We start from the raw sequence: 53,439 nt of genomic DNA, 5'->3' as shown, positions 1-53,439 counted from the left end.
CCTGCGCGACGGCGAATTCTCGAGCGGCCTGCGCCATTGAGCGCGCTCCACGGAGCGTGCGCGTGAGAAAGCCGACAAAACCCGCAGTCGAGACGATCTCCGAGCCGCTGCGCGATCTTTCCGCTCTGCCCGCGCCGGTGCGCGCGCTGCGCGAGAAGATCCTCGCCGCTTGCGAGACAGGCGACATAGAGGCGCTGCGCATTCCGATCGACTGGAACGAGGTGCGCCCATTGTTCGAGCGCGGCGCGCGGCGGCCGGCGGGCGCCGATCCGATCGAGACCTTGAAATCGCTCTCATTCGATCGCGCGGGACGCGAGACGCTCTCGCTCGCGCGCGCCGTATTGTCGCAGCCCTTCGTGCGCATCGCGCGCGGGCCGTTCGAGAGCTATGAATGGCCGGCTTTCGCGCGACGTCCGGCGCCGCCGGCGAGCGAGGAAGAGGCGCGCGCGCTCTGGTCCTGCGTGCGCTTCGCCGATCTCGCCGCGTCCAATGCCGACGGCCGCCCTAAGGTGATGCGGATCGGCGTCGGCGCGGATGGCGTCTGGCACTATTTCTGGAACGCGGATTGAGCGCGCCGAGCTGTCTCGGGACGAACGCGTCTCAGGCGAGACGCGCGGCGGAGCGCAGCTGATCGCGCGCGCGGCGACGATCCTGCACGGGCTGATAAGCGATCTGCGAATGATAGCCGCAATAGGGGCTGCCGCCGCCGCCCGGCGAGCGCGCGCCGCAGAAGCGAAACTCGGCCGATGTCGGATCGCCGATCGGCCAACGGCACATCGACTCTCTGAGCTCCATCAGCGTGACGCGTTCGGACATTGGAATGACGACTTCCTCTTGCGGACGGGCGTCCGGCATCACCAGCGCGCGCGGCGCGAGAGCCAGCGCGACATTGCCGACGATGGCCGGCGCATGTCCGTGATGCATGCGCGGCGCGGCGACCTGCTGCGGGCGTTGCGGTTTCGCGACGCGCGGACGCGCCGCTATGGGCGTCTTGGCGCGCTGCGCGAGTCCGAGACGATGGATCTTGCCGATCACGGCGTTGCGCGTGATGCCTGCGCCGATCTCCGCAGCCACCTGACTGGCGCTGAGGCCATCGTTCCAGAGCTTGCGCAGCATCTCGACGCGCTCGTCGGTCCAGGACATTAGGTCCTCCTCGATTAAGCCGGCTTCAGCCGAGAGAATCGGCGAACGCTCGCGCAACCGGCGACGCCGGAGTCGACAAGACGCACACACACTCGAATGAAGGCGCCACACGAGATATCGTGGGCGATGACGCGAACGCTACTCTACCAGTTGAATCACGCGCAAGAGTCCCTGGCAAGCGAAACGGCGTTCCCCACAAGGTAATGCCGCTCATTCCTCGCAGGTGTTGCGCGAAAGACTCACTATGGGCGTCGAAACGCATGGAATTCCACGCAGGACGACGCGTTCGACGACGCATTTCGCCACGCGCGAACGTCTCCATATGCGTCATCGGCGTGGGGCGACGCTCCACGCGGCCGCTCGCAGCCCTTCCGGCGCCGTGGTTTCGCCGCAGTCCCGGCGCCGCGCCGCCTCGAAGAATGCGGCGGGAATGGGATTTGACCCGCGCAAGGGGAGGACCTAGAATGTTTCCACGAGAAAGATGCCGCCCCAGAAGGGCGGCACTTTGATTTTCAGACCCTCGCTGAATGTCGGCGCGGCCAATCGGGCGCCGGCGAGCCGAGGTCTCTGCGAAGGAGTCGCCAAGTGGTTTCGGCGCTGTTTCCGACCTATGCGCGGGCCGATCTCGCCTTCGAGCGGGGCGAAGGCGCCTGGCTCACCGCCAGCGACGGCGAGCGCTATCTCGACTTCGGCGCCGGCGTCGCGGTCAATTCGCTCGGCCATGGCCATCCGCATCTCGTCGGCGCCTTGACGGCCGCCGCGGCGAAGCCCTGGCATGTCTCCAATCTCTTTCAGATTCCAGAGGCCGAGCGCCTCGCCCGCCGCCTCGCGCAGGCGACATTCGCCGATCTCGTCTTCTTCACCAATTCGGGCGCCGAGGCGGTCGAATGCGCGATCAAGACGGCGCGGAAATTCCATGCGGTGGAAGGTCGGCCGGAGCGCTATCGCCTCATCACTTTCGAGGGCGCCTTCCATGGCCGCACGCTGGCGACCATCGCCGCCGGCGGCAATTCCAAATATCTCGACGGCTTCGGCCCGCCGACCGACGGCTTCGACCAAGCGCCCTATGGCGATCTCGAGGCCGTGCGCGCGCTCGTCGGCCCGCAGACGGCCGGCGTGCTGCTGGAGCCCATTCAAGGCGAAGGCGGCGTCCGCGCGGCCCCGCCGCGCTTCCTGGCCGGCCTGCGCGAGCTCTGTGACGCCCATGGGCTGCTGCTCGTCGTGGACGAGGTGCAGACGGGCATTGGCCGCACCGGGCGTTTCCTGGCGGTCGAGCATTCCGGCGTGCGGCCGGACATCGCCGCGCTCGCCAAGGGCATAGGCGGCGGCTTTCCGCTCGGCGCCTGCCTCGCCACGGCGGAGGCCGGCAAGGGCATGACGGTCGGCGCGCATGGCTCCACCTATGGCGGCAATCCGCTCGCCACAGCTGTCGGCAACGCCGTGCTCGATGTGGTGCTGGAGCCCGGCTTCGTGGAGCGCGTCGCCGGCCTCGGCGTGCTGTTCCGCCAAAAGCTCGCCGAGCTCGAGGATCGCCATTCCTCGATCATCGAGAGCGTGCGCGGCGAGGGGCTGATGTTCGGCCTGAAAACGCGCGTTCCCAACGCCGAATTCGCCGCCGCGGCGCGCGAGGCCAAGCTGCTGACCATTCCCGCGAGCGACAATGTGGTGCGGCTGCTGCCGCCGCTGATCGTCGGCGAGAATGAGCTGGCCGAAGCCGCGCGGCGGCTCGACGCCGCCTGTGTGAAGCTCGAGAGCGCCGGAGCCGCGCGATGACCGTCCATTCGCCACTGACGGGCGTCCGTCATTTCCTCGATATTTCCGAGCTTCCGCCGACGGAGCTGCGACGCATTCTCGATATCGCCGCCGCGATAAAGGCCGCGCGCGTGCGCGGCGCGCGCTCGAGCTACCAGCCTTTGACCGGCAAGACGCTGGCGATGATCTTCGACAAGCCGTCGACGCGCACGCGCGTCTCCTTCGATCTCGGCATGCGCGAGCTCGGCGGCGAGACGATCATGCTGACGGGCCATGAGATGCAGCTCGGCCGCGGCGAGACGATCGCGGACACCGCCCGCGTGCTGTCGCGCTTCGTCGACGCCATCGTCATCCGCATTCTTTCGCATGACGATCTCACCGAGCTCGCCCGCTATGCCAGCGTGCCTGTGGTGAACGGGCTCACCAAGCTCTCGCATCCCTGCCAGGTGATGGCCGATGTGCTGACCTTCGAGGAGCATCGCGGCCCGATAAAGGGCCGCACCGTGGCCTGGACCGGCGACGCCAATAATGTGCTGGCGAGCTGGGTCCATGCGGCGAAGCCCTTCGACTTCACCATAAATGTCGCGACGCCGCCGGAGCTCGCGCCCGGCGACGAGCTGGTCGAATGGGCCCGCGCCAATGGCGTGCGGCTCAATCTCACCGCCGATCCTTTCGCGGCCGTCGCCGGCGCCGACGCCGTCATCTCCGACTGCTGGGTGTCCATGGGCGACGAGCAGGAGGAGGCGCGCCGCCATGCGCTGCTCTCGCCCTTCCAGGTGAACGCCAAGCTGATGGAAGCGGCCAACAAGGACGCGATCTTCATGCATTGCCTGCCGGCGCATCGCGGCGAGGAAGTGACCGACGAGGTGATCGACGGCCCGCAATCGGTGGTCTTCGACGAGGCGGAGAACCGCCTTCACGCGCAAAAGGGCGTGCTCGCCTGGGTTTTCGGAGCGAACGGACCATGACGCGGCGGGCGCGCAAATGACGCGACGGGCGGATGAGGCCATCGCCCGGCCGGCGTCGCCCTTCGCCGAGGACGACAGCCTGCTGCCCTTCGCGGTCGAGCCGCTCGATCTGCGCGGGCGTCTGACGCGGCTCGGGCCGGCGGCGCATTCCATCCTCACCCATTACGATTATCCGCCGGCCGTGGCGCGCCTGCTCGGCGAGGCCGCCGCGCTGACGACGCTGCTCGGCTCGCTGATCGAGTCGCATGGCCGCTTTCAATTGCAGACGCGCGGCGACGGGCCGGTCGATATGATCGTCGTCGATTTCGACGCGCCCGGAAAGCTGCGCGGCTTCGCGCGCTATGACGAGAGCCGTGTCAAAGCCGGCATGGCTCCGGGCGATCTGCTCGGCCGCGGCCATCTGGCGCTGACCATGGAGCACGACCGCGACGCGGCGCGCTATCAGGGCGTGGTGCCGCTGGAGGGCGAAGGCTTCGCCGAGGCGGCGCATCGCTATTTCCGCCAGTCGGAGCAGATTCCGAGCTATGTGCGGCTCGCCGTGGCCGAGAGCGTGACGCCCGCCGGGCGCAGCTGGCGCGTCGGCGGCCTGCTGCTGCAATATCTGCCGGGGACGCCCTTGCGTCCGCGCGATCTCGATCCCGGCGACGCGCCCGCGAGCGCCGCCCTTTCGGACGATAGCGAAGAGGACGCCTGGGTCGAAGGCCTGTCGCTGGCGGCGACGACGCAGGACCACGAGCTGGTCGATCCGGGACTCTCCGGCGAGCGCCTGCTCTATTCGCTGTTCCACGAGCGCGGCGTCACTGTCTATCCGACGCGCAGAATCGTCGAATCCTGCCGCTGCTCGACGGATCGCATCGCCAATCTGTTGCGCAGCTTCGCGCCGCAGGACCGCCGCGACATGATCGGCGACAATGGCCGCATCGGCGTGACCTGCGAATTCTGCCGCACGCTGCGCGAGTTCGACCCGGCGGATTTCGAGTAGCGCGCGCCGCCCCACCTCCCCCTCGAGGGGGAAGGTGAGGGCCGCTGTTTCATTCATTGAATTTTCGCATTGAATTTTCGATAGCCGACGGAGCGACGTCATGACGAAGACGATGGAGGAAATCCCGAGCATCCCGCGCGACGCCGCGATCGGCGCCGGAACGCGCCTTCTCTCCATCGATCGGCTGCGCGGGCTCGTCATCATCGTCATGGCGCTGGACCATGTGCGCGATTTCTTCGACGCCGATGCGCTGCGCTTCGATCCGACCGATCTCGAGCGCACCTATCCCGCTTTGTTTCTCACGCGCTTCGTCACGCATTTCTGCGCGCCGACCTTCACCTTTCTCGCCGGCGTCTCGGCCTATCTGCACGGGCTCTCGCTCGAGGATCGCGGCGCGCTGTCGCGCTTCTTATGGACGCGCGGGCTGTGGCTGATCCTGCTCGACATCTTCATCATCAGCCCGGTGTGGACGGTGGGCTCGGGCGCGATCGAGCTCGGGACGCTCTGGGCGATCGGCTGCGGCATGATCGCGCTTTCCGTCCTCGTCCATCTGCCGACGCGCGCCGTGCTGGCGATCGGCGCGGCGATCTTGCTTTCGCACAATCTCTTCGACGGCGTTCACGCGGCGCAATTGGGCGGCTTCGCGCCCTTGTGGAATGTGCTGCACGAGAAAGGGCCTCTGCCCTTCGGCCTGCGCGGCCAGGTCTATTATCCCGTGCTGCCCTGGATCGGCGTCATCGCGCTCGGCTATGGGCTCGCGCCCGTCTTTCTCTGGCCGTCGGAGCGGCGCGCCCGCGCGCTCACGGCGCTCGGCCTCGGCTTTCTCGCGAGCTTCGCAGTCTTGCGCGCCACGGGCGTCTATGGCGACGCGCGGCTGTGGCGCAGCTTTCCAGACGGCGCGCGGACCGCGCTGTCCTTTCTCGACATCACCAAATATCCGCCCTCGCTGCATTACGCGCTGGCGACGCTCGGCGTCGGGCTGCTGCTGCTGCCGGCGCTGGAGCGGGCGGGCGGCGCCTTCGGGCGCTCGCTCGCTACTTTCGGCCGGGTTCCGCTCTTCGCCTATGTGCTGCATCTCTACGCCATTCTGGCCGCGGCCTTGCTCGTCGCCATCGCCAAGGGCGTCGATATCAAAGGCCTCGAGAGCGGCGGGCCGCCGCCGGAGAATTACGGGCTCGGCCTCGCCGGCGCCTATGTCACGTGGGCGCTGATCATGGCGGCCATCTATCCCGCCTGCGCCTGGTTCGCGCGCGTCAAGCGACGCCGGCGCGACTGGTGGCTGAGCTATTTGTGAGGAGAGCGCGATGAGCGAAGAATTTCTGTTTCCGCCGCCGGCGCCGGCCGCGCTCGCCATCGCCGGCGACGCCCGGCGCTTTCCCGTGCGGCGCATCTTCTGCGTCGGGCAGAATTACGCCGCCCATGCGCGGGAGATGGGCAAGGACCCTTCCCGCGAGCAGCCCTGCTTCTTCTCCAAGCCCGCCGACGCCGTTATCGCCAGCGGCGCGACCATCCCCTACCCGCCCCGCACCACGGATCTCCACCATGAGATCGAGCTGGTGGCGGCGATCGGGAGCGGCGGGGCGGATATCGCGCGCGCCGACGCGCTCGCCCATGTGTTCGGCTACGGCGCCGGGATCGACCTCACCCGCCGCGACCTGCAGAGCGAGGCGCGCAAGGCCGGGCGGCCCTGGGACCTCTCCAAAGGCTTCGACAATTCCGCGCCGCTGGGAGCGCTGGCGCCGGCCGCGCGCATCGGCCATCCCGGCAAGGGACGCATCAGCCTCGCCGTGAATGGCGCGATGCGGCAGGACGCCGATCTCTCCGACATGATCTGGAGCGTCGCGGAGATCGTGGCGATCCTGTCGCAATTCGTGCGGCTGGAGGCGGGCGATCTCATCTTCACCGGCACGCCGGCCGGAGTCGGGCCGATCGTTTCCGGGGATCATGTGACGGGCGAGATCGAAGGCGTGGGAAGCGTCGCGCTGACGGTGGGGTAGCGATTGGCGCGTCGGCGGCGAGACGCTCCTTCCGCCGATTCCCCACGGCGCGAAAATGCTCTATGGTCCGCCGGTTCCGCGACCCTATGGAGCGTCCATGCCCAGCTTCGACCTTCGATTTTCCCGTCGCGCCGCGCTCGCCGCGGCGGCTCTCGCCGTCTTCGGCCTCGCCGCGCCCGCCTTCGCCCAGAAGGCGCCGAGCGGCAAAATCCCGGTCGAGGAGCTGATGGGGCCGAACGCCCTGCCGGATATCGTCGAAGGCAAGGCCGACGCGCCGATCACCATCGTCGAATACGCCTCGATGACCTGCAGCCATTGCGCGGCCTTCCACAAGGACGTCTATCCGGCGCTGAAGAAGAATTTCATCGACACCGGCAAGGTGAAGTTCATCCTGCGCGAGTTCCCGCTCGATCCGCTGGCGACGGCGGCCTTCATGCTGGCGCGCAACGCCGGCGACAAGCGCGACGCGGTGGTCGATCTGCTCTTCGCGCAGCAGAAGAACTGGGCCTTCGTCGACAAGCCGCTCGACGGCCTCGCCAGCGTGCTGAAGCAGACCGGGCTCGGCCAGGAGAAATTCGAGGCGACGCTGAAGGATCAGCAGCTCTTCGAGAATGTGAGCAAGGTGCGCGACCGCGCGGCGGAGAAATTCGGCATTAATTCGACGCCGACCTTCTTCATCAACGGCGACAAATACAGCGGCGAGATTCCCGAGGCCGACCTCGAGAAGATTCTGGCGGAGAAGGCGAAGTCGTAAGGCGCATCGGCGCGAGGCCGGCGGGTCGGACGTATTCGAGCCCGAAGGCCCCCTCCCCAGCCCTCCCCCGCTTCGCGGGAGAGGGAGCAGATTGCACGCTTCATCGACGTTTCGCGTAACGTCGCCGCCTTCCCTCTCCTGCGAAGCGGGGGAGGGCTGGGGAGGGGCGCGTCGTCTCACATCGACCCCTCGCCGCCGACCAAGCCGGCGCCGATGGCGAGCCAGACGAGATGCGCGTCCGTGCGGGCGCCCATCTTGGATTTGATCTGATAGTGATAATTCTGCACCGTCTTGGCGCTGAGATTGAGCGCCCCGGCGATCTCTTCCGTCGTGCGGCCGGAGGCGACGAGGCGCAGAATCTCCGTCTCGCGCGGGCCGAGATCGTCGAGCGGCGAACGGCCTTCGGCGAGGCGCTCCGCCGCGATCTCCCGCGCTATGTCGTCGCCGAGCGCGCGGCCGCCATGGGCGACCGTCTCCACAGCACGGACCAGCTCCGCCGCCTCGCCGCCCTTGGTGACGAAGCCGCTGGCGCCGGCCTCGAACGCCTTCAGCGCATAGGCCGCGGCGTCATGCATGGTGACGACGAGAATGCGCGCCTTCTTGTCCCATTGGCGAATATGGCGCACCGCCTCCAGCCCGCCGGCGCCCCCGGCGAGCTGCAAATCCATCACCACCACATCGGGCGAGAATTTGCGATAGGCCTGATAGGCCGCGGCGGCGCTGTCCGCCTCGCCGACGACGCGAAAGCCCGGCTGGCGCTCCAGCAAGCGACGATAGCCCTCCCGCACGATCGGATGATCGTCGACGAGCAGGACCGAGACGCCGCTCACGCCGCCCGCCCGAATGCGCCGGCGGCGTTGGAATTGGCCGGCGCCAGCGGAATGCGCGCCGCGACGCAGACGCCATGCGCGGCGCGGTCGATGGAGAGGCTGCCGCCGAAGGCAGAGACACGCTCGCGCATGCCGAGCAGGCCATGGCCGGCGGAAAAATCGATGCGCGTCGGATCGCCCTCGCCATCGTCCTCCACGGTGAGCGCGACGACGCCGTCATTGGAGGCGAGCCGCTCCACGCGCAGAAAAACCTCGCTCGGCCGGCCGTGGCGCATGGCGTTGGTGAGGCATTCCTGCGCGATGCGGAAGACGCTGGTGGAGACCGCGGGCGGCACGCCGGCGAGATCGCCCATCAGATCGAGATGCACGATCGCGCGCGGCGCCGTCTGCGCATTCCAGCCGGCGACGAGCTGAACGAGGCAAGCCTCGAGGCCCAATTCGTCCAAATCCTGCGAGCGCAGCCGCGCCAGCGCCTCCCGCAGCGTCATCGTCATGCGCCGCGCCACCTTGCCGATGGAGCGCGCGTCGGCGGCGAGATCGGGCCGGTCGGACGCCCCCGCCTCTATCGCCGCGGCGAAAGCGCTGGTCGCGGTCAGGCATTGGCCGAACTCGTCATGGAGATCGCGCGCCAGCGCGCGGCGCTCCTCCTCCTGCACCTCGAACAGCCGCTTGGTCAGCGCGACGCGCTCCGCCGTCGTCTGCGCCAATCGCTCGGCGAGGTCGTTGACGGCGCGGGCGATGAGGCCGAACTCGCCACTGGTGAAGGATTTGACGCGGTGGCGGTAATTGCCCTTCTCGAGCCGGCGCAGCCCGTCGACGATCGTCTGCGTCGGGGCCAACGCATGGAAGATGGCGAGCGCCGCCAGCAGGCAGACGCCGACCGCCATGGAGGCGGCGACGCCGGCGACGATGGAAATCTCGCGCCAGGCCTGCCGCACGGCGGCGCCCTGATCGGCGCGCGCCACCACGGCGCCCGTCTCCGGCTGGCGCACGGTGAGCGGCCGCGACACCGGCGCCGGCGCGCCGAAGAGAAGATCGAAAGCGCGGGTGAACCATTGCGGCGCCTCGACGCCGACGCCGTCCATCTGGCTGCACAGCACGCGCGGCTCTTCCACGCCGGGCGCGAAAGTGATGCAGACGCCGGGCGAGACGAGCTTCAATGTGGCGAGCGACTCCCAATTGGGAATGGGCAAGATGTTGTCGCGCCGCATGGAGCCGCGCCAGAGAATCTCGCGCCAGAAGAGATGCTCGAGCTCATGGGCGACGCGCTCCGCCGAGGCCTGCGTCTCCGCGCGGATGGAGCGATTGGCGTCGTCCATCACCCAGCCGATGGCGAGCGCGAGGCAAAAGCCCACAATGGCGACGAGGCGCATGATGAGGCGAATGATCAATTGCATCGGGCTTCGCTCCGGCTCTCTCCCAGCATCTCCGAGTAAAGCAGGAATCGCCTTGACCGCCAATGCGATCCGGCCGCCGCTCCGCTTCCTCTCGGGAAAATCGGGCAAAATGCCCGGCGCGACGCGGGCTCGAGCGCCCTAGGGCGCGCGGCGGGGAGCGGGCAGGATCGCGCCTCTCCCCTGCCGGGGCTTTCGGAGATTTACGATGAGACAGCCATCGATCACGGCGCGCCTGCCGTCGCGCAACGCCTTTCTGCTCGCCTTCGCCACTCTGCTGCTGGGCATGGCGCTCGCCATCGCCTGGGTCTTGGGCTTTACCCTGTTCTACCCGGACAGCGCGCTCGCCCACGCCATCCCCCGGCGTGACGATCTCATCCGCGCCCATATCGATTATCTGATGATGGCGCAGTTCGTCTTCGTCTTCGCGCTGCTGTTCCGCCAATACGCCATACGGCCGCCGATCTGGATGATCGTCTCCATCTGCTTCGGCACGTTCAACAACCCGCTGTCCTTCGCGCTGCGCGCGCTGAGGCCGAAGATCGATCCGGCGACGCTGCCGCCGGTCGAGCCGCATTTTCCGCTGATCGCGGGCGTGAGCTTCACTCTTACGACGGTCGGGTTTCTGACGGCGGCCTTTCTCGCCGTCCGCGCGGCGTGGCGGGCTGGCGACGCGTCGGCGGCGCCGACGATCGCTCGGAGCCTCGAGCGAGCGGAATAGTCAGGCTCGCTTTTCCACCTACCGGCCAATCATACGATTTCCGGTTGATCGGCACGCAGACAAAGCAACAGCCCCTTCATCCTGAGGAGGCCCCGAAGGGGCCGTCTCGAAGGATGGCCGCCGCGCCTTCTGGAGCATCCTTCGAGGCTTTTTGCGTTCCGCAAAAAGCGCCTCAGGATGAGGGGATTGTGTTTGCCGGGCCGAAACGATCATCCCGGCGACTGTATCACACCAGCCGGCTCTGCGCCTTGGCCGCCTCGATGAAGCTGGCGAAGAGCGGATGCGGCTCGAAGGGGCGTGACTTCAGCTCCGGGTGATATTGCACGCCGATGAACCAGGGATGGTCGGGAATCTCGACCGTCTCCGGCAGCACGCCATCCGGCGACGAGCCGGCGAAGGAGAGGCCATGCGCCTCCAGCCGCTCGCGATAGGCGTCGTTCACCTCATAGCGATGGCGATGGCGCTCCGAAATATCGCAGCGCCCGTAGATGGCGGCGATGCGCGAGCCGGGCTTCAAATGCGCGGGATAGGCGCCGAGCCGCATGGTGCCGCCGAGATCGCCGGTCGCGGAGCGCTGCTCCAGCGCATTGCCGCGCAGCCATTCGGTCATCAGGCCGACGACGGGCTCCTCGCAGGGGCCGAATTCGGTCGAATTGGCCTTCTCTATGCCGGCGAGAGCGCGGGCCGCTTCGATGACCGCCATCTGCATGCCGAAGCAAATGCCGAAATAGGGAACGCCGCGCTCGCGGGCGAAGCGGGCCGCGAGAATCTTGCCCTCCGCGCCGCGCTGGCCGAAGCCGCCGGGCACGAGAATGCCGTTCACATGCTCGAGATGCGCGGCCGGATCGGAGCTTTCGAACACTTCCGATTCGATCCAGTCGAGATTGACCTTCACCCGATTGGCGATGCCGCCATGCGCCAGAGCCTCGATGAGGCTCTTATAGGCGTCCTTCATGCCGGTGTATTTGCCGACGACGGCGATCGTCACCTCGCCCTCGGGATTGTTGACGCGCTGCGTCACCGCATTCCAGCGGCTCATATCCGGCTTGGGCGCGGGGTCTATGCCGAAGGCGGCGAGCACCTGCGCGTCGAGCCCGGCCGCGTGATAGGCGCGCGGCACGTCATAGATATGGGCGGCGTCGCGCGCCTCGATCACCGCATTCTCGCGAACATTGCAGAAGAGGCCGAGCTTGCGGCGCTCCTCGCGCGGGATCTCGCGATCGGTGCGGCAGAGCAGAATATCCGGCTGAATGCCGATCGAGCGCAGCTCCTTCACCGAATGCTGCGTCGGCTTGGTCTTCAGCTCGCCGGCGCTGGGGATGAAGGGCAGCAGCGTCAGATGGATATAGATGCAATGCTTCTCCGGCAGCTCATTGCCGAGCTGGCGGATCGCCTCGAAGAAGGGCTGGCCCTCTATGTCGCCCACCGTGCCGCCGATCTCGATCAGGACGAAATCGACATGGTCATTGCCCTCGAGGGCGAATTCCTTGATGGCGTTGGTGACGTGAGGGATCACCTGGATGGTCGCGCCGAGATAGTCGCCGCGCCGCTCCTTGGCGATGATGTCCTGATAGATGCGCCCGGTCGTCACATTGTCCTGGCGACAAGCGGGACGTCCGGTGAAACGCTCATAATGGCCGAGATCGAGATCGGTCTCGGCGCCGTCGTCGGTCACGAAGACCTCGCCGTGCTGGTACGGACTCATCGTGCCAGGATCGACGTTGAGATAGGGATCGAGCTTGCGCAGCCTCACCGTGTAGCCACGCGCCTGAAGCAATGCTCCGAGCACCGCTGACGCCAAGCCCTTGCCGAGTGAGGAGACCACGCCGCCGGTGATGAAGATGTACCGCGCCATGGGAGCTTACGCTTATCGCCTCTGGATCGATTCGGAAAAGACTTTTTTCGTCGGCCGGCGGAATTCCACCGGCCGTTCGCTGGCCGAAGCTGCGAAAGGCGGCCCTCGCGAGCCGCCCACGCCTCACTTCTGCTCGGCCGGAGCCTTGTCCGCGCCCTCCGGGGCTTTCGCCTCCGGCTCCTTCGCGCCTTCCGTCGCCGGAGCGGCGGCGGGCGACTCTGCGGCCGGCGGCGTCGCGCCCTGGCGCTGCTGCTGGACGCGCTGCAGCTGGTCGAAGATGCTCTCTTTCTTCTCGGCCGGAGCCGGCGTCGAGGCGCCGGCTGCCGGCGCCCCGGCCGCCGGAACTTCCTTCAGCTCCAGCTTGGCGGGATCGAGCCCTTCGCCGCTGCCGCGCTCCCAGGCCGGAAGAACGGTGAGCGCGATGCTCGTCAGAAAGAAGATGGCGCCCAGAATGCCGGTGGCGCGGGTGACGGCGTTGGCCTGGCCGCGGCCCGTGAACAGGCCGCCGCCTCCGCCAATGCCGAGCGCGCCGCCCTCCGACTTTTGGTAGAGGATCAGCACGACGAGAGCGACCACCACCATCAGGTGGATGACGATGATAACCTGCTGCATGAACCGCTGTCTCCCGGCGCCCGGTTTCCGCCCGCCCCGCGGCCCGCGCATGTTCTTGTCGCGGGCCTTCTACACCAATTGCGCGGGCCTAGGGAAGGGGCGGCGACGGCCGCCCGATCAATAGGCCTTGCCGTCCTGGCCCTTCCAGCCGCTCGGGGCTTGATCGAAGCGCGTCTCGTCCTTGAATTCGATCGTGGCGCCCGGCTCGATATATTGCCGGCCCTTGATTTCCTGATTGGAGACGGTCGTCGAAAAATATTTGCTGGCCGAGCAGCCCTCCTTCACGGCCCCGGCCTCATCCGGCTTGCAATCGAGATTGGCGCCCTTGGGGAATTCCGCCGTGCCGGTGAAGTAGAATTCGACGGCCTTATGGCCGGCGCCCTCGACGTCCAGCTGCCAGAAACGCGACACCTCGAATTTGACCACCTTGACGTCGGGATCGAACTTCTGCTTCAGCCGATTCTCGAACACCGAGCGGGCGTTGTCGGCGGTCGGATCGCAGGAGAACAGGCAAAAGGCCTCGGCGCGGCCGGCGGTGAGCGCGGTCGCGAGCAGAGCGGCCGCCACGATCTTCGATTTCGACATGAAACGCGTCTCCTCTTTTCGTTTTTTCCTTCGCTCCCGCCGAAAGAGATCGGCGCGAAGCGGGGCTCCTTATGGGGCTCGGAACGCAGGCTGCACGGCCGTCGCGATCCCGGCAAGCCGGCCGCCTCGGACAGATTGTCGCATCACGATGGATTTCTCCGCGATGTTGCCTTGCGGCGGCGCGCGCCTTATTGACGGCGCAACCCCGAGAACCAGAGATAGAGAGGATTTCATGGCCGCCTACAAGCTCCTTCTCCTGCCTGGCGACGGCATCGGCCCGGAAATCATGGCCGAGGCCGAAAAGCTCATCGCCTTTCTGAGCGCCGCCGGCGTCGCCTCTTTCGAGACGGAGAAGGGCCTCGTCGGCGGCTCCGCCTATGACGCCCATGGACAGGCGATCAGCGAATCCGACATGGCCCTCGCTCAGAGCGCCGACGCCGTGCTGCTGGCCGCCGTCGGCGGTCCGAAATGGGACGGCGTGCCCTATGACGTGCGCCCGGAGGCGGGCCTGCTGCGCCTGCGCAAGGATCTCGCCCTTTTCGCCAATCTGCGCCCCGCCATCTGCTATCCGGCGCTGGTCGACGCCTCCTCGCTGAAGCCCGAGCTCGTCGACGGCCTCGACATCATGATCGTGCGCGAATTGACCGGCGGCGTCTATTTCGGCGAGCCCAAGGAGATCACCGATCTCGGCAATGGCCAGAAGCGCGGCGTCGACACGCAGGTCTATGAGACCTATGAGATCGAGCGCATCGCCCGCATCGCCTTCGAGCTCGCCCGCAAGCGCTCCAACAAGGTCACATCGTCCGAGAAGGCCAATGTGATGAAGTCCGGCCTGCTGTGGCGCGAGGTGGTGACGGCCCTGCACGCCCGCGAGTATTCCGATGTGCAGCTCGAGCATATGCTCGCCGACGCGCTCGGCATGCAGCTGGTGCGCCGGCCCAAGCAGTTCGACGTGATCGTCACCGACAATCTCTTCGGCGATCTGCTGTCGGACGTCGCCTCCATGCTGACCGGCTCGCTCGGCATGCTGCCCTCCGCCTCGCTCGGCGGGGAAGACGCCGCCACGGGCAAGCGCAAGGCGCTCTATGAGCCCTGCCACGGCTCCGCGCCGGACATCGCCGGCAAGGCGCTCGCCAATCCGATCGCCATGATCGGCTCGCTGGTGATGGCGCTGCGCTATTCCTTCGGCCTGATCCCGGCCGCCGATGCGATCGACAAGGCGATCGCCGATGTGCTGGCCGCCGGCCTGCGCACGGCCGACATCGCCGGCCCGAACGACAAGCCGGTCTCCACCAGCCAGATGGGCGACGCGATTCTGGCGGAGCTGAAGAAGACGTTGGGGTGAGGGGATTCGGTCCTATGCGAGATGGAACGCGCCTCGGCGCGTTCCATGCCGTTCCGCCTGTTTCAGCAGCAATGGCTTGGCAATAATAGACATTCGTTTTTTTTTGAGACGCATGGTTCGTGGTAGAATATCCATGCCGAGTGAGCTTGGAGGGTTCGCATGACCGCCGACTTCGCCCCGCGCCTCGATGTTCTGCCTCCGCCGCAGCGCCGGCTCTGGGACCGCCGCGCGCGCGATCTACGGGACGCAATTCAATCCACAGAGCACGCTGAAAGCCCTGTCTTATTTCGAGGACGGCAATCTTCGCCGCTTGTCGCAGCCGGTTAGAGATCGTCTCGCGAAAGCCGCGCGCGACGTCGATCTCGACCGCTTGCCCGATCGGGAAGGACCGCGATGAAGACTATTCCGTTCACGCCTGAAACCGAAGCTCTCGCGCGTCGCCTCATATGGTTCGAAGAGCCGAGCGAAGCTTTGTCCGACCGTTTTCGCTTCGTGGCCTATGCGGCGGCGCGAGCGACCCACGAGGACATGAAGCTCCTGCGTCGATTCCTGAACGACGACGATCTGCGCGAGGCGCTCGATCACGCGCCGCCGGGGATCATCGATCCACGTTCTTGGGCCTATTGGAACTCCAAGCTCGGGCGCTATCCCGCGCCGCCGCTGCCGAAGCGTCGCTTTGGCTGAGGAAAACGGTCACGCGCTGTTCGTCGCGGAAAGCGAGCCTGAAGGCTCGCGGTCCGAAGCGCTTCCTGGAACGCGAGCCTTCAGGTTCGCCTTCACCTCCGCCCTTATCGGCTCCAGCTCCTCCTCCGTGAACGTCTCCTTGTCGAGCAGGCGCTTCGCCGTCTCCTCATGCACGTTCGCGCATTCCTTCAAAATTCGCGACGCGCGCAAAAAAGCCTCTTCCACCAGCTCCCGCACGGCGCGGTCGATGCGCGCGCTGGTCTCCTCGCTCGCGTCGGAGCGCTGGCCGAGATCGGCGATGTCGAGATAGCGCGGCCGCTCGGCGATATAGGAGGCTTGGCCGACCGCGGGCTCCATGCCGTAGCGCGTCGCCATGGAGCGCGCCATTTCGGTCGCGCGCTGCAGATCGTCGGCGGCGCCGGTCGTCGCCTCGTGAAACACATTCATCTCCGCGGCGCGGCCGCCGAGCAGAACCGTCATGCGATTCATCAGCTCCGAGCGCGTCATCAGATAGCGGTCCTCGGTCGGCATTTGCATCGTGTAGCCGAGCGCGCCCATGCCGCGCGGAATGATCGAGACCTTCTTGATCGGGTCCATGTCCGGCAGCGCCATTGCGACGATCGCATGGCCCATCTCGTGATAGGCGACGATGCGCCGCTCGCGCGGATGCAGCAGCCGATTGCGCTTCTCCGGCCCGGCGATCACCCGCTCGATCGCCGAGGTAAAATCGTCCGGCGTCACCGAGACCGCGCCGCGGCGCGTCGCCAGAGTCGCCGCCTCATTGACGAGATTGGCGAGATCGGCGCCGGTGAAGCCCGGCGTCATCGCCGCGATCTGCGTGGGATCGACATCGGCGCCGAGCTTTATCTTGCGCAAATGCACGTTCAATATCGCAGCGCGGCCGATCTTGTCCGGCCGATCGACCGAAATCTGCCGATCGAAGCGCCCCGCGCGCAGCAGCGCGGGATCGAGCACCTCGGGCCGATTGGTGGCGGCGAGCAGCACGACGCCGGCGCTCGGATCGAATCCGTCCAATTCGGCGAGCAATTGATTGAGCGTCTGCTCCTTCTCGTCATGGCCGCCGGAAAGGCCGGAGATTCCGCGCGCGCGGCCGAGCGCGTCCAATTCGTCGATGAAGATGATGCAAGGCGCGGAGGCGCGCGCTTGCGCGAACAGATCGCGCACGCGCGCGGCGCCGACTCCGACGAACATCTCCACGAATTCCGAGCCGGTGATGGAGAAGAAGGGGACGCCCGCCTCGCCCGCCACCGCGCGGGCGAGCAGAGTCTTGCCGGTGCCGGGCGGGCCGACGAGAAGAATGCCTTTGGGGACGCGCGCGCCCAGGCGCCCATAGGTCTTGGGGTCCTTCAGAAAGGCAACGATCTCCTGCAATTCCGCCTTCGCCTCGTCGACGCCGGCGACATCGGCGAAGCCGACCTTCACATCCGTCTCGACGAAAATCTTGGCCCGGCTCTGGCCGATCTGCATGACCGAGCCGAGGCCCTGCGTCATGCGATGCGACAAATAGCTCCAGACGAGAAAGAACAGCGCGATCGGCACGACCCAGGAGAGCAGAGTCGAGACCCAAGTGTTCTCGACGATTCCCGAATATTTGACATTCGCCGCCTCGAGCTCTGCGGCGACGTCGGTCGGCACGCGCACGGCGACGATCTGCTTGCGTCCGTCCTTCATCGGCTCCTTGAGCGTCGCGCGCATCATGTCGGCGCCGACCTCGACCGAGGCGATCTTGCTGTCGCGCAGGAGGGTCTGAAGCTCGCTATAGGGGACGACCTCGGTCTGCCGATAGACCGTCCACATCTGCTGCAATATCAGCACGCCGATCAGCGCCAGCAGAAAATAGGCGAGATGAAAAGACCAGGCTTTGTCCTTCTGGGGCTGCTCCATCGGTCTCGCCTCATCGTCGCCAGAGCTCCGCGCGCATGCGCAAGAGAGACCAGGCGCGCGGAAAGAAATATAGGAGCCGCCGCGAGCTTATCCATCGGCGCGCATGCGCAGCCCGCTCTCGGCTATTTGCGCGCGGCGGAGCGTTTGGGCGCGCCTCGCGCAGCCTTTTTTTGGGGGCGAGCTTCTAGCGCCGGCGGAATGCTCACTCTCTGCGCCGCGACTTCCTCGACCGCGCTTTCTGGCGCGAGGCAGGCGGCGAGCACGCGCTCGATCAGCGGACGCATCGTCGCTTCATCGGCGTTCTGAAGCGCCTCCACGCCGAGAACATGACGCAATATGGAGATTCCGAAGAGGCAGGCGCTGAAGAGCGTGGCGCGCTCCAGCGCCGCCGGCCCGTCGAGCGTCGCGGCGATAGGACCAACGAACTCCGGCAGGCTGAGCGCGCGCAGCACCTCGCGCGCTTGCGGATTGGTCATGGAGCGCACGACGATCTGCAGCGTCTCATTCTCGCGCTCACGGAACAGGTCCTCGGCATATTGCGCGCCGAGGCTGCGCCCCTCCGCGACAATCTGCCGCTCCCTTTCTCCCGAGGCCGTCAGCGCCGCCGCAAAGAGCTGCTCCTTGGAGCCGAAGGCGCGGTGGACGAGCGCGACATCCACGCCGACCTCGGCCGCTATGTCGCGCAGCTTGACGTCCTCATAGGAAGCCGAGCCGAAGCGCACGAGCGCCGCCTGGAGAATGCGCTCGCGCGTCTTCTCTCCGCCGCGGCTTTCTTTCCGCTTCGCCCGCATTTCGAAATCCTTCCCGCCCATACGCGCGCAAAATATGCGCGCGTCGCCGAGGGTCAATCGGATATGCGGCTCGCCGGCTCAACATCGTTGACTTTTTTCGAGTCTCACGTATTTTCTACCTCGTTCTGCGCTGCTGGAGCGAGCGCGACGATATTTCGATCGGCGATCACTTTCGAAGCCGTCATTGCAGCACGCCAAATGAGAGCGCAGCCGATTCCGCGAGGTTTTTCGGCGCCGTCGCTTTCATCTGGAGCGTCGATCATTCCATCGAGCGTCGCTACAATGAAGAAGGACGAGATGAAAGGACGCATTCACCTTCTCGACCCCGATCGACCGGACGAGGCGCTCGAGGTCGACATCATCGCCCATGACGAGGCTGTGCTTTCGGTCGGCGTGCCGAACACGCATGTCAGCTTCGATCTCTTGCGCCAGGACGCGAGCGCGCCCTATCGCGGCGTGCTCGGCGGGCGCAGCTTCCTTTTCACGCCGCCTGCCCCGCGTCGCCGCTCGCCGGCGCGCGAAGCCTCGCCCGCCGCCGCCCCCAAAAAGCGAACGCTCCAGAAGAGCTGAGCCGGCGAAAGGCGGCGGTCCTTCAATGGCCGCCGCGCGCCGCCGCCTCGAGAAAATCCTCGAGCGCGCGAATATAATCCATATCCTCCAACGCTCTGCGCTTCTCGGCGGCGACCCGAGCGGCGAGCGCGGCGCGATGAACGCGGTCGCGCCCCAGCCGCACGGCGATCTCGACATAATGATCGAGCGAGGAGGCGACGGTCTCCTCGCAGCCGATGCGGCGCAGAATCGCGGCCGTATGCCGCCCGCGCATGAATGCGCCCTGCAATGTCACGATGGGACGATCGGCGCCGAGAAGATCGAGCGTCGAGCGGCCGCCCGACCAGCCGGGCGTGTCGAGAATGACATCCGAGGCGGCCGCCGTCGCAATGAAGAGCTCCTGCGGCATTTGCGGCAGAATGACGCAATGATCTTCCGCGGAGAGTCCCGCGTCGGCGAAGACGCGCTGCATCCGCGCGCGGAAGACGGACGTCACCTCCTCGCTCTTGGCGAAAGCGATGAAGAGGAATTTGCACGGTCCAATCGCCGCGGCGATGCGCGGATAAACGGAATCATAACAGGGCAGATATTTGTAGAGCGCCTGTCCCGAGAAGAAGATCGGCGCGTGCGGCTCGGCGTCGAAGAGCGAGCGATCGAGCTTTTGCAGCGCGAGCGTCTCCGCCGTGTAATGCAGGCCGAGATTGGGCATGAGCGCGAGACGCTCGGCATAGAAGCGCTCGGCGCCTTCGGGCTCCATCAGCGCGCTCGACAGAAAATGGTCGATCGTCGGCATGCCGCTCGTCTCCGGCTGGCCCCAGGCCATGCATTGCACGGGCGCGAGACGCTGCGCCGCCAGCCAGCCCGACACGGGATCCATGCCGATCTCGGGATAGAGCAGAACATGCGGCGCCGCGGCGACAATGGCCTCGCGCCAGCCTTCCGGCGTCGAAGGCTCGCGCGGAAATTGATCGCAGGCCTGCGCGGCGCGAATCGTCTCGGCGTCCTCGGTCTTGCCGGTATGGAAGCCGATGATCTCGAAACGCGCGCGATCGAGCTTCTCGATCCAGCTCTCGAGAAAAAGACGGAACACGGTGTGGCGGCAGAAGAATCCGCTGACGATTCCGACGCGAATGCGCTCGCCCTCCGCCGGCGGCGGCGCGAGCGGCGCGGCGGGATGCGCCTGCGCGAGCGTGCGGCAGGCGAATTCGCCATAGAGCGTCTGCAATTGGCGATCGTCCTCGCCCTGATAGGGAAGGAAGAAGGGCTGCGTCGCAGAGACGGCCGGCGCGAGCGCGGCGGCGATCTCCGCGTCCTGCGCGGAAGCGGCGAGCGCGGCGAGCGCCTGCGCATAGCGCGCGCGACGAATGGCGACCTCCTCCTGCGTCCCATAGAGGATCGGCAGCTCCGCCATGCACAGCGCGATGCGCGCCCGGCCATGGCCGGGATCGGCCGCGATGGCCGCGCGATGGCGCGCCACCGCGTCATCGGTGCGTCCTTCGAGATGCAGCAGGCAGCCGAGATTATAATGCGCGTCGGAAAGATCTGGCTTCAGCGCCAGCGCGCTCTCATAGCAGACGATCGCCTCGGCATGGCGGCCGAGCTCCTGCAGCACGACGGCGAGATTGTTCCAATAATTGGCGTCGCCGGGCGCGAGGCGCACGGCGACGGCGAGATGCGCGGCGGCCTCGCTCCAGCGGCCGCGCCGCATCAGCCAGCGGCCGAAATTGCCCTGCGCCTCGACGAGCCGCGGCTCGAGCTCTATGGCGCGCAGAAAGGCCGCCTCCGCCTGCGCGGCGGGGCCGATCTCCGCCAGCGCATTGGCGAGATTGTACCAGATGACGGCCTGATCCGGCGCGCATTGCGCGGCCTCGGCGTAATGCCGGGCGGCGTCGGCGCCATGGCCGAGCTCCATCAGCGTGCTGGCGAGATTGCAATGCAATGCGCCGGAGTCCGGCCGCAGCGCGACCGCGGCGCGATAGTCCACGACCGCCTCCTCGAGCCGCCCCAGCGCGCGCAGAGCGAGCGCGCGGCTGTTGTGATGGATCGCCTGTCCAGGCGCCAGGGCCATCGCCTCGCCGATCAAGGCGAGGCCCGTCTCGGGCGCGCCGCGCTCCGCCTCCAGCAGGCCGAGAAGATGCAGGCTGTCGGCATGCTTCGGCCAGCGATCGAGAACGCCGCGATAGAGCGCCGCGGCCTCGTCGATCGCTCCCGCCTCATGGCGCGCGCGCGCCTGTCGAAAAGCCGAATCCGGCGTGATGTCGTTCATGCGTGCGAGTGATCCACGAATCGGGCCGAGCCGTGCATTGGGACTATCTCGGACGCCAGTGTTGCGCCATCTTATTCGCCGTGTTTCCGAACGGCGAATGATAGCGCCATCCTCTCCGGCCGCCGCCGCGCTAAATGTCGTGTCGATGCGTCATTCGTCACGACGCCGAATGCAAGCCTCGGTAGGCTGCGCGCCAGCGGCGCTCGCCGTGAGAGTGAGAGGTCCCATGGACGCGCTCCAGCCGAATGCGACGCCACGTTGGGAATGGCGCATCTTCGGCGCCGATCTCGCGGCGCTGGAAAGCCGGCTCGGCTCGCCGACGAGCCTGCCGCGCCGCAGCGACGAGACCTATCTGCTGAACGCGCTGACGCCGCATTCCGCGAAGATTCGCGACGAGGCGCTCGAGGTGAAGCGTCTGCTGCGCGTCGACGATGGGCTGGAATTATGGGAGCCGGCCTTTCGCGCGCCCTTTCCGATGACGGCGGAGCGTCTCTGCGCAGCCGCCACGGCCCTGGCGCTGCCGCTGCGCCATCTCGATCGCGCCGCCTATGACGAGGCGCATTTTCTCGCGGAGATCGTCGCGCCCTGCCCCGCGCTGCGCGCCGTCGCGGTGCGCAAGTCTCGGCTGCGCTTCTCCTTTCGCGGCTGCGCGGCGGAATTCGTGCGAATGCAGATCGGCCCCGCGCCGATGGAGAGCGTCGCGCTGGAGAGCGAGGACGAGCGACGCCTCGCCGAAGCGCTCGCCGCGCTCGACGCCGATCCGCGGCTCAATGTGAATTTTCCCAAAGGCGTCGAGCGCGCCGCCGCTCTGGCGATCTGAAGCAGGAGGAGGAAGGAATGGGCGTCGAGATCGAGCGAAAGTTTCTGGTCACGCGCGAGCTGTGGCGGCCGCGCAACGACGGCGTCGCCTTTCGCCAGGGCTATCTCTCGCGCGCCGAGGATCGCGTGGTACGCGTGCGTATCGCCGGCGGCGCCGCCTTTTTGACGATCAAGGGCCGAACCTCCAACGTCACCCGCTCCGAGTTCGAATATCCCATTCCCGTCGAGGATGCGCAGATCATGCTCGATCGCCTCTGCGAGCGGCCGCTGATCGAGAAGACGCGCTATGAGGAAGTGTTCGGCGGCCATATCTGGACCGTGGACGTGTTCCTGGGCGAGAATGACGGGCTCATCATCGCCGAGATCGAGCTCGGCTCCGAGGAGGAGAACTTCGACCGCCCCGGCTGGCTCGGCCGCGAGGTCTCGGGCGATCCACGCTATTTCAACTCTGAATTGTCGAAGCGGCCCTTCGGCTATTGGGATGCGCCATAACGGCTCCGAGCCCCCGCTTCGACAAAGCCCCCGGAAATCGGCTAAAGATCGCTCTCCCTCGAGAAAGCGAATCAAAAGCCCATGACCATCCGCCTGCACACGGGCGACCTGCCGGACGGCGCCGATCTCGGCCCCGTCGTCGCCATAGACACGGAAACGCTCGGCCTCAATCCGCATCGCGACCGGCTCTGCCTCGTCCAGCTCTCCGGCGGCAACGGCGACGCCGATCTCGTGCGCATCGCGCCGGGCCAGACCACGGCGCCCAATCTGACGCGCATGCTCGCCGATCCGAAGGTGCTGAAGCTCTTCCATTTCGCGCGCTTCGACATCGCCATTCTGGCCAAGACCTTCGGCGTGATGGCGGAGCCCGTCTATTGCACCAAGATCGCCTCCAAGCTCATCCGCACCTACACGGATCGCCATGGGCTGAAGGATCTCGTGCGCGAATTGCTCGGCGTCGAAATCTCCAAGCAGCAGCAATCCTCCGACTGGGGCGCGGCGACGCTCTCGGACGCGCAGCTCGCCTATGCGGCCTCGGACGTGCTCTATCTCCATGCGCTGCGCGAGAAGCTCGACGCCATGCTGGCGCGCGAGGGCCGCGCCGATTTCGCGGCCCGCTGCTTCGAGTTTCTGCCGACGCGCGCGCGGCTCGATCTCGCGGGCTGGCCGGAGACCGATATTTTCTCGCATGAGTGACGCCTCGAATTCGCCATGCGGCCGGCGTTATCTCGCGGCGGCGGCGGAGCGTTTTCGAGCGTGGGCCGGAACCCGGATCGAGGATGACGCGCAGAATTGGCGGGCAGAATTAGAATGAACGACGCCTCGTCGCAGACCGACAGACGCGATCGGCTCGCCTCCATCATCGCGCCGAGACGCGACGCCATTCCGCAGGCGCGGCGCCATTCCCAGCGCGTCGCCCGGCTGCGGCGCTGGCTGCTGTGGGGCAGCGGCGCGATCGTCGCCGCCGTGGCCGTGGGCGTGGCGCTTCATTCTCTGCGCTTTCTGCCGGCGGATCTGCGCTTCTCACGCATCGCCATGCAGGGCACGCGCATCACCATAGAGAGCCCCAAGCTCGTCGGCTATCGCAAGGACGGCCGCCCCTATGAGCTGCGCGCCCGCACCGGCATTCAGGATATCGCCAAGCCCGATATGTACGAGCTGGAGCAGCTCGAGGTGCATATACAGAGCGACAATGAGACCAATGTCGTGCTGACGGCGGAACATGGCCTCTATGACGCCAGGGTCGACCGCGCCGATCTCTCCGGCGGCGCGCGCGTCGTCGACGGCAAGCATTATGATTTGCGCACGGAAGCCGCGGTCATCGATTTTCGCGGCAATATCGTCACCTCCGACCATCCGACCAGACTGACGCTGGACAAATCGGTGGTGACGTCGCAATCGGTCGAATTTTCGCAGAACGAGCGGCGCGCGACATTCTCCGGCGCAGTGCATACGACGCTTCCCGGCGACGACGACGCTGGCGCGGCGGAAGGATCGTCTCCATGAAAATGATCGCCAACAAAATAATCACGTTGAAAGTGATTCCCGTCTTCACGGCCGCGCTTCTGGCCGCAGCGCCGCTCGCCGCCAAAGGCCGCTCCGGCGGCATTCTCCCTGGCGCGAGCGCCAAGGACCCGGTCGACATAGACGCGGGCAAGCTCGACTATTTCGACAAAGAACAGAAGCTCGTCTATTCGGGCAGCGTCGTCGTCGTGAACGGCCCTTCCACGCTGAAGGCCTCGCGCCTCATCCTGCTGCTCGACAAGCCGCAGCAGAACCAGGAGAGCAACGGCGGCAGCGACCGCGTTCGCCACATAGACGCCGAAGGACCGGTGACTCTGGTCTCCAAGGATCAGATCGGCACGGGCGATCGCGGCAGCTACGACCGCAGCGAGAACAAGGTCTATCTCTTCGGCAATGTGACGCTCACCCAGGGCGACAGCGTCGTGAAGGGCGACAAGCTCATCTATGACACATCGACCGGCCAGGCGACTGTCGTGGAGAAGCCCGGCCAGCGCGTGCGCAGCATCTTCACGCCCAGCGAGGCCAAATCCAACGAGGCCAAGCCCAACGACGCCAAGAGCGAGAAGAAGGAGAAGAAGGAGCCCGCTCCCGCCGCCGAGCGCCGCGCCGACTGAGCGCGCTCAGCGCCGATACACGCCGACCAGCGCCGTCTCCTCGAGCAGGACCTCATTGGCGGCGCGCTCCACCTCGAGACAGCTCGGCTCCTTGCGCGCGACGGCCAGCGAGGCCGTGGACAAGGCGAGCAGCCGGAAACGATAGCGATGCGCGCCATGGCGCGGCGGCGGACATGGCCCGCCATAGCCGGAGCCCTCGAAATCATTGATCCCCTGCGAGAAGCCGCGCTGCGGCCCTGGACGCCCGGCGCCTTCCGGCAGTCCTGTGGCGTCGCGCGAGAGATCATAGACCGCCCAATGGCGCCAGACGCCGGCCGGCGCGTCTGGATCATCGCAGAGCAGCACGAAGCTCTTGGTCTGCGCGGGCGCGCCGCTCCAGCTCAGCGGCGGCGAGACATTGGCTCCGTCGCATGTGTATTTGCGCGGTATCTCCTCCCCATGGGCGAAGGCCGACGATAGCAGCCGCATATTACGCTCCTGTCGTGAATTTCTCCGCCGGCGCGACAGCGAGGCCGAGCGCCGCGGCGACGGCGGCGTTGACGATCTCCCCGCGCGCCACTGTGAGGCCGGCGGAAAGATGCGGATCGTCACGCAAGGCGCCGATCCCTTTGTCGGCGAGCGCGAGCACGAAAGGCAGAGTCGCGCTGGCGAGCGCGAATGTGGAGGTGCGCGGCACGGCGCCCGGCATGTTGGTCACGCAATAATGCACGACGCCATCGACGACATAGGTGGGATCGGAATGCGTCGTCGGCCGCGATGTCTCGCAGCAGCCGCCTTGATCGATCGCCACATCGACGATGACGGAGCCGGCCTTCATGCCCGCGACCATGCCGCGGCTGACGAGCTTGGGCGCCGCAGCGCCCGGAACCAGCGCCGCGCCTATGACGAGATCGGCGCGCCGCACCAGCTCCGCTATCGCCGTCGGCGTCGAGAATATGGTGCGCGGCGCATTGCCGAAGCGCGCCGAGAGGCGCCGCAGCGGCTCGGCGCCGCGATCGGCGACGATGACGCTCGCGCCCATGCCGAGCGCGATCATCGTCGCCTGCGTTCCGACGGTCCCGGCGCCGAGAATCAGCGTCTCCGCCGGCGGCGCGCCCGGCGCGCCGGAGAGCAGCACGCCGCGCCCGCCCATGATCTTCTCGAGGCAGCGCGCGCCCGCCTGCGGCGCCAGCCGCCCGGCGATCTCCGACATGGGCGTCAGAAGCGGCAGACCGCCGAAGGGCGAGGTCACGGTCTCGTAAGCGATGCAGATCGCGCCGGAGCGCATGAGATCGAGCGCCTGCGCGCGATCGGCGGCGAGATGCAGATAAGCGAACAGCAGCTGCCCCGGCCGCAATCGCGCGCGCTCCTGCGCCAGCGGCTCCTTCACCTTCACGATGAGATCGGCGGTGGCGAAAATCGCCTCCGGCCCTTCTGTCAGCGCGGCGCCCGCAGTCTGAAAATCGCCGTCCGAAATGCCGGCGCCGACGCCGGCGCCGCTCTCCACCATGACGAAATGCCCGCGCTGCACGAGCTCGTAGACTCCCGCCGGGGTCAGCGCGACGCGAAACTCATTGTCCTTGATTTCCTTGGGCGCGCCGACGCGCATCGGGCTCTCCGATCATGCGAGCGGCGAGAAGCGATCGAGAATCTCGATCACCTCCGCATCCTCGATCTGGCGAAAATTCTCGTAGAAGAAGCCGATCGCGCCGAAGCTCCGATAATCCTCGAGGCAGACGATCGCATCGGCCTCGTGGCGCAGCGCTACGAGCGCATCGGTGGGCGCGACGGGAATGGCGAGAATGAGCCTGCGCGGCTGCAGCGCGCGAACCGCGCGCAACGCCGCGCGCGTCGTCGCGCCGGTCGCGACGCCGTCGTCGACGACGACAGCGAGCTTGCCGACGACATCCGGCCGCGCCCGCCCGCGCAGATAAGCGCCGCGCCGTCTCTCGAGCTCGGCGCGCTCACGCGCGCAGACGGAATCGAAGACGGCTTCCGTCACTTCCGCGGCGTCGATCACATCCTCATTGCGCACGATGATCGGCGCGCCGCCATTGGCGATCGCGCCCATCGCCAGCTCCGGCTGATAGGGAACGCCGATCTTGCGCACCAGCACGAGATCGAGCGGCGCCTTCAGCCTTTCGGCGATATGCGCGGCGACGGGAACCCCGCCGCGCGGCAATGCATAGACGACGCAAGCTTCGCCGACATGCGCGGCGAGCGCATCGGCGAGGCGGCGACCTGCGTCGTCACGATCTCGAAACGGCATGGCTCGCCTGCTCCGGCGCGGATGCGCGACGCCTTCGATATAGTCGGCCGCCGCCGCGATGCGAGGGCGCGCTCACGACGGCGCGCGCTCGCCGAGCGGCCGCACTGCGCTCGCTTGCGGGCCATCCTCCGCGTCTTCAGGCACATAGCGCACGCGATCGCCACGCTCGAGCGCATCGAAGCCCGCGCCTTCGACGCTATTGCGGTGAAAATAGAGTTCACGTCCATCCGCGCTTTCTAAGAATCCATAGCCATCCTCGCGCATCAGCCGGCGCACGACGCCGAGCGCGGGCTCGGCATGCTGCTTCACATGGCCCTCGAGGCGCCGCACCTGATCCTGCAGCCGACGCCGCGCGCGCTTGAAAGCGTCATTGATCGCGAAATCGAAATCCTGATAGCGCTCGTCCTGCGGCGGCGTGCGCTCGACGATCGCCTCGCGCCCATCCGGCAGAGCGAGACGAATGTTGATCTCATATTGCCCGCCCGTGTGATGACGCGCGCTCGGCGCCTTGACCACGATGCGGCAAGCGGTGACGCGGCCGAAACGCGTCTCCAGCTCGTCGATCTGATGCGCGATGCGCGCCTGCGCCTGTGGCGAGGCCTCCATGCCCTGAAAGTCGATTTCCGGCGTCGTCTGCATGGCCGAGCCTCCGTTCTGGTGACGCGAATTTCGTCGCCGCTCGCGAGAGCGGCGCGATAGATAGATAGGGCGTGCCGAGGAGTCGCGCCGCCGGCGGAAGGATGCGCATCATGACGACGCCCATCGCCGAGTTCGAGATCGCCGTCGGGCCGCGCCGGCTCGGCGGCTCGCTCGCAGTTCCAGAAGATGCGCAGGGCTCGATAATCTTCGCGCATGGCTCGGGCTCGTCGCGCTTCAGCCCGCGCAATCGCTTCGTCGCGGCCGCGCTGCGCGAGAGGCGCCTCGCGACATTGCTGATGGATCTGCTGAGCGAGGAAGAAGCCGAGGACCGCCGCAACGTCTTCGACATTCCCTTGCTGGCCAGCCGCGTCGTCGAGGCGATCGACTGGGCCACGATCGAGCCACTGCTCCGCAATCTGCCGATCGGCCTCTTCGGCGCCAGCACGGGCGCGGCTGCAGCTCTCGTCGCGGCAGTGGAACGGCCGCAAAAGGTGAAAGCGATCGTCTCGCGCGGCGGACGCCCCGATCTCGCGGGCCACGCGCTAGAGCATGTGCGCGCGCCGACTCTGCTCATCGTCGGCGGACTCGATTTCGAAGTTCTTAATCTCAATCGCATCGCGGCGAGACGCTTGGCCGACGCACGGCTCGACGTCGTGCTAGGCGCGACACATTTGTTCGAGGAGACTGGAACTCTGGAGCAGGCGGCCGCGCTCGCGGCGGAATGGCTGGCCGAGAAATTGGCGCGGCGCGATCGAAGCGAGAGGTTCGCATGACCACGCTGGCCGAGACGCAACCTCATCTGAAGCGTCTCTTCGAGCGCATCGATCTCGCGCCGCGGCCGATCGGCGTCGAAACGCGCCACGCGCTCGAGCATTGGCGCGCCTCGCGCCGCGGCGTCGCGCCGACTTTCGCCGATGTCGTCGCCGATCTGCGCAATGGCGGCTTCGCCTTTCGCGCCGTGCCGGACGCCCGCGATTATGAGATCGTGATCGGCGCCAAGGCGGTGGCGCCGCTGCTCGGCGCCGTCGCGGAAGGCGCGCGCTTGAGCGAGGCGCCCAACCGTCGCGGCGCCGTGCGCCTGCGTCGTCTCTTCGATGAAGCCCTGCGCATCGGCGAGCCCGCACTCGTGGAATTCACGCTCGTCGAGAAAGGCCGCGACCGCGCCGGCGTCGAGCTGCTCGCAGCGCCGCTCGCGCTCGCCGATGGCGCGCTCGGCGCCGTGCTCGGCGCTCTGAACATTCAACGCTATGAGGCGCCGGCGCCGGCGCGTGAGCCGCCGCCTCCGGCGACAGACGAGGCGATCGTGCTGTTCGCGCTCGGCTCCAGCCGCGCGCTCGGCGAGCGCGTCGCGCGCGAGCTCGCGATCACGCTCTCGCCGCATGAGGAGCGCCGCTTCGAGGATGAGGAGCGCAAGACGCGGCCGCTCGTCGGCGTGCGCGACAAGGACGTCTATGTCCTCTCGAGCCTCGAGGGCGAGACGGGCGACAGCGGCGCCGACAAGCTCTTGCGCCTTCTCTTCTTCGTCGGCGCGCTGCGTGACGCCGGCGCCGCGCGCGTCACCGCCGTCACGCCCTATCTCTGCTATGCGCGCAAGGATCGCCGCACCAAGCCGCTCGACCCTGTAGCCACGCGCTATGTCGCGCAATTGCTGGAGGCGATCGGCGCCGATCGCATCGTCACGATCGACGCGCATAATATCGCGGCTTTCGAAAACGCCTTTCGCATAGAGGCCGTCGCGCTCGACGCGCAGGAGCTGCTCGCGCGCTATTTCGCGCAGCGGCTCGGCGCCGAGCCGGCGGCGGTCGTCTCGCCCGATCTCGGCGGCGAGAAGCGCGCCGAGCTGTTCCGCCAGCGCCTCGAGACCATGCTCGCGCATCCTGTGGCGAAGGGCTTCATGGACAAGCATCGCAGCATGGGCGAGATCGCCGGCGAGATTTTCGCCGGCGACGTGGCCGGCCGCACAGTGGTCATTCTCGATGATCTCATCAGCAGCGGCGGCACGATGGCGCGCGCCGCGCGCGCCTGCCGCGCCAATGGCGCGACGCGCATCTTCCTCGCCGCGACGCATGGCCTCTTCGCGCGCGACGCCGAGAACGCGCTGCGCGAGGCGCCGATCGAGGAGATCGTCGTCACCGACACGGTCGCGCCGAGCGAGGCCGTGGCGCTACGCTTGCGCGGGCGGCTGGTGACGCTCGGCGTCGCGCCGCTGCTCGCCGAGGCGATCGCGCGCCTCCATGGCGGCGGCTCCATAGACGAATTGCTCGACACTGGTCCGAAAGGCGCGCCATGACCGCAAATGCTCTCTTCGTCGATCTCTATGAGATCGCCATGCTCCGCGCCTATTTCGAGCTCGGCATGGCGGAGCGCCGCGCCACATTCGGCCTCTTCGTGCGGCGACTTCCGCCGGCGCGCAATTTCCTGCTCGCCTGCGGCCTCGCCGATGTGCTGAAAGAGCTGCAGGAGCTGCGCTTCGAAGAAGGTGACTTGCGCTATCTCTCATCGCTCGGCTTCGGGCGCGAATTTCTCGACTGGCTCGCGCGATTTCGCTTCACCGGCGACATTCGCGCGCTGCCGGAGGGCACGCCCTTCTTCGCCAATGAGCCCATTCTCGAGGTGACGGCGCCGATCGGCGAGGCGCAGATCGTCGAGACGCTGATCCTCAATCAGATCGGCCTGCAGACGATCCTCGCCTCCAAGGCGGCGCGCATGGTCTTCGCCGCGCGCGGACGCGCCGTGGTCGATTTCGGCGCGCGCCGCGCGCAAGGTTTCGACGCAGCGGTGAAAGGCGCGCGCGCTTTTCATATCGCCGGCGTCGCCGCCACTTCCGATCTCGCCGCCGGCAGAGCGCATGACATCGCCGTCGCCGGAACCATGGCGCACAGCTTCGTCGAGGCCTGCCCTTCCGAGGCCGCCGCCTTCGAGGCCTATGCGCGCATCTTTCCCGGCGCGACGCTGCTCGTCGACACCTATGACACGCTGGAAGGCGTGCGCAAGATCGTCGCATTGGCCAAAGAGATGGGCGCCGATTTCGACCTGCATGCGATAGGGCTCGACTCCGGCGACCTCGATGCGCTGTCGCGGCAAGCGCGGCGCATATTGGACGAGGCCGGGCTCACGCGCGTCGAGATCGTCGCGAGCGGCGGACTCGATGAAGCGCTCATCGATAGGCTCGCCGCCGCGCATGCGCCGATCGACGCATTCGGCGTCGGCACGGAAATGGCGGCCTCCACCGACGCGCCGGCGCTCGACATCGCTTATAAGCTCGTGGAATTCGCCGGCGAGGGGCGCATGAAGCTCTCGCCCGGCAAGCGCAATCTGCCGGGCCGCAAGCAGATCTTCCGCCAATTCCACGATGGCGTCGCGCTGCGCGACGTCATCGCGTGCGAGGACGAGCGCTACTCCGGCGTTCCATTGCTCGAGCCGGCGATGCGCGACGGCGAGCTGGTGAAGCCGCGTCCGAGCCTCGCCGACATTCGCGAGCATGCGCGCGCGGCGATGGCGGCGCTGCCGTCCGACGCCCGCGGCCTTTCGCCTTGCGCCGCTCCCTTTCCGGTGACGATCAGCATGCGCCTCGCCGAATATGAGCGTGAGGTTGAGGCGTCGCTCACGCGCAAGACGCCGCGCGCGCGGCCGCATCTCACACGATGCGCGTGAGGCGCTCACGCGCGAGCGCGAGATAGCGGCGCGCGAGCGGCTCCCATTTGTCCTTGTGACGCGGCGCGGGATCGAGCAGATGAGCGAGCGAGAGACGAACGCGCAGCAGCGCGCGGCATGCGCCATAGAGCGCGAACAGCGCGGGCGGCGGCGGCCCTGGCAAACGCCGCGCCGTGGCCTCGACAATGGCCGCGCCGATCTGCGGCGCGCCGAGCAGAGCGCATTCGAGATCGAGAAAGGCGAGCTCGTCGAAAGGATCGACCTGCCGCAATTCATCATTGAACTCGAGACAATCGAAAATCGCCAGCGGCTCGCAGAAGCAGATGTGCTCGGGCCGCAGATCGCCGTGTCCGTCGACGATGCGCCCTTCGCGCACGCGCGCCTCCAGCGCCGGCGCCTGCTCCGCCAGCAGGCTATCGATACGATCGAGCAGAGAGATCGCGTCGCAATGATCGAGCGCGAAATCGCGCAGCGTGACGATGCGGCGATTTTCCGCCTGCTCCCGCGAGAAGCGCGCGACATAATCCGACGCGGAAATCGTCGAGCGTTCGACGCCGACGTAGAAAATCGCGAGGCGCGTTGCGAGCGCCTCGATCCGGCGCGCATCGACAGCGCCGCTCACGAGCAGACGATCGAGCATCAGCTCGGCCGGCAAGCGCTTCATCTCGACCAGCCAATCGACGATCTCGCCCGCGCCGCCGATCGACAGTCGTCCATCGACGAGCGTGACCGGAACCACATCGAGATAGACATTCGGCGCGAGACGACGATTGAGCCGAAGCTCTGCGCGACAATCGGCCTCGCGCGCGCGTGGCGTCGAAAAATCCAGGAAGGCGAAGCGCACGGGCTTCTTCAATTTATAGACGCGGTCTCCCGCGAGGAACAGGCGAGACATATGTGTCTCGACGACATCGACGCCGGCGGGCGCGCGAGCGAGTCGGCGCTGCAGCTCCTGGGCGAGGCGATCGAATGGCGCTCGGTCTTGCGGCGAAGACATAGGCGGCTTCATTGGAGGGGGTCGCGATGATGCGAAAGAAGATAGGGCTGCGCTCGACCGACGCGCTGCTGGTCGTCGATCTTCAGCTCGACTTTTTTGCCGGCGGCAAGCTCGCGGTTCCGCGGGCCGAGGAGATTCTGCCGGTCGTCAACGACGTCATCGACGAGGCGCGCCGCTCCGGGACCCAGATCATCGTCTCGCGCGACTGGCATCCGCCGGACCATGTGAGCTTCGCCGCGCAGGGCGGCGAATGGCCGCAGCATTGCGTGCGCGGCACCAGAGGCGCAGAGTTTCACCCTGAGCTGCGCCTGCCGCCGGGCGCTCTATTCGTCTCCAAGGCCAAGCGCGCGGAGCGCGAGCAATATTCCGATTTCGACGGCACCAGCCTCGCCGAGGAGCTGCGCCGCCGCGCCATAGATCGCATTTTCATCGTCGGCCTCGCCGAAGATTTCTGCGTGAAATGCAGCGCGATCGACGCCGCGCGTCTCGGCTTCGAGACTCATGTGCTGCGCGCGGCCACGCGGCCGGTGACGCGCGAGGGCGGCGAGAGAGCGCGCGCAGAAATGCGCGCCGCCGGCGTGACGGTGATCGAGCCGCCCTGCGCCCCATATGACATCGATCACATCGCGAGGACGTAAGCCATGCCGGAGATCAATACCGACAAAGTTTGTTTCGTCATCGTCAAGGCGCGCGAGCTCGAGGCCGAGGATGAAGGAATGCGGCCGGACGCCTCCAATCCTTCCGACGACAAATTCGTGAGCGTGCTGACGGAGGAGGGCTGGTCGCCCAATCGCCGCGAGCTCGTCGAGTTCATCGAGGCGATGGACGATGACGAGCAGGCGGAGCTGGTCGCGCTCGTCTGGGTCGGACGCGGCGATTTCACCGCCGATGATTGGGATTCCGCCGTCATTCAGGCGAAGGAGCGGCGCAAAGGGCCGACCTCGAAATATCTGCTCGGCATTCCGCTGCTGGCGAGCTATCTCGAGGCCGGGCTCGACGAATTCGACGAGAGCTGCGAAGGCTTCGAGGACGATCGGCAGTAATTCAAAGACGAAAGCGCGCGACGAGCGGCGCGTGGAGCGAGCCGAGAATCGGGTCCGGCGCCGTCGCCTCGTCGGCGAGGCCGTCATTCGATATCGCGACCTCCTCACATCGCGCCGCGAGCGCGGGCGACGCCAATATCTGATCGATGAGCGTCTTGCGGCCGGCGTGAATCACGGTGAAGCGCGCGCGCTCCTCTATGCGCAGCGCGAGCGGAGCGAGACTGCGCGGCCCGACCGCGGCTTCTTCCGCGCCCCAGAGAATGCGCGCGGGCGCGTCATAGGCGTCGCAGTTGAGATCGCCGCAGACGGCGATGAGCGGCGCGGTCTCCACATCGAAAATGCGATCGACGAAGAGCCGCGCCTCCAGCGCCTGGCCTTCGCGCTTTTGCGCGGCGAGCCATTGGCCTTCCGCGAAGGCGCGGCTCGATTTGCGATCGGCCTCGCCCGGCAGCGGAACGGCGCGCGGCGCGCGCAAATGCAAATTCAGCACATGCAGCGCTGCGCCATCGGGGAGATCGACGCGCGCATAGAGAATGGGCCGCTCGAACAGAATGTCGATCGGCTGCGGGGCGCTCGTCTCCGCCGGCGGAGTCCAGCGCCAGGGCGCGATGATGTCGTGATAGAGCTGGCGATGCTCGACGATCGGCCAGCGCGAGAGCAGCGCGAGATTATGGATATCCGCGGGCGCGTCGCCGCCCGGACGCGAGGTCGTCGCGCGGAAGAAACGCGCATAGCCGCCGCCTTCGATAAGACGATCGAGCGCGATGAAGCGGCGCGGCGCATGCGCGGCCTCGCGCTGCGCATCGACTTCCTGAAGGCAGAGAATATCGGCGTCGATCGCCGCGAGCTGCGGACGCAGCACGGCGAGGCGCCGATCGAATTCGTCCTGCGCCGATGGCGACCAGTCCAAATTCTCTATGTTGAAGGTCGCGAGGCGAAAATGGCCCGCCATTCGTCGAAAATCCGTCTCTCGCCCTCTCCCGCGCGCGGCGGGAGAGGGAGATTGCCGTCGCCGCTCACGCGGCCTTTATATCGATATTCTTCTCGGATTTCTGCGCCTGCGCGGATTTGGGCAGATGCACGGTCAGCACGCCTTTGGCGAAGGTCGCGTCGATCTTGTCGGACTCGACATTCTCCGGCACGCGAAAGGCGCGACGGAAGGAGCCATAGCGACGCTCGGAGAGGAAATAGCCCTTGTCCTTCTCCTCACGCTGCTCCTTCTTCTCGCCGCTGATGATGAGAGAGCCATTGGAGAGCTTCACCTCGACATTCTTCTCGTCAATGCCGGGAAGCTCGGCGGTGATCTGATATTCCTTGTCCTTCTCGACGAGATCGACTGCGGGCGTCGCCGCCCAGCCGATGCCGAAGCGGCCGAAAGGCTCGAGATCGGGCGTCGCGCCCTTTTGGAAAGGCGCATCCTCGAACAAGCGATCGATCTGCCGCCGCAACGTCTCCAGAGGATGCCAGTCGAACAAGCCATAGTTCGGCGGCGTCTCCTTCGATTCTCTCACGGGAACTTTCGTCTGCGCTTCCGCCATTTCCGCCTCCTCTATCAAAATGGACGAGTCGCTGCGGCGCGCGCGTCGGCGCGCTCGCGCGACGCCTGTGACGTAGGAGAGCCGCGCGAAAAAACAATCGGCGCGGCGCGTCGGCGGAGCGCGGATGCGACGCGAAACGAACGAAAGCGAGGGCTTTCGCTGTGGCGCGACGCCATAGGCAAATTGTCGCGGCCGGTTATATTGCTCTCTAATCGAGCGCTATCCGATCCAATTGGATCGGATAGCGCTCTAGCTTCTCTCGTTGGGCGCGAATTCTGATCGATCGAACGATTCCGTTCGATCGGAAAGCGCGCGAATGGAGCGCTGCGACATGTCCGACGAGCCGACGCCGACCGAGGACGACATCATGCGCGCGCTGGAGGCGCGACTCGGACGGCTGCATGCGCGCCAGAGGCTCGGCATAGAGCGCGACCATGAAGCGCAAGTCTTCGGCCAGGGCCTCAATTTCTTTCACCCTGAAAATCTTGCCGCCTCGCCGCTGCTGATCCGCGCCGCGCTCACCGCCGTCGGACTCTACCGCCGCGGTCTCGCCAATGCGGAAAAGCTTCGGCTGCGCGAGAACGAGATCGTCAGCGCGCGGCTGCCGCGCGCCTTCGACGGCTTCGCCATTCTCCATTTGAGCGATCTGCATGTCGATATGTGCCCGGGCGCGATGGCGCGGCTGCGCGCGATGGTCGCCGATCTCGCCTATGATCTCTGCGTGCTCACCGGCGATTATCGCGGCGCGACACATGGGTCCCACACGGCGGCGCTGGACGGCATGGCGGAGCTGCGCGCGGCTTTGCGCGCGCCGATCCTCGCCGTGCTCGGCAATCACGACACAATATTGATGACGCCGGGCCTCGAACAAATGGGAATGCGCGTTCTGCTCAACGAATGCGAGACATTCGTCCGCGACGGCGCGCGCATTCATATCGCCGGCGTCGATGACGCGCATTATTTTCGCGTCGACAATATCGCCAAGGCCGGCGAGGCGATACCGCAAGGCGAATTCTCGCTGCTGCTCTCGCATACGCCGGAGATTTTCCGTCAGGCGGCGCATGCGGGCTTCGATGTTCTGCTCGCCGGCCATACGCATGGCGGGCAGATCTGCCTGCCGGGCGGCGTCGCGCTCACGCTCGACTCCGTGCTGCCGCGCGCCTATGGCGCCGGCGCTTGGCGATATCACGACATGCAAGGCTATACGTCGGTCGGCGCCGGCTCCTCCGTGCTGCCGGTGCGGTTCAATTGTCCGCCGGAGATCACCTTGCATCGGCTGCGGGCCGCCTGAGCGGCGAAATCGCCCGCGCATCTGGTCGAGCTTCGCGTCCGCCGCTAGAATATGACGGAGACGTGAAGGAAAGGGCGCAGGATGCAAGGCGGCAGGCGAGTTGCAGGCGCGGGCCTTCGAGGCTTTCGGACGACGGTCGTCGCGGCCCTGCTGCTCGCGGCCAGCGCCGCCGCGGCCTTGGCGGCGCTCTATCCGCGCGAGGCGCGGCGCTTCATGGCGGAGGAGGATTTTCGCCGCTATCCGGGCGCCGGCGTGCTGACCTGCCGCACGGAGGAAGGCGTGCCGGAGCGCGCCGCCGCCGCCTGGCTGATCGGCGATCGCGGCCTCGTCGTGCTCAACGCGCATAATTTCGTCGATCGCAAGCTGCGGCCGACGCATCCCATAGACGATTGCGCCTTCTCCATCGGCGAGAAGGAATACGCCTTCGACATCGACAGCCTGCGCTTCGGCTTCGCCCGCGACGCCAAATCGCTGAACATCACCGATGATTGGGCGCTGGTGCGCCTGCGCGATCCGGTGGACGCCGATATAGCGCCGCAGCCGATCCCCGACGGGCCGGCGCTGCCGACCGGCGTCGAGACTCTGCGCGTGGTGATGGTGTCGCCGGCCGGCCACTCCAATTTCCGCCGCGCGACCAGCATAGAAGAATGCCAGATTCGCCAGATCGACGCGCCGACGGAGGCGGGAATTCGCCGCGCGCGGCATGATTGCAACGATGGCTATGGCGGCTCGGGCTCGGGGATTTTCAGCGACGATGGACGGCTCATCGCCATGCACAGCGCCTCGCTGGATATGAATTCGCGCCGAGATTTCGACATGGAGCGCCATTTCGGCATGGCGCTGCTGTTCGAGGGCGAATTGCTGGACGCTATTCGCGCCAATCTTCGAGCGGACGCGCGCTGAGCGGCTTGAGAAATTTGATGACGGAATCACTCGAAGCCGATGGTGATTGGTCCGCGATCACCAGCGCGACCGAGCGCGATAGCTTGGAAAATGAGCTCCAGCGCGAACTATGCCCAACCCATACTTTATATGGAATTGGAGCTGTTGCTCTCGCCCGACGGTGGCGCAGGGATGATGATGTCTTGTTTTCGCTGAAGGACGGTCGGTTCGCCCAGGTGCATCTCACCTGGCGCTCGGAGGCCAGTCCGAAATGGCCGGCGACTGAAATCTATGCCAGCTTCGAGGAGCGGAAATCCGCCTCCGTCGAGGATCGTTAGCCAAGCGCATACTGCTATTGGAACTTGTCCACCCCGCGAAGAGCGCTTAGGGCGCGCCTCACGGCCCCGCGCGCGGCGGAATCGTGCGCAGCCAGAGGATGAGCGCATCGAGATCGCGCGGCGTCATCTTCGAGAAATGCGCCTTGGAGAGATTGGCCATCGTCGGCTTGAGCGGCTTGCCGTCGCGGCCGACGCCGGCGACGATCGCGGCCTTGATCTCCGCGTCGCTCCAGGCGCCGACGCCCGCCGTCGGATGCTGGGTGATATTGGCGCCGACCGCCGTTCCCGCCGGCGTGCGGAACAGCTTGCCGCCGGCGCCGAGCTTCTCCTTATGGTCGAGCGCGCCATTGGTCTCGCCGCTGTGGCATTCCATGCAGCGCGCCAGAGTCGCGACATAGAAGCCGCGCCGCAGCGGATCCTCGAGCGCGCTCTCCTCGAAAGGCGCCTCGGCGCCGGGAAAGGTCTCCGCCGTCTGCTCGCCGTCGCGGCGCTGCGCCGGCCGCGCGGCCTCCACCGGCGCAGCCGTGCGCAGAAAGGCGATGACCGCCTCGAGATCGCGCGCGGTCAATATGCGATAATATTCCGACGGCATGGCCGGCGCGAGACGCCCTTCCGGCCCGACTCCGGCGATTATCGCCGCCGCCAGCCGCTCATCGCTCCAGGAGCCGATTCCAGTCGCGGCGTCGGAAGAAATATTCGGCCCGCGCACGCTGTAAGTCTCGCCATTGAAAGTCTGCGAGCCGCCGGAAAAGCGCTTGTCGAGCCGATAGCCGTCGGGGCCGCGCGGCGTATGGCAATTGTCGCAGGCGGTCAGCGCCTCGACGAGATAACGGCCGCGATCGATATCCGCGGCGGCGGCCGGGCCGGCGAGGCAGAGCGGCAGCAAGGCGCGCCACGCCAGAGAACGCGCCCATGCGAGAGCAGAAGCAGAGAGCACAGCCTATCCGATAGCTCGAGAATGCCGCGCCAACATAGGCGGCGGCGCGCTCCGCTTCATTTCAAAAAAGTCTCGATTGCGCGGGTGATTTCTCCCATCGTCAGAACGGCCGCTCGCGGACGCGCAGATCGAACATGAGCCGCGAGAGCGCCTGCGAGCCGAAGAAAAACAGGCCGGCGACGATGACGATCTCCCCCGCCCCGAGGCGCGCCGGGCCGGCGATGGCGAGCAACGGGAGCAGCGCTTCCGGGATTTGATCGAGCCCCGGCGCGCGGCTGCTGGAAGGAAAGCCGAGCCGGCGCTTGACGAAGCTCGAGAAAAGATCGCCCGCCATGGCGAAAGCGCCGAGCAATGCGCCGATAGGAGCGGGAAAGCCGAGCAGCGGCGCGCAGCAGGCGGCGGCCAGAATGGCGAGAAGGAGCCCGCGCCAAGTCTTGGCGGGGCCGAGCAGCGGCCGCCCGTCGAGGAAGCGGGCGCCGCCGTCCACAGGCCGGGCGCAGGCGCCGCCGAGCAGCCTTTTGCCGAGCACGGGCGCGCCATTGGCGACGATCAGCAGAAGCAGCAGGCGGAGAATCAGGGCTCCATCCATGTCCTATCCCCGCAAACGCGCCAGGGCTCATGGCTCCTTCGGCAATATAGCGGAGGCGGACGCGCCGTCATGCGGGCCGATAATCGACTAATCTTGTTGACTTCTGGAGCGGCTCTCCTAGCATTTCCGCTATAGGATTCGCTCAGCAGCGCTCGCGAGGACGCCGATGACGAGCAATGTCGATTTCGTGTTCGTCGATCAGATCGCCGTCGGTCTTCTGGTGACCGAGGGCGAATGCAAGAGATTTTGTGGCGCCTCCTGGGCGCTGGCCGCGCTCGAGGGGGCCGTCTTCGCCGATCTCGAGGAGGCCGAGCGGATCGTCGCGCGGCATTTGCGCAGCCGCGGCGAGCACGGCGGCGCTGGATAGTTTCGCGAGAGCCCGGCCTTGTCGGAGCAAGAGCGGCTCTCTACATGAGCTGCGATATCCCGCCGCGCGGGAGAGCCTATAGTCTCCGAGGCTGGTCATGGGCGAGGGCGCAGCAGCGGCCGATGGCCCCGATTTCTCGCTCGGCGTCAGCGTCGCCGATATGGCCGACGGCGCCATTCTCTCGGGCCGCGTGGGCGCCGCGCCGGCGCTGCTGATCCGCCGCGGCGACGAATTCTCCATCATCGGCTCCGCCTGCACGCATTATCAGGGTCCACTCGGCGAGGGGCTGATCGTCGCCGACGCCATTCGCTGCCCCTGGCATCACGCCTGCTTCAGCCTGCGCGACGGCAGGGCGTTGCGGGCGCCGGCGCTCGACCCCATTCCCTGCTGGCGCGCCGAAAGACGCGGCGATCTCGTCTTCGCCATGGAGACGATCGATCCCCGGGCTCCAGAACGCACAGTCGCGCCGCCCACTCTCGGGCGCGTCGTCGTCATCGGCGGCGGAGCGGCCGGCCTCGCCGCCGCCCATGAGCTGCGCGAGCAAGGCTATTCCGGCGCGCTGGTCATGGTCAGCGCCGACGACGCCGCGCCCTATGACCGCCCCAATCTGTCGAAGGATTATCTCGCCGGCTCGGCGCCGGAAGACTGGCTGCCGCTGCGCCCGCGCGATTATTACGAGGAGCGGCGCATAGAGCTGCTGCTGGCGACGAAAGTGCGCGCGATCGACCCCGGCGCGCGGCTGGTGTCCCTCGAGCATGGCGAGCCGCTGCGCTATGACGCGCTGCTGCTGGCGACCGGCGCCGAGCCGGTGCGGCTGACGATTCCCGGCGCCGAGCTGCCGCATGTGCATTATCTGCGCAGCCTCGCCGACAGCCGCGCGCTCATCGCCGCGGCGGCGCGGGCCACGCGCGTCGCGGTGATTGGCGCGAGCTTCATCGGCCTCGAGGCCGCCGCGGCGCTGCGCGAGCGCGGGCTCGCGGTCCATGTCGTGGCGCCGGATGCGACGCCCATGCAGAAGACGCTGGGCGAGGACATAGGCCGGCTGGTGCGCGCGACGCATGAGGCGCATGGCATCGTCTTTCACCTTTGCGAGAGCGTCGTCGCCATAGGCGCGGATCATATCGCGCTGGCGAGCGGCGCGCGCGTTCCGGCCGATCTCGTGGTCGTCGGCGTCGGCGTGCGCCCGCTCACGAGGCTCGCCGAGGAGGCCGGTCTCGCCGTCGATCGCGGCGTTCTCGTCGACGAATATCTCGAAACCAGCGCTCCGAACGTCTTCGCCGCCGGCGATATCGCGCGCTGGCCGGATCGCCGCAGCGGCGAGCGGATCAGAATCGAGCATTTCGTCACGGCCGAGCGCCAAGGGCAGACGGCGGCGCGCAATATTCTCGGCGCGAAGGAGCCCTTCGAGGCCCCGCCCTTCTTCTGGAGCCGCCATTACGACATGACCATCGCCTATGTCGGACACGCCGGCGCCTGGGATCGCGTCGAGATCGTCGGCGACCTCGAGAAGAGAGATTGCATCGTCACCTATTTCTCGCGGGATCACAGAATGGCGACAGCGACAATCGGCCGCGATCTGGACAATCTGCGCGTGGAAGCCGAGCTGGAAGCGTCGACCGGCGGTTGAGCGAGCATAGTCTGCGCGCGGACGATGCATTCGACTTCGATTCGAGATATGCGCTCGGCCCATTCTTCTACCGAGCCATGGCCGGTTCTTTCGGGGATGGGCCCACAGCCTGGCGGAGCAAGTCAAACGGCGACGTCGACGGCCGCTCGATTTTCGAGCGTAGTTCTACGTAGCAGTCGCGACAAATATTTATGCCCAGATTTAGTGACGCTTGGTTAGGAATTAGTTGCGACGGGTAGAGCATTGATGTATACCCGCAAATGTCTTTGCGGTCGAAACGGCGCTGACTTGCCCGCCCCGAGCTTGCCGGGCTTCGCCCCGCCGACCGCGCCGTGTCAGGACTTCCGGCGCCGAAACGAGAAAGTGAAGAGTGATAGAGATGACATCGACGAACAACATCGAACTCGCGGCCGACATCGTTTCCGCCTATGTGAGCAATAATTCTGTTCCCGCCGGCGATCTTCCGGGCCTCATCAATGAAGTCTATGGCGCGCTCATGCGGGTCGGCTCCGGCGTCGTCGTCGAGCCGGCGGAAGCGCCCAAGCCCGCCATTTCGGTGCGCAAGTCGGTGACGAACGACTTCATCATCTGCCTCGAGGACGGCAAGAAGTTCAAGTCTCTCAAGCGCCATCTGCGCACGCAATACGGTCTCTCGCCGGAAGAATATCGCGAGAAGTGGGGTCTTGCGGCCGATTATCCGATGGTCGCTCCGAATTACGCCAAAGCGCGCTCCACCCTCGCCAAGCAGATGGGCCTCGGCCAGCAGCGCCGCCGCCGCGGCGGCCGCTGACCCCGAACGACCGACGAAGGCGCGCCGCGAGCTCGGCGCGCCCATAGGTTGCAGGCCGCGCCGCAGCCGCTTCGTCACATCGTATTTTTTAAATTCTTTCCGCCCGCTTTCGCCTAGAGCGAGGGTGTGCGAGGAAACGACGCCGGACCCGCGTCCGGCTCGCAACGCGGCTGCTTCGGCGGCCGCGGCCGCTCGATTGTTGTCACTTGAGGCGAATGGGGGAAGCTCATGCGGCGTATCGCAGTTGCTCTGTGCATTTCATTCATGGGTTGCTCGGCCGGGTCTGCGTACGAAACAGGGGGCTTGGCCAGCTTGTTCGATTTGAGTCCGCGTGGACAGCAGCAGCCGGCGGACGGCCGCCCGCAGGCGACCGCCGTCGCCCGCGAGATCGTGTCCTATCCCGGCGGCTACTCGCCCGGCACCATCGTCGTCTCGACCAATGAGCGGCGGCTCTATTATGTGCTCGGCAATAATCAGGCGATCCGCTATGGCGTCGGCGTCGGCCGGCCGGGCTTCGAATGGACCGGCACGCGCGTCGTCTCCAGCAAGCGCGAATGGCCGGATTGGACGCCGCCGGCGCAAATGCTGCGCCGCCGCCCCGATCTGCCGCGCCATATGCAGGGCGGCCTCACCAATCCGCTCGGCGCGCGGGCCATGTATCTCGGCGGCTCGCTCTACCGCATCCACGGCTCCAACGAGCCCGAGACCATCGGCCAGGCCGTCTCCTCCGGCTGCATCCGCATGACCAATGAGGATGTCGTCGATCTCTACGAGCGCGTGCGCGTCGGCGCGCGGGTCATCGTCACCCGCTGATCGCCGATCATCCTGCCCGCCACGAAAATGCGCGCCGCCCGCAAGGGTCCGGCGCGCTTTTTTTCATCGCTCGCCCGGACGGTCCCGATCGAGGCCCTTTTCCGCGAGCTCCTGCTCATAGGCGGCGAAATCCGCCGCGCCGCCGACGCCGAGCTCGTGGAGATAGCCCCAAGTGTAGATGCCGGTGTTGTGGAGATCGTCGAAATCCAGCCGCACGGCGTAATGGCCGACCGGCGCGACGCCGATTATGGCGACATTGCGCTTGCCGCCCACGGTCTTGCGCTCCTCCGGCGAATGGCCCTGCACCTCGGCCGAGGGGCTGCGCACCCGCAAATGCTCGGCCGAAAGATCATAGCTCGCCCCATTCTCGAAGCTCACTTTGAGCTTCCGCCCCTCTTCCAGAAGGCGTATCTCGCTCGGCCAAATATCCGCGTCGGCCATGGTCTTCTCCCGATCGTCTGGTCGGCCGTCCGCCCCGGCGCATCCATTGCTTGGGGCTTCACGCGCGGCCATTCCGTCAATATATAGGAACCTCCTTTGGAGCCTATACGCAGGACGGGACGCCGCAAACGGTCGACTATATGAATCCGCATCCGAAAATCGCCTATGATCCTCTGGCCCCCGCGCCGCTCGTCGACCCGTTCGGACGGGCCGTCTCCTACCTGCGCGTATCGGTGACGGATCGTTGCGATTTCCGCTGCGTCTACTGCATGTCCGAGCACATGCAATTTTTGCCCCGCCGCGACCTGCTGACGCTGGAGGAGCTGGACCGGCTCTGCACGGCCTTCATCGAGCGGGGGACGCGCAAGCTGCGCATCACCGGCGGCGAGCCCTTGATGCGCCGCGACATTCTCTCGCTGTTCGAGCGTCTCTCGCGTCATCTGATTTCCGGCCGGCTGGAGGAGCTGACGCTCACCACGAACGGCTCGCAGCTCGAGCGCTTCGCGCAGGCGCTGGTCGATTGCGGGGTCAAGCGCGTCAATGTCTCGCTCGACACGCTGGATCGGGAGCGTTTCCGACAATTGACGCGCACCGGCGACCATGAGCGCGTTCTCGCCGGCGTCGACGCCGCGCTCCGCGCCGGCCTCGAGGTGAAGCTCAACGCCGTCGCGCTGAAGGGCGTCAATGAGGACGAGTTCGTCGCGCTGACGCGCTTCGCCCATGAGCGCGGCATGGACATGACCTTCATCGAGGTGATGCCGCTCGGCGAGATCGACGGCGGCGAGCGCGTCGACCAATACATCCCGCTGACTTTGGTCCGCGAGCGCCTGGCCGAGCGCTTCACGCTCACGGAGATCGACTATCGCAGTGGCGGGCCGGCCCGCTACATGCGCGTCGCCGAGACCGGCGGGCGCGTCGGCTTCATCACGCCGCTCTCGCATAATTTCTGCGAATCCTGCAATCGCGTGCGCGTCACCTGCACCGGCACGCTGTTCATGTGCCTCGGCCAGGAGGACGCCGCCGACCTGCGCGCGCCGCTGCGCGCCGATCCGACCGACGCCTCGCTCAACGCCGCCATAGACGAGGCGATCGCCCGCAAGCCCAAGGGCCATGATTTCATCATCGACCGCTCGACGCGCGCGCCGGCCGTGGCGCGCCATATGAGCACGACCGGGGGATGATCCGGCGCCTCGTCACCGCCGCGGCGGCCATCGCCCTTCTCCTGTGCCCGGCCGCCGCCGAGCCGCGCCATTTGCGCGTCGCCAGCGAAGGCGCGCGGCCGCCCTTCAACTATCTCGACGCCAACAATCAGCTCGCCGGATTCGAGATCGATCTGACGCGCGAGATCTGTCGCCGCATAGCGGCCGATTGCGTCTTCGTCACGCAGGAGTGGGAGAGCCTGGTCCTCGGGCTCGAGAACCGTCAATATGATCTCGTCGTCTCCGCCATGGAGATCAATGAGGAGCGGCTGCGCAGAATCGACTTCTCCAAGCCCTATGCGCATACGCCCTCGGCGCTGATCGCGCAGCGCCAGTCGCCGCTCGCGAGCGCCGATCCGAAAGCGCTGCAGGGCGCGCGCATCGGCGTCGTCGCGGATGGGCCGCAGCAGGCCTATGCGGAGGACAAGCTCAAGGAGAGCGAGGTGCAGCGCTATGCGACGCTCGAGGCCGCCATGCTGGACCTCGCCGAGGGACGCGTGGACGTCGTGGCGGAAGACAAGCTCGCCGCAATGGATTTTCTGCACGAGCGCAAGGAAGGCCGCTGCTGCCGCATCATCGCCGATCTGCCGCAGGACGCGGCCTATTTCGGCGGCGGCTTCGGCTTTGGCCTGCGCAAGGGCGCCACGGCGCTGAAGAGCGCGATCGACGCGGCGCTCGACGCCATCGTCGCCGATGGAAGCTATCGCGCGATCCGCAGCAAATATTTCGATTTCGACATACGCTGAAACGGGGACGGCCGGCCTCGGCCTTGCTTCCTCGCTCTCGCATCTCACCCGCAGAGGACCGACAAATGACCGAGCTGACCGTCGCCTTCATCGGATTGGGCGTGATGGGCTATCCCATGGCCGGCCATCTCGTCACGCGCGGCGGGCGCAAGGTCGTCGTCTATAATCGCACGGCGGAAAAAGCCGAGCGCTTCGCCGCGCAATTTTCCGCGAAGACGGCGCCGACGCCCCGCCTCGCCGCCGAGGGCGCGGATTTCGTCTTCTCCTGCGTCGGCAATGACGATGATCTGCGCCAGGTGACGATCGGCGAGGACGGCGCCTTTCGCGCGCTGAATGCCGGCGCGGTCTTCGTCGACCACACCACCGCCTCGGCGGAGGTCGCGCGCGAGCTCTATTCTCACGCCAAAAAGGGCGGCTTCGGCTTTCTCGACGCGCCGATCTCCGGCGGCCAGTCCGGCGCCGAGAATGGCGCGCTCACGGTGATGTGCGGCGGCGACGCGGAGGATTTCGCCCGCGTCGAGCCCGTTCTCGCCGCCTATGCGCGCGCCAGCCGGCTGATGGGACCGTCCGGCGCCGGGCAGCTCACCAAAATGGTCAATCAGATCTGCATCGCCGGCCTCGTCCAGGGCCTCGCCGAGGCGCTGGATTTCGCCAGCCGCGCCGGGCTGGACGGCGCGGCGGTCGTCGATCTCATCAAGAATGGCGCAGCGCAATCCTGGCAGATGGAGAATCGCCACAAGACCATGCTCGCCGGCCAATATGATTTCGGCTTCGCGGTCGAATGGATGCGCAAGGACCTCGGCATCTGCTTCGCCGAGGCCCGCCGCAACGGCGCCAGCCTGCCGGTCGCCGCGCTGGTCGACCAATTCTACGCCGAGGTGGAGAATATGGGAGGCCGACGCTGGGACACGTCGAGCCTCATGGCGCGGCTGCGCCGATAGCTCGCAGTTCCGCTCGGCGCGGCGGCGGATGGCCCCGGCGCTCGAGAGCAGGAAGCGCGGGCGCGGCGGAGCGGGACGCGAATCGGAGCGCGCTTTCAAATCCTTCGGCGAGTGCTATGGTCGCGCCGGGCCTGGGGAGGTCCAGGTCGCGCTCTTTTGGTCCCTGAAGGGGCGGGGAGAGCGATGATGGGAGAAAAAAAATGAAAGCCAAGATCGTTTCGGGCTCGACCATCGCCGCGGCGGCGATCGCTCTGGCGCTCGCGGGCGGCGTTTCGACGCAGGCTTCCGCCAAGCATTCCAAACACGTCTGCAATATGGAAAAAGGCCAGTGCGGCGGCAAGACGAAGTGCATGACCAAAAAGGGCGTCTGCAAGCACCACAAGGGGCATAAAGCCTCCTGCAGCGCCAAGGGTTCCTGCGCCGGCCGTTGAGCCGATCGAAGCCGTCGATCGCGCGCCGTGCGGGGCGCGATCGATTCTCGCGGCGGGGGCGGCGCGAAAGAGCATTTGGAGCGCGAGACATGAGCAGACCCGCCCCATTGGGACACGGCCTCGGACTGCGGCCGATCTATTACGATGAAATTCTCTCGACCCGCCCCGCCGTCGACTGGTTCGAGATCATCTCGGAAAACTACATGATCGGCGGCGGCCGGCCGACGGCCATGCTGGAGCGCGTGCGCGCCGATTATCCGATCGTCATGCATGGCGTCGCAATGTCGCTCGCCTCCACCGATCCGCTCGACTTCGATTATCTGCGCGCGCTCAAAGCGCTGGCCGAGCGCGTGGAGCCGGCCTTTGTCTCCGACCATCTCGCCTGGACCGGCGTGCATGGCGTGACGCTGCACGATCTTCTGCCGATTCCCTACACGGAGGAAGCGCTCGCCCATGTCGCCGAGCGGGTGATGCGCGTGCAGGATTTTCTCGGCCGGCGGCTCGTCGTCGAGAACGCCTCCACCTATGTCGCCTTTCGCGAATCCGAGATGAGCGAATGGGCCTTCGTCAATGAGCTGGCGCGCCGCGCCGACTGCCTGCTGCTACTCGACGTCAACAATGTCTTCGTCTCGAGCTTCAATCACGGCTTCGACGCCAATGCGTTCATCGACGCCATAGACCCGGATCGCGTGGCGCAATTCCATATGGCCGGCCACACCGACAATGGCACGCATCGCATCGACACGCATGACCAGCCGGTCTGCGACGAGGTGTGGGCGCTCTATGAGCGCGCGCGGCGGCGCTTCGGCGCGGTCTCCACCATGATCGAGCGCGACGATAATTTCCCGCCCTTCGACGAATTGCTCGCCGAGCTCGGCCAGATGCGCGAGATCGCCGCGCGCATAGACGCCGAAAGCGCACGGAGCGCCGCATGAGGCTCGCCGAGCTGCAGGCCCTGTTCCAGGCCGGCGTGCTGGCCGGCGCCGAGGATGGCGCGCGAATTCTTGAATCAGTGAAGAATTCGCGCCAGGCCGACCGCACCACGCTCTTCGGCGTCTATGTGAACGCCTATCACGCGCGGCTCGCCGAATTTCTGGCGGCGGATTTCCCCGCCGTTCGCGCGCTCATCGGCGAAACGGCCTTCGACGCGCTCGCCGACGCCTATATCGGCGCGCAGCCCTCGCGCGAGCGCAACGCGCGCTGGTACACGACGCGCTTTCCCGACTTCCTGCGCGAGCAGGACGAATGGCGCGACAATGCGCGGGCGATCGACCTCGCTCTGCTCGAGCGCGCGCTCACCGACGCTTTCGACGCGCCCGACGCCGAGCCGCTGGCGATCGCCGAGCTCGCCGCCTTCGCGCCCGAGCAATGGCCGCGCCTCTCCTTCGCCTTTCATCCGAGCCTCATCGTGCTGGAGCTGGAGGAAGGAACGATCGCGACGCATGAGGCGGCGATGGAGCAGCAGGACCTGCCGCCGCGCGGCGAGGGCCGCGGCCATGTCGCGATCTGGCGCGCCGATCTCGACTCCGTCCATTGCGAATTGGAGGCGGACGAGGCCATGGCGCTGTCGCTGGCGATGGAAGGCCACGCTTTCGGCGACATCTGCCAAATGGCCGCCTTCCGCGATCACGCCGACGCCTCGCCCGAGCGCCTGGCGCAAATGCTCACCGGCTGGTTCCAGGAAGGGCTCGTGGTGAGCGCAAAGGCGGACGAAGAGGGCTGACGCGATCTCCACATTCGGGGGCATATCGAGAATCGGACGGTGATTCGCCATCCGTTCTCCTATATTCTCCCCGCTTCGAAGGAGAATCGCCTTGTCACGCCAAGCGCCGCCGGAAGACTTCACGCCGCTCGAAGGAGGCGTCGCCGCGCGCGCCGCGGCGCTCGCCGGCCGCGGGCGCTTTCTCGAGGCGCTGAACCCCGAGCAGCGCGCCGCCGTCGAGACGATCGACGGCCCGCTGCTGGTTCTCGCCGGCGCCGGCACCGGCAAGACGCGCGTGCTGACGACGCGCATCGCGCATATTCTCGCCAGCGGGCGGGCGCGGCCTTGGGAAATCCTCGCCGTCACCTTCACCAACAAGGCCGCGCGCGAGATGCGCGAGCGTATCGAGAGCTTGGCCGGTCCCGGCGCCGAGGCGCTGCAATGGCTCGGCACGTTTCACGCGATCAGCGCCAAAATCCTGCGCCGCCACGCCGAGCTGGCGGGGCTGAAGTCGAACTTCACCATTCTCGACACCGACGATCAGATCCGCCTGATGAAGCAGGTGCTGCAGGCCGAGAACATAGACGACAAGCGCTGGCCGCCGCGCGCGCTGGCGCATCAGATCGACGCCTGGAAGAACCGCGGCCTCTCGCCGGATCACGTCCCTGTCGGCGAGGCGCAGAGCTTCGGCGACGGCAAGGGCAAGAAGCTCTACGCGCTCTATCAGGAGCGCCTGAAGGTGCTGAACGCCGTCGATTTCGGCGATCTTCTGCTCGAGACTTTGCGGCTCTTCCGCGAGAACGCCGATGTGCTCGACGACTATCGGCAGCGCTTCAAATATATTCTCGTCGACGAATATCAGGACACCAACACCGCGCAATATCTCTGGCTGCGCCTCATCGCGCAGGGGCGGCACAATGTCTGCTGCGTCGGCGACGACGATCAGAGCGTGTACGGCTGGCGCGGCGCCGAGGTGGAAAATATTCTGCGCTTCGAGAAGGATTTTCCCGGCGCGAAAATCGTGCGGCTGGAGCGCAATTATCGCTCCACCGGGCATATTCTCGCGGCGGCCTCGCATCTCATCGCGCGCAATGAGGGACGGCTCGGCAAGACGCTGTTCACCGAAGGCGCCGATGGCGAGAAGCCCAGCGTCACCGGCGTGTGGGACAGCGAGGAGGAAGCGCGGGCGATCGGCGAAGACATAGAGCAATTGCAGCGCAAGGGACACGATCTCGAGGAGATCGCCATTCTCGTGCGCGCGTCTTTCCAGATGCGCGAGTTCGAGGAGCGCTTCATCACGCTCGGCCTGCCCTATCGCGTGATCGGCGGCCCACGCTTCTACGAGCGGCTGGAGATACGCGACGCGCTCGCCTATCTGCGCTGCGTCGCGCAGCCTTTCGACGATCTCGCCTTCGAGCGCATCGTCAACACGCCCAAGCGCGGATTGGGCGACGCCACGCTGCAGGTGCTGCACGAATATTCGCGCCGCGAGAACACGCCGCTGATGCAGGCGGCGCGCATCATCGTCGAGACGGAGGAGCTGAAGCCGAAGCCGCGCGCGACATTGCGCGCGCTGATCGCCGATTTCGATCGCTGGCGCAGCCTCATCGAGACCATGCCGCAGAACGAGCTCGCCGAGACGGTGCTGGACGAGTCCGGCTACACGCAAATGTGGCGCGACGACAAAACGCCCGAGGCCGCGGGCCGACTGGAGAATTTGAAGGAGCTGGTGCGCGCCATGGAGGAATTCCCCGATCTTTCGGGCTTCCTCGAGCATGTGTCGCTGGTGATGGAGACGGACGAGGCCGCCGATCAGCGGCGCGTGTCGATCATGACGCTGCACGGCGCCAAGGGGCTCGAGTTCGAGACCGTCTATCTCCCCGGCTGGGAGGAAGGGCTGTTTCCGCATCAGCGCTCGCTGGACGACAATGGCCGCGCCGGATTGGAGGAGGAGCGCCGCCTCGCCTATGTGGGCATCACGCGGGCCAAGCGACGGCTGAAAATTTTCTTCGCGACAAATCGGCGCATTCACGGCCTGTGGCAAACCACTCTGCCCTCGCGTTTTCTCGATGATCTGCCGGCCGCCAATGTCGAGGTGAGAGAAGCCTCCGGCGGCTCGCAATATGGCTCATATGGCGTGTCGCGCTTCGCCAATATGGACAGCTATGGCTCGAGCTATTCGACGCCGGGTTGGAAGCGCGCGCAAGCCGCGCGCGAGAGCGGCGGAAGCAAGCCTACGTCACGCCGCGCGCCGCCGACGATAGAAGGCGAGGTGCTGGCGAAATCCTCCACGAGCGCGCGCTTCACGATCGGCGTGCGCGTGTTTCACCAGAAGTTCGGGCCGGGCACGGTGATCAATGTCGAAGGCGCCAAGCTGCAGGTCGATTTCGACAAGGCCGGACGCAAGATGGTGCTGGAGAGCTTTGTCGAGCGCGGATAATCACGCAGGCTCGGCGCCCCGTCCATGCGGCGGCGGGCGTTTACAATTCGTAACCGAGCCGTATATGATCGCCGCATTGCGTCAACAGAAAGCGGATTGATCATGATGTGTGTCGAGCCGCCGCTCGTGAAGAGCGCCTGACCTTCGGACGCGAAGCCGCATCGACGTCTCGCTCGTCGAAATATTCGGCCGCGCCATTTCGAGCTGCAATCATCATCGCAACCGGCGCGGCCTTCGCATCGGAGCGTGTAATCTTGTCTTCGTCTCATTTCAGCAGTCGAGGTTTCTCATGGCGTCGTTTCCAGATATGGATAATGCTGTCGCACACGTTTCCCTGCGCCACGCGCGCGGATGGGGGGTGGTGAACACGCACCCGCACCGGGAACGTCTCGCCATCGAAAATCTGATGCGTCAGCAATTCCACGTCTATTGCCCCTTCATGCTCGAGCGCGTCCGCCATGCGCGCCGCACGCGAGAGGTCTCGCGGCCGTTGTTTCCCGGCTATGTTTTCGTGGAGCTCGCGCCCGACACGCGCTGGACGCCGATCTGCTCGACCTTCGGCGTGAGAACGCTGGTTCGCTCCGGCGAGAACCCGAGCATGCTCCCGAGCGATTTCGTCGAGGATTTGAAAATAAGAGAAGTCGACGGCGTGATCGTCGCGCCGTCGCGCCGCTTCGAGATCGGCCAGAAAGTGCGCATCGCCGGCGGCGCCTTCCAAGACTTTGTCGCCACGGTCATCGACATGGACGAGCGCGATCGCATCATCGTGCTGATGGAATTGCTCAGCCGACCGGTGAAGGTCAAATTGACATCGGAACAAGTCGCCGCCTGCTAGAGATCGGAAGCGAGCGCGGAGAGAGTCTACAGCGGCGCGGCGCGGCAAGCGGGCACGCCCATGGCGATGAGCGCTTCGCCGGACAGCATTTTGGCCTTGTCGAAATCCGTGCTGTCCAGCGCGCCCGATCGCATGACCCACTCGCGCACGCGCGGCGGGTAGAAGGCGAGCATCTCGAGCGAGCCGAGACTGTCGGGACGGGGATCATCGGGCAGATGCGCGGCGTGGAACCAGAATTGCGCGCCGGGCTCCACGCAGACATTGCGCATGCCGAGATAGATCGTGCAGGCGGATGCGCAGACGCCGCGAATGGCTTTTTGCGCGCCGCGCGCGTCTAGCCGGCGCGCCTCGTCGATATAGGCGCGCAGATTGCCGCCCGCATCGCGCGGCGTCGCCAGCGGCGCGCCCTGACATCCGGCGAGCATGAGAGCGAGCGCCACAGAGCCGCGCCTTGCGCTCATAGCTCGTGGACGAGTTCCGTTCGCCACGACACATGCTCGTCGTGGCGCGCGGCGCGGCTCGACTTTTTGCAGATGATGGCGCAGCACATGGCGAAGATGGCGGCGAGCGCCGAGGTCCGCAATGGATAGTCGATCGTCGAATGCGCGAACAGCAGACCGACGACGATGAGAGCGGCGAAGCGCTCTTTCCGCAGCGCCACATCGCTCTCGCTGAAATTGCGCACAGCGGCGATCATCGTCGCGGCGAGCCAGCAGAGGACGAGCAGAACGCCGACGAGCCCGAGCTCCATCGCCAATTCGACAATGTCATTGTGCGCATGATTGACGATCGCCGGGAGGATCACGCTCGTCGGCTCGTAGAGCGGATAGACGCGATCGAATGTGCCGAGGCCGGAGCCGAGCGGGAAGAACCCCTGCATCGTCTCGAAGGAGACGCGAAGCACGGTCCAGCGCACATCGGCGGCGACATCCTCGCCGGTCAAGCGATCGATGATTTGCGAGAGCCCGAAATAGGGCGCCAGAACGCCGGTGACGATGAGCGCAGGCGCGATGACGAAATAGATCGCCGCCTTGCCGGCCCGCGCGCCGCCGAGCCGATCGCCGAGAATGAGCGCATAGGCGAGCGCCGCCGAGGCGAGGCCGAACAGCAGAGCCGCGCGCGAAGCCGTCATCATGAGGCCGAGCGTGAAGAGCATGAACAGCGCGAACACCGCTATCACGCCATAGGCGGAACGTCGCGACAAATATCGCTCCAGCGCATAGGCGGCGAGCGGCGTCAGCGAATAGAGAAAGGCCGCTGTGTGATTTTTGTTGACGAAGAGGCCGACGTCGGCGGGGCTGTAGAAACGAAGCGCGCTTTTTGGACCCTGCACGACCTGCATCACCTCGAGCAGGACGGTCGCCACGCCGATGCAGACGGCGAGCAGCATCAGGCGCCGCCGCTCATCGGCGTGGCAGGACATGACGCCGAGAAAAATGGCGATCGGCGCGGTCAGAGCGAGAAAGCTCATCGACGTCGCCCATGGCGCAACGGACAGGCCGAGCCATGGCGGAGCGAGCTCGGCGATGCGATAGGTGTCGGCGACCGCGTCACGTCCCGGCAGCTTGCTCCACACTGAGGGCGCGAGCGGAATGAGCTGCAGCAGCGGAACGGCGATGATGACGCCGAGCAGGACCGCGACCCAGCCGCGCGTCGCGAGCCTTCGGCCTATATCCGGCAAGACCAGCGCCAGCAGCGGAAGCGCGGCCAGCTGAACCACGACATCCGAGACGCCGCCCTTCTGCGTCGCGCCGCCGAAGATCAGCGACGCCGCCAAAGCGACGCCGCAGAGCGTCTCGGTCATGCGCATGAGCGGCCCGCGCTCGCGTCAGTTGCTCAATGATTGCAGCAGCAGAAGCGCGGCGTTGCGCTGCTGCTCGTCATTGTTGTTGCCCGTGTTGGAGACGCCGACGCCGACGCCCACGCCCACGATGATCGCGGCGAAGCCGCCGGCGACATACGGCCCCGGATCGAAAGAGCTCTCCTGGCCGACGGTCTCGGGATTGGACGAGACGCGCTTCGCGCAGATCACGCCATCGCTTTCGGCGATCGTGACCATCGCGCCCGCTTCTGCGCGCACCGCGACCTTGTCGCCGAGCGTGACGCTGGCGGAGCCTTCGCGCACGAGAATGCGATCGCCCGGCGACAGAGGCGCTGCGTCGCGCAGCTCAGTGAACGAGCCGCCGCGCGACAAGAGCACGCCGCCTTTCACATTCGTCAGACGCGCGTCGCCGACGGCGCAATTGTTTCGACGTTGATTCGAGGGGGAGCCGACGGCCGCGCTCTCGGCCGCAGCCATTTGCGCGCAGCAGCCGAAAATGGCGATCGTCGTAAAAATTCTCTTCATCGAAACCTCCGATAAGTCGGCT

General features: G+C 66.6%; 60 protein-coding genes (1 of these 60 running past the window's edge). 37 read left to right on the top strand and 23 right to left on the bottom strand.

Going from position 1 to position 53,439, the window contains the following annotated elements; all coding sequences use genetic code 11:
* Nucleotides 1–40, top strand: the final stretch of a protein-coding gene (locus ACT53T_RS13500; protein ID WP_161912516.1) for a hypothetical protein. The gene continues 218 nt to the left of window position 1, outside the view; 40 of the gene's 258 nt are visible here — the last part of the coding sequence; its start codon lies off the left edge, out of view; it ends in the stop codon at nt 38–40.
* A gap of 22 nt (nt 41–62) precedes the next feature.
* Entirely contained in the window at nt 63–569 is a 507-nt protein-coding gene (locus ACT53T_RS13495; RefSeq protein WP_476161598.1) for a hypothetical protein, read from the top strand.
* A gap of 31 nt (nt 570–600) precedes the next feature.
* Here the strand turns inward: ACT53T_RS13495 and ACT53T_RS13490 are convergent, their stop codons facing one another.
* Nucleotides 601–1,143: a GcrA family cell cycle regulator gene (locus tag ACT53T_RS13490; RefSeq protein WP_026191605.1), complete on the bottom strand. Its 543-nt coding sequence runs from the start codon at nt 1,141–1,143 to the stop codon at nt 601–603.
* Nucleotides 1,144–1,728: 585 nt separating this feature from the next.
* Here ACT53T_RS13490 and ACT53T_RS13485 point away from each other — a divergent pair.
* From ACT53T_RS13485 to ACT53T_RS13460, 6 genes are all read left to right on the top strand, one after another.
* Nucleotides 1,729–2,916: an acetylornithine transaminase gene (locus ACT53T_RS13485; protein WP_476161597.1), complete on the top strand. Its 1,188-nt coding sequence runs from the start codon at nt 1,729–1,731 to the stop codon at nt 2,914–2,916.
* Nucleotides 2,913–3,863: an ornithine carbamoyltransferase gene (gene argF / locus ACT53T_RS13480; RefSeq protein ID WP_476161596.1), complete on the top strand. Its 951-nt coding sequence runs from the start codon at nt 2,913–2,915 to the stop codon at nt 3,861–3,863. The genes ACT53T_RS13485 and argF overlap by 4 nt, the downstream gene beginning before the upstream one ends.
* Before the next feature lie 16 nt (nt 3,864–3,879).
* On the top strand, nt 3,880–4,845 hold the full coding sequence (locus ACT53T_RS13475) for an Hsp33 family molecular chaperone (protein WP_476161595.1): 966 nt from the start codon (nt 3,880–3,882) through the stop codon (nt 4,843–4,845).
* Nucleotides 4,846–4,945: 100 nt separating this feature from the next.
* Nucleotides 4,946–6,139, top strand: a complete 1,194-nt coding sequence (locus ACT53T_RS13470; protein WP_476161594.1) for an acetyltransferase domain-containing protein — start codon at nt 4,946–4,948, stop codon at nt 6,137–6,139.
* A gap of 10 nt (nt 6,140–6,149) precedes the next feature.
* A complete protein-coding gene (locus ACT53T_RS13465) occupies nt 6,150–6,842 on the top strand; it encodes a fumarylacetoacetate hydrolase family protein (RefSeq protein ID WP_476161593.1) in 693 nt (230 codons plus the stop codon).
* 97 nt (nt 6,843–6,939) lie between these two features.
* Nucleotides 6,940–7,596, top strand: a complete 657-nt coding sequence (locus ACT53T_RS13460; protein ID WP_043333007.1) for a DsbA family protein — start codon at nt 6,940–6,942, stop codon at nt 7,594–7,596.
* Between the two features lie 176 nt (nt 7,597–7,772).
* Here ACT53T_RS13460 and ACT53T_RS13455 read toward each other — a convergent pair whose 3' ends face one another.
* Entirely contained in the window at nt 7,773–8,426 is a 654-nt protein-coding gene (locus tag ACT53T_RS13455) for a response regulator (RefSeq protein ID WP_018267644.1), read from the bottom strand.
* The gene (locus ACT53T_RS13450) at nt 8,423–9,823 is read right to left on the bottom strand and encodes a sensor histidine kinase (protein ID WP_476161592.1); all 1,401 of its coding nucleotides are present in this window, start codon (nt 9,821–9,823) and stop codon (nt 8,423–8,425) included. Before ACT53T_RS13450 ends, ACT53T_RS13455 begins: the two co-directional genes overlap by 4 nt.
* 205 nt (nt 9,824–10,028) lie before the next feature.
* Between ACT53T_RS13450 and ACT53T_RS13445 the strand changes: the two genes are divergently transcribed.
* On the top strand, nt 10,029–10,541 hold the full coding sequence (locus ACT53T_RS13445; protein ID WP_476161591.1) for a hypothetical protein: 513 nt from the start codon (nt 10,029–10,031) through the stop codon (nt 10,539–10,541).
* Between the two features lie 226 nt (nt 10,542–10,767).
* On the opposite strand, the gene ACT53T_RS13440 is transcribed toward ACT53T_RS13445, so the two are convergent.
* From ACT53T_RS13440 to ACT53T_RS13430, 3 genes are all read right to left on the bottom strand, one after another.
* Nucleotides 10,768–12,396: a CTP synthase gene (locus ACT53T_RS13440; RefSeq protein ID WP_036292955.1), complete on the bottom strand. Its 1,629-nt coding sequence runs from the start codon at nt 12,394–12,396 to the stop codon at nt 10,768–10,770.
* A gap of 123 nt (nt 12,397–12,519) precedes the next feature.
* Entirely contained in the window at nt 12,520–13,008 is a 489-nt protein-coding gene (secG, locus tag ACT53T_RS13435) for a preprotein translocase subunit SecG (RefSeq protein WP_036292957.1), read from the bottom strand.
* Nucleotides 13,009–13,125: 117 nt separating this feature from the next.
* Entirely contained in the window at nt 13,126–13,593 is a 468-nt protein-coding gene (locus ACT53T_RS13430; protein ID WP_018267639.1) for a hypothetical protein, read from the bottom strand.
* A gap of 232 nt (nt 13,594–13,825) precedes the next feature.
* On the opposite strand from ACT53T_RS13430, the gene leuB reads away from it, so the two are divergent.
* Entirely contained in the window at nt 13,826–14,938 is a 1,113-nt protein-coding gene (gene leuB, locus ACT53T_RS13425) for a 3-isopropylmalate dehydrogenase (RefSeq protein ID WP_476161590.1), read from the top strand.
* Nucleotides 14,939–15,331: 393 nt separating this feature from the next.
* The gene (locus ACT53T_RS13420) at nt 15,332–15,622 is read left to right on the top strand and encodes a hypothetical protein (RefSeq protein ID WP_476161589.1); all 291 of its coding nucleotides are present in this window, start codon (nt 15,332–15,334) and stop codon (nt 15,620–15,622) included.
* Nucleotides 15,623–15,631: 9 nt separating this feature from the next.
* Here ACT53T_RS13420 and ftsH read toward each other — a convergent pair whose 3' ends face one another.
* From ftsH to ACT53T_RS13405, 3 genes are all read right to left on the bottom strand, one after another.
* Nucleotides 15,632–17,527 (bottom strand): ATP-dependent zinc metalloprotease FtsH, encoded by a 1,896-nt coding sequence (gene ftsH, locus ACT53T_RS13415; protein ID WP_476161588.1) that lies wholly within the window; start codon nt 17,525–17,527, stop codon nt 15,632–15,634.
* A gap of 122 nt (nt 17,528–17,649) precedes the next feature.
* Nucleotides 17,650–18,318, bottom strand: a complete 669-nt coding sequence (locus tag ACT53T_RS13410; protein ID WP_476161587.1) for a TetR/AcrR family transcriptional regulator — start codon at nt 18,316–18,318, stop codon at nt 17,650–17,652.
* Nucleotides 18,319–18,422: 104 nt separating this feature from the next.
* A complete protein-coding gene (locus ACT53T_RS13405; protein ID WP_476161586.1) occupies nt 18,423–18,629 on the bottom strand; it encodes a hypothetical protein in 207 nt (68 codons plus the stop codon).
* Between ACT53T_RS13405 and ACT53T_RS13400 the strand changes: the two genes are divergently transcribed.
* The gene (locus tag ACT53T_RS13400; protein WP_018267633.1) at nt 18,616–18,888 is read left to right on the top strand and encodes a hypothetical protein; all 273 of its coding nucleotides are present in this window, start codon (nt 18,616–18,618) and stop codon (nt 18,886–18,888) included. The two genes, ACT53T_RS13405 and ACT53T_RS13400, sit on opposite strands and share 14 nt — an antisense overlap.
* 22 nt (nt 18,889–18,910) lie before the next feature.
* On the opposite strand, the gene ACT53T_RS13395 is transcribed toward ACT53T_RS13400, so the two are convergent.
* Entirely contained in the window at nt 18,911–21,133 is a 2,223-nt protein-coding gene (locus ACT53T_RS13395; RefSeq protein WP_476161585.1) for a tetratricopeptide repeat protein, read from the bottom strand.
* A gap of 226 nt (nt 21,134–21,359) precedes the next feature.
* Between ACT53T_RS13395 and ACT53T_RS13390 the strand changes: the two genes are divergently transcribed.
* The 5 genes from ACT53T_RS13390 (at nt 21,360) to lptA (ending at nt 24,582) form a co-directional block, all read left to right on the top strand.
* Complete coding sequence (locus tag ACT53T_RS13390) at nt 21,360–21,953, top strand: hypothetical protein (protein ID WP_476161584.1); 594 nt, start codon at nt 21,360–21,362, stop codon at nt 21,951–21,953.
* A 17-nt stretch (nt 21,954–21,970) separates the two neighbouring features.
* Nucleotides 21,971–22,444 (top strand): CYTH domain-containing protein, encoded by a 474-nt coding sequence (locus ACT53T_RS13385; RefSeq protein WP_476161583.1) that lies wholly within the window; start codon nt 21,971–21,973, stop codon nt 22,442–22,444.
* A gap of 81 nt (nt 22,445–22,525) precedes the next feature.
* Nucleotides 22,526–23,140 carry a ribonuclease D gene (locus ACT53T_RS13380; protein ID WP_476161582.1) on the top strand — a complete coding sequence of 205 codons (615 nt, stop codon included), beginning with the start codon at nt 22,526–22,528 and terminating at the stop codon, nt 23,138–23,140.
* Between the two features lie 114 nt (nt 23,141–23,254).
* On the top strand, nt 23,255–23,950 hold the full coding sequence (gene lptC, locus ACT53T_RS13375; protein WP_018267628.1) for an LPS export ABC transporter periplasmic protein LptC: 696 nt from the start codon (nt 23,255–23,257) through the stop codon (nt 23,948–23,950).
* Nucleotides 23,947–24,582, top strand: coding sequence for a lipopolysaccharide transport periplasmic protein LptA (lptA, locus tag ACT53T_RS13370; RefSeq protein WP_476161581.1), 636 nt, complete (start codon nt 23,947–23,949; stop codon nt 24,580–24,582). The genes lptC and lptA overlap by 4 nt, the downstream gene beginning before the upstream one ends.
* 6 nt (nt 24,583–24,588) lie before the next feature.
* On the opposite strand, the gene ACT53T_RS13365 is transcribed toward lptA, so the two are convergent.
* The 4 genes from ACT53T_RS13365 to ACT53T_RS13350 form a co-directional block, all read right to left on the bottom strand.
* Nucleotides 24,589–25,050, bottom strand: a complete 462-nt coding sequence (locus tag ACT53T_RS13365) for a YbhB/YbcL family Raf kinase inhibitor-like protein (RefSeq protein ID WP_476161580.1) — start codon at nt 25,048–25,050, stop codon at nt 24,589–24,591.
* A 1-nt stretch (nt 25,051) separates the two neighbouring features.
* Entirely contained in the window at nt 25,052–26,170 is a 1,119-nt protein-coding gene (ald, locus tag ACT53T_RS13360) for an alanine dehydrogenase (RefSeq protein WP_476161579.1), read from the bottom strand.
* A gap of 12 nt (nt 26,171–26,182) precedes the next feature.
* Complete coding sequence (locus ACT53T_RS13355) at nt 26,183–26,830, bottom strand: phosphoribosyltransferase (protein ID WP_476161578.1); 648 nt, start codon at nt 26,828–26,830, stop codon at nt 26,183–26,185.
* Nucleotides 26,831–26,902: 72 nt separating this feature from the next.
* Nucleotides 26,903–27,469 (bottom strand): cold shock domain-containing protein, encoded by a 567-nt coding sequence (locus tag ACT53T_RS13350; RefSeq protein ID WP_400765592.1) that lies wholly within the window; start codon nt 27,467–27,469, stop codon nt 26,903–26,905.
* Between the two features lie 110 nt (nt 27,470–27,579).
* Here ACT53T_RS13350 and ACT53T_RS13345 point away from each other — a divergent pair, with 110 nt between their 5' ends.
* The 3 genes from ACT53T_RS13345 to ACT53T_RS13335 are packed head-to-tail and all read left to right on the top strand — an operon-like array spanning nt 27,580 to nt 31,123.
* On the top strand, nt 27,580–28,242 hold the full coding sequence (locus ACT53T_RS13345; protein ID WP_476161577.1) for a dienelactone hydrolase family protein: 663 nt from the start codon (nt 27,580–27,582) through the stop codon (nt 28,240–28,242).
* Nucleotides 28,239–29,759, top strand: a complete 1,521-nt coding sequence (locus ACT53T_RS13340; RefSeq protein WP_476161576.1) for a ribose-phosphate diphosphokinase — start codon at nt 28,239–28,241, stop codon at nt 29,757–29,759. Before ACT53T_RS13345 ends, ACT53T_RS13340 begins: the two co-directional genes overlap by 4 nt.
* Nucleotides 29,756–31,123: a nicotinate phosphoribosyltransferase gene (locus ACT53T_RS13335; protein WP_476161575.1), complete on the top strand. Its 1,368-nt coding sequence runs from the start codon at nt 29,756–29,758 to the stop codon at nt 31,121–31,123. The genes ACT53T_RS13340 and ACT53T_RS13335 overlap by 4 nt, the downstream gene beginning before the upstream one ends.
* Here ACT53T_RS13335 and ACT53T_RS13330 read toward each other — a convergent pair.
* The gene (locus ACT53T_RS13330; RefSeq protein ID WP_476161574.1) at nt 31,107–32,120 is read right to left on the bottom strand and encodes a hypothetical protein; all 1,014 of its coding nucleotides are present in this window, start codon (nt 32,118–32,120) and stop codon (nt 31,107–31,109) included. The two genes, ACT53T_RS13335 and ACT53T_RS13330, sit on opposite strands and share 17 nt — an antisense overlap.
* A 26-nt stretch (nt 32,121–32,146) precedes the next feature.
* On the opposite strand from ACT53T_RS13330, the gene ACT53T_RS13325 reads away from it, so the two are divergent.
* Together ACT53T_RS13325 and ACT53T_RS13320 are read left to right on the top strand one after the other, a co-directional pair.
* On the top strand, nt 32,147–32,758 hold the full coding sequence (locus tag ACT53T_RS13325) for a nicotinamidase (RefSeq protein ID WP_400765585.1): 612 nt from the start codon (nt 32,147–32,149) through the stop codon (nt 32,756–32,758).
* A 3-nt stretch (nt 32,759–32,761) separates the two neighbouring features.
* Nucleotides 32,762–33,163 carry a DUF3775 domain-containing protein gene (locus ACT53T_RS13320; RefSeq protein ID WP_018267618.1) on the top strand — a complete coding sequence of 134 codons (402 nt, stop codon included), beginning with the start codon at nt 32,762–32,764 and terminating at the stop codon, nt 33,161–33,163.
* Between the two features lies 1 nt (nt 33,164).
* Here ACT53T_RS13320 and ACT53T_RS13315 read toward each other — a convergent pair whose 3' ends face one another.
* Both ACT53T_RS13315 and ACT53T_RS13310 read right to left on the bottom strand, forming a co-directional pair.
* Nucleotides 33,165–34,115, bottom strand: coding sequence for an endonuclease/exonuclease/phosphatase family protein (locus ACT53T_RS13315; protein ID WP_476161573.1), 951 nt, complete (start codon nt 34,113–34,115; stop codon nt 33,165–33,167).
* Between the two features lie 64 nt (nt 34,116–34,179).
* The gene (locus ACT53T_RS13310) at nt 34,180–34,701 is read right to left on the bottom strand and encodes an Hsp20/alpha crystallin family protein (RefSeq protein ID WP_026191602.1); all 522 of its coding nucleotides are present in this window, start codon (nt 34,699–34,701) and stop codon (nt 34,180–34,182) included.
* Between the two features lie 331 nt (nt 34,702–35,032).
* On the opposite strand from ACT53T_RS13310, the gene ACT53T_RS13305 reads away from it, so the two are divergent.
* The 3 genes from ACT53T_RS13305 (at nt 35,033) to ACT53T_RS13295 (ending at nt 37,212) form a co-directional block, all read left to right on the top strand.
* Entirely contained in the window at nt 35,033–35,992 is a 960-nt protein-coding gene (locus ACT53T_RS13305; protein ID WP_476161572.1) for a metallophosphoesterase, read from the top strand.
* An 81-nt stretch (nt 35,993–36,073) separates the two neighbouring features.
* On the top strand, nt 36,074–36,895 hold the full coding sequence (locus ACT53T_RS13300) for a trypsin-like serine peptidase (RefSeq protein ID WP_476161571.1): 822 nt from the start codon (nt 36,074–36,076) through the stop codon (nt 36,893–36,895).
* A gap of 17 nt (nt 36,896–36,912) precedes the next feature.
* The gene (locus ACT53T_RS13295; RefSeq protein ID WP_476161570.1) at nt 36,913–37,212 is read left to right on the top strand and encodes a hypothetical protein; all 300 of its coding nucleotides are present in this window, start codon (nt 36,913–36,915) and stop codon (nt 37,210–37,212) included.
* A 58-nt stretch (nt 37,213–37,270) separates the two neighbouring features.
* Here ACT53T_RS13295 and ACT53T_RS13290 read toward each other — a convergent pair whose 3' ends face one another.
* Nucleotides 37,271–38,149, bottom strand: a complete 879-nt coding sequence (locus tag ACT53T_RS13290) for a cytochrome c (protein WP_476161569.1) — start codon at nt 38,147–38,149, stop codon at nt 37,271–37,273.
* Between the two features lie 100 nt (nt 38,150–38,249).
* Nucleotides 38,250–38,738 (bottom strand): CDP-archaeol synthase, encoded by a 489-nt coding sequence (locus ACT53T_RS13285; protein WP_476161568.1) that lies wholly within the window; start codon nt 38,736–38,738, stop codon nt 38,250–38,252.
* Nucleotides 38,739–38,904: 166 nt separating this feature from the next.
* Here ACT53T_RS13285 and ACT53T_RS13280 point away from each other — a divergent pair, with 166 nt between their 5' ends.
* The 4 genes from ACT53T_RS13280 (at nt 38,905) to ACT53T_RS13265 (ending at nt 42,335) form a co-directional block, all read left to right on the top strand.
* Nucleotides 38,905–39,105 (top strand): hypothetical protein, encoded by a 201-nt coding sequence (locus ACT53T_RS13280; protein ID WP_018267611.1) that lies wholly within the window; start codon nt 38,905–38,907, stop codon nt 39,103–39,105.
* A gap of 97 nt (nt 39,106–39,202) precedes the next feature.
* A complete protein-coding gene (locus tag ACT53T_RS13275) occupies nt 39,203–40,732 on the top strand; it encodes an FAD-dependent oxidoreductase (protein WP_476161567.1) in 1,530 nt (509 codons plus the stop codon).
* Nucleotides 40,733–41,111: 379 nt separating this feature from the next.
* Complete coding sequence (locus ACT53T_RS13270; RefSeq protein WP_020493755.1) at nt 41,112–41,522, top strand: Ros/MucR family transcriptional regulator; 411 nt, start codon at nt 41,112–41,114, stop codon at nt 41,520–41,522.
* Nucleotides 41,523–41,750: 228 nt separating this feature from the next.
* Nucleotides 41,751–42,335, top strand: coding sequence for a L,D-transpeptidase (locus ACT53T_RS13265; RefSeq protein ID WP_400765570.1), 585 nt, complete (start codon nt 41,751–41,753; stop codon nt 42,333–42,335).
* Nucleotides 42,336–42,398: 63 nt separating this feature from the next.
* On the opposite strand, the gene ACT53T_RS13260 is transcribed toward ACT53T_RS13265, so the two are convergent.
* On the bottom strand, nt 42,399–42,776 hold the full coding sequence (locus tag ACT53T_RS13260; RefSeq protein ID WP_018267607.1) for a gamma-butyrobetaine hydroxylase family protein: 378 nt from the start codon (nt 42,774–42,776) through the stop codon (nt 42,399–42,401).
* 140 nt (nt 42,777–42,916) lie between these two features.
* On the opposite strand from ACT53T_RS13260, the gene moaA reads away from it, so the two are divergent.
* The 8 genes from moaA (at nt 42,917) to nusG (ending at nt 51,070) form a co-directional block, all read left to right on the top strand.
* The gene (gene moaA, locus ACT53T_RS13255; protein ID WP_476161566.1) at nt 42,917–43,957 is read left to right on the top strand and encodes a GTP 3',8-cyclase MoaA; all 1,041 of its coding nucleotides are present in this window, start codon (nt 42,917–42,919) and stop codon (nt 43,955–43,957) included.
* Nucleotides 43,954–44,721, top strand: coding sequence for a transporter substrate-binding domain-containing protein (locus ACT53T_RS13250; protein ID WP_476161565.1), 768 nt, complete (start codon nt 43,954–43,956; stop codon nt 44,719–44,721). The genes moaA and ACT53T_RS13250 overlap by 4 nt, the downstream gene beginning before the upstream one ends.
* Before the next feature lie 65 nt (nt 44,722–44,786).
* Nucleotides 44,787–45,662: an NAD(P)-dependent oxidoreductase gene (locus tag ACT53T_RS13245; RefSeq protein WP_476161564.1), complete on the top strand. Its 876-nt coding sequence runs from the start codon at nt 44,787–44,789 to the stop codon at nt 45,660–45,662.
* Between the two features lie 200 nt (nt 45,663–45,862).
* Entirely contained in the window at nt 45,863–46,093 is a 231-nt protein-coding gene (locus tag ACT53T_RS13240) for a hypothetical protein (protein ID WP_018267602.1), read from the top strand.
* An 89-nt stretch (nt 46,094–46,182) separates the two neighbouring features.
* Entirely contained in the window at nt 46,183–47,028 is an 846-nt protein-coding gene (gene bufB, locus ACT53T_RS13235; RefSeq protein WP_400765562.1) for an MNIO family bufferin maturase, read from the top strand.
* Nucleotides 47,025–47,816, top strand: a complete 792-nt coding sequence (locus ACT53T_RS13230) for an HvfC/BufC family peptide modification chaperone (RefSeq protein ID WP_476161563.1) — start codon at nt 47,025–47,027, stop codon at nt 47,814–47,816. The genes bufB and ACT53T_RS13230 overlap by 4 nt, the downstream gene beginning before the upstream one ends.
* A 91-nt stretch (nt 47,817–47,907) precedes the next feature.
* Nucleotides 47,908–50,235, top strand: coding sequence for an ATP-dependent helicase (locus ACT53T_RS13225; protein WP_476161562.1), 2,328 nt, complete (start codon nt 47,908–47,910; stop codon nt 50,233–50,235).
* Nucleotides 50,236–50,596: 361 nt separating this feature from the next.
* Nucleotides 50,597–51,070 carry a transcription termination/antitermination protein NusG gene (gene nusG / locus ACT53T_RS13220; RefSeq protein WP_476161561.1) on the top strand — a complete coding sequence of 158 codons (474 nt, stop codon included), beginning with the start codon at nt 50,597–50,599 and terminating at the stop codon, nt 51,068–51,070.
* Nucleotides 51,071–51,096: 26 nt separating this feature from the next.
* Here nusG and ACT53T_RS13215 read toward each other — a convergent pair whose 3' ends face one another.
* Genes ACT53T_RS13215 through ACT53T_RS13205 form a run of 3 tightly spaced genes read right to left on the bottom strand, consistent with a single transcriptional unit; the run spans nt 51,097 to nt 53,417 of the window.
* Nucleotides 51,097–51,510 (bottom strand): hypothetical protein, encoded by a 414-nt coding sequence (locus ACT53T_RS13215; RefSeq protein ID WP_476161560.1) that lies wholly within the window; start codon nt 51,508–51,510, stop codon nt 51,097–51,099.
* A 17-nt stretch (nt 51,511–51,527) separates the two neighbouring features.
* The gene (locus ACT53T_RS13210) at nt 51,528–52,880 is read right to left on the bottom strand and encodes an O-antigen ligase family protein (protein ID WP_476161559.1); all 1,353 of its coding nucleotides are present in this window, start codon (nt 52,878–52,880) and stop codon (nt 51,528–51,530) included.
* 18 nt (nt 52,881–52,898) lie between these two features.
* The gene (locus tag ACT53T_RS13205) at nt 52,899–53,417 is read right to left on the bottom strand and encodes a hypothetical protein (RefSeq protein ID WP_476161558.1); all 519 of its coding nucleotides are present in this window, start codon (nt 53,415–53,417) and stop codon (nt 52,899–52,901) included.
* Between the last annotated feature and the right edge of the window lie 22 nt (nt 53,418–53,439).

Source organism: Methylosinus sp. DMC45 (genome assembly GCF_056313885.1).
Note: the sequence above shows the minus strand (reverse complement) of the source record. Positions and strands in the feature narration are given on the sequence as shown.

What these genes read in the sequence shown, in the direction of transcription:
- ACT53T_RS13490 (WP_026191605.1), bottom strand. Translation starts at nt 1,143, where the DNA reads ATGTCCTGGACCGACGAGCGCGTCGAGATGCTGCGCAAGCTCTGGAAC.
- argF (WP_476161596.1), top strand. Translation starts at nt 2,913, where the DNA reads ATGACCGTCCATTCGCCACTGACGGGCGTCCGTCATTTCCTCGATATT.
- ACT53T_RS13475 (WP_476161595.1), top strand. Translation starts at nt 3,880, where the DNA reads ATGACGCGACGGGCGGATGAGGCCATCGCCCGGCCGGCGTCGCCCTTC.
- ACT53T_RS13470 (WP_476161594.1), top strand. Translation starts at nt 4,946, where the DNA reads ATGACGAAGACGATGGAGGAAATCCCGAGCATCCCGCGCGACGCCGCG.
- ACT53T_RS13465 (WP_476161593.1), top strand. Translation starts at nt 6,150, where the DNA reads ATGAGCGAAGAATTTCTGTTTCCGCCGCCGGCGCCGGCCGCGCTCGCC.
- ACT53T_RS13460 (WP_043333007.1), top strand. Translation starts at nt 6,940, where the DNA reads ATGCCCAGCTTCGACCTTCGATTTTCCCGTCGCGCCGCGCTCGCCGCG.
- ACT53T_RS13450 (WP_476161592.1), bottom strand. Translation starts at nt 9,823, where the DNA reads ATGCAATTGATCATTCGCCTCATCATGCGCCTCGTCGCCATTGTGGGC.
- ACT53T_RS13445 (WP_476161591.1), top strand. Translation starts at nt 10,029, where the DNA reads ATGAGACAGCCATCGATCACGGCGCGCCTGCCGTCGCGCAACGCCTTT.
- ACT53T_RS13440 (WP_036292955.1), bottom strand. Translation starts at nt 12,396, where the DNA reads ATGGCGCGGTACATCTTCATCACCGGCGGCGTGGTCTCCTCACTCGGC.
- secG (WP_036292957.1), bottom strand. Translation starts at nt 13,008, where the DNA reads ATGCAGCAGGTTATCATCGTCATCCACCTGATGGTGGTGGTCGCTCTC.
- ACT53T_RS13430 (WP_018267639.1), bottom strand. Translation starts at nt 13,593, where the DNA reads ATGTCGAAATCGAAGATCGTGGCGGCCGCTCTGCTCGCGACCGCGCTC.
- leuB (WP_476161590.1), top strand. Translation starts at nt 13,826, where the DNA reads ATGGCCGCCTACAAGCTCCTTCTCCTGCCTGGCGACGGCATCGGCCCG.
- ACT53T_RS13420 (WP_476161589.1), top strand. Translation starts at nt 15,332, where the DNA reads ATGAAGACTATTCCGTTCACGCCTGAAACCGAAGCTCTCGCGCGTCGC.
- ftsH (WP_476161588.1), bottom strand. Translation starts at nt 17,527, where the DNA reads ATGGAGCAGCCCCAGAAGGACAAAGCCTGGTCTTTTCATCTCGCCTAT.
- ACT53T_RS13410 (WP_476161587.1), bottom strand. Translation starts at nt 18,318, where the DNA reads ATGCGGGCGAAGCGGAAAGAAAGCCGCGGCGGAGAGAAGACGCGCGAG.
- ACT53T_RS13400 (WP_018267633.1), top strand. Translation starts at nt 18,616, where the DNA reads ATGAAAGGACGCATTCACCTTCTCGACCCCGATCGACCGGACGAGGCG.
- ACT53T_RS13405 (WP_476161586.1), bottom strand. Translation starts at nt 18,629, where the DNA reads ATGCGTCCTTTCATCTCGTCCTTCTTCATTGTAGCGACGCTCGATGGA.
- ACT53T_RS13395 (WP_476161585.1), bottom strand. Translation starts at nt 21,133, where the DNA reads ATGAACGACATCACGCCGGATTCGGCTTTTCGACAGGCGCGCGCGCGC.
- ACT53T_RS13390 (WP_476161584.1), top strand. Translation starts at nt 21,360, where the DNA reads ATGGACGCGCTCCAGCCGAATGCGACGCCACGTTGGGAATGGCGCATC.
- ACT53T_RS13385 (WP_476161583.1), top strand. Translation starts at nt 21,971, where the DNA reads ATGGGCGTCGAGATCGAGCGAAAGTTTCTGGTCACGCGCGAGCTGTGG.
- ACT53T_RS13380 (WP_476161582.1), top strand. Translation starts at nt 22,526, where the DNA reads ATGACCATCCGCCTGCACACGGGCGACCTGCCGGACGGCGCCGATCTC.
- lptC (WP_018267628.1), top strand. Translation starts at nt 23,255, where the DNA reads ATGAACGACGCCTCGTCGCAGACCGACAGACGCGATCGGCTCGCCTCC.
- lptA (WP_476161581.1), top strand. Translation starts at nt 23,947, where the DNA reads ATGAAAATGATCGCCAACAAAATAATCACGTTGAAAGTGATTCCCGTC.
- ACT53T_RS13365 (WP_476161580.1), bottom strand. Translation starts at nt 25,050, where the DNA reads ATGCGGCTGCTATCGTCGGCCTTCGCCCATGGGGAGGAGATACCGCGC.
- ald (WP_476161579.1), bottom strand. Translation starts at nt 26,170, where the DNA reads ATGCGCGTCGGCGCGCCCAAGGAAATCAAGGACAATGAGTTTCGCGTC.
- ACT53T_RS13355 (WP_476161578.1), bottom strand. Translation starts at nt 26,830, where the DNA reads ATGCCGTTTCGAGATCGTGACGACGCAGGTCGCCGCCTCGCCGATGCG.
- ACT53T_RS13350 (WP_400765592.1), bottom strand. Translation starts at nt 27,469, where the DNA reads ATGCAGACGACGCCGGAAATCGACTTTCAGGGCATGGAGGCCTCGCCA.
- ACT53T_RS13345 (WP_476161577.1), top strand. Translation starts at nt 27,580, where the DNA reads ATGACGACGCCCATCGCCGAGTTCGAGATCGCCGTCGGGCCGCGCCGG.
- ACT53T_RS13340 (WP_476161576.1), top strand. Translation starts at nt 28,239, where the DNA reads ATGACCACGCTGGCCGAGACGCAACCTCATCTGAAGCGTCTCTTCGAG.
- ACT53T_RS13335 (WP_476161575.1), top strand. Translation starts at nt 29,756, where the DNA reads ATGACCGCAAATGCTCTCTTCGTCGATCTCTATGAGATCGCCATGCTC.
- ACT53T_RS13330 (WP_476161574.1), bottom strand. Translation starts at nt 32,120, where the DNA reads ATGTCTTCGCCGCAAGACCGAGCGCCATTCGATCGCCTCGCCCAGGAG.
- ACT53T_RS13325 (WP_400765585.1), top strand. Translation starts at nt 32,147, where the DNA reads ATGATGCGAAAGAAGATAGGGCTGCGCTCGACCGACGCGCTGCTGGTC.
- ACT53T_RS13320 (WP_018267618.1), top strand. Translation starts at nt 32,762, where the DNA reads ATGCCGGAGATCAATACCGACAAAGTTTGTTTCGTCATCGTCAAGGCG.
- ACT53T_RS13315 (WP_476161573.1), bottom strand. Translation starts at nt 34,115, where the DNA reads ATGGCGGGCCATTTTCGCCTCGCGACCTTCAACATAGAGAATTTGGAC.
- ACT53T_RS13310 (WP_026191602.1), bottom strand. Translation starts at nt 34,701, where the DNA reads ATGGCGGAAGCGCAGACGAAAGTTCCCGTGAGAGAATCGAAGGAGACG.
- ACT53T_RS13305 (WP_476161572.1), top strand. Translation starts at nt 35,033, where the DNA reads ATGTCCGACGAGCCGACGCCGACCGAGGACGACATCATGCGCGCGCTG.
- ACT53T_RS13300 (WP_476161571.1), top strand. Translation starts at nt 36,074, where the DNA reads ATGCAAGGCGGCAGGCGAGTTGCAGGCGCGGGCCTTCGAGGCTTTCGG.
- ACT53T_RS13295 (WP_476161570.1), top strand. Translation starts at nt 36,913, where the DNA reads ATGACGGAATCACTCGAAGCCGATGGTGATTGGTCCGCGATCACCAGC.
- ACT53T_RS13285 (WP_476161568.1), bottom strand. Translation starts at nt 38,738, where the DNA reads ATGGATGGAGCCCTGATTCTCCGCCTGCTGCTTCTGCTGATCGTCGCC.
- ACT53T_RS13280 (WP_018267611.1), top strand. Translation starts at nt 38,905, where the DNA reads ATGACGAGCAATGTCGATTTCGTGTTCGTCGATCAGATCGCCGTCGGT.
- ACT53T_RS13275 (WP_476161567.1), top strand. Translation starts at nt 39,203, where the DNA reads ATGGGCGAGGGCGCAGCAGCGGCCGATGGCCCCGATTTCTCGCTCGGC.
- ACT53T_RS13270 (WP_020493755.1), top strand. Translation starts at nt 41,112, where the DNA reads ATGACATCGACGAACAACATCGAACTCGCGGCCGACATCGTTTCCGCC.
- ACT53T_RS13265 (WP_400765570.1), top strand. Translation starts at nt 41,751, where the DNA reads ATGCGGCGTATCGCAGTTGCTCTGTGCATTTCATTCATGGGTTGCTCG.
- ACT53T_RS13260 (WP_018267607.1), bottom strand. Translation starts at nt 42,776, where the DNA reads ATGGCCGACGCGGATATTTGGCCGAGCGAGATACGCCTTCTGGAAGAG.
- moaA (WP_476161566.1), top strand. Translation starts at nt 42,917, where the DNA reads ATGAATCCGCATCCGAAAATCGCCTATGATCCTCTGGCCCCCGCGCCG.
- ACT53T_RS13250 (WP_476161565.1), top strand. Translation starts at nt 43,954, where the DNA reads ATGATCCGGCGCCTCGTCACCGCCGCGGCGGCCATCGCCCTTCTCCTG.
- ACT53T_RS13245 (WP_476161564.1), top strand. Translation starts at nt 44,787, where the DNA reads ATGACCGAGCTGACCGTCGCCTTCATCGGATTGGGCGTGATGGGCTAT.
- ACT53T_RS13240 (WP_018267602.1), top strand. Translation starts at nt 45,863, where the DNA reads ATGAAAGCCAAGATCGTTTCGGGCTCGACCATCGCCGCGGCGGCGATC.
- bufB (WP_400765562.1), top strand. Translation starts at nt 46,183, where the DNA reads ATGAGCAGACCCGCCCCATTGGGACACGGCCTCGGACTGCGGCCGATC.
- ACT53T_RS13230 (WP_476161563.1), top strand. Translation starts at nt 47,025, where the DNA reads ATGAGGCTCGCCGAGCTGCAGGCCCTGTTCCAGGCCGGCGTGCTGGCC.
- ACT53T_RS13210 (WP_476161559.1), bottom strand. Translation starts at nt 52,880, where the DNA reads ATGCGCATGACCGAGACGCTCTGCGGCGTCGCTTTGGCGGCGTCGCTG.
- ACT53T_RS13205 (WP_476161558.1), bottom strand. Translation starts at nt 53,417, where the DNA reads ATGAAGAGAATTTTTACGACGATCGCCATTTTCGGCTGCTGCGCGCAA.